Annotated in this window: 51 protein-coding genes and 2 tRNA genes (2 of these 53 only partly in view); 42 read left to right on the top strand and 11 right to left on the bottom strand. The window is 64.4% G+C overall.

Annotation, left to right across the window (positions count from 1 at the left end; translation table 11 throughout):
• The 10 genes in view from AACZ17_RS09490 to AACZ17_RS09445 are tightly spaced (at most 54 nt apart) and all read left to right on the top strand, a layout consistent with a single transcriptional unit that may run on beyond the window.
• A protein-coding gene (locus AACZ17_RS09490) for an acyl-CoA dehydrogenase family protein (RefSeq protein WP_290737921.1) crosses the window boundary here: on the top strand, positions 1–856 show its 3' portion. 323 nt of this gene lie to the left of the window's left edge; 856 of the gene's 1179 nt are visible here — the last part of the coding sequence; its start codon lies beyond the left edge, outside the window; the stop codon is at positions 854–856.
• 18 nt (positions 857–874) lie between these two features.
• Positions 875–2014, top strand: coding sequence for an acyl-CoA dehydrogenase family protein (locus tag AACZ17_RS09485; RefSeq protein ID WP_290737918.1), 1140 nt, complete (start codon positions 875–877; stop codon positions 2012–2014).
• 17 nt (positions 2015–2031) lie between these two features.
• Complete coding sequence (locus tag AACZ17_RS09480) at positions 2032–3744, top strand: class I adenylate-forming enzyme family protein (protein WP_290737915.1); 1713 nt, start codon at positions 2032–2034, stop codon at positions 3742–3744.
• A gap of 40 nt (positions 3745–3784) precedes the next feature.
• The gene (locus AACZ17_RS09475; protein WP_290737912.1) at positions 3785–5035 is read left to right on the top strand and encodes an acyl-CoA dehydrogenase family protein; all 1251 of its coding nucleotides are present in this window, start codon (positions 3785–3787) and stop codon (positions 5033–5035) included.
• 54 nt (positions 5036–5089) lie between these two features.
• Positions 5090–5554, top strand: coding sequence for a MaoC family dehydratase (locus AACZ17_RS09470; protein WP_290737909.1), 465 nt, complete (start codon positions 5090–5092; stop codon positions 5552–5554).
• Positions 5555–5608: 54 nt separating this feature from the next.
• Positions 5609–6529: an SDR family NAD(P)-dependent oxidoreductase gene (locus AACZ17_RS09465; protein ID WP_290737906.1), complete on the top strand. Its 921-nt coding sequence runs from the start codon at positions 5609–5611 to the stop codon at positions 6527–6529.
• 54 nt (positions 6530–6583) lie between these two features.
• A complete protein-coding gene (locus AACZ17_RS09460; protein WP_290737903.1) occupies positions 6584–7762 on the top strand; it encodes an acetyl-CoA C-acyltransferase in 1179 nt (392 codons plus the stop codon).
• Position 7763: 1 nt separating this feature from the next.
• A complete protein-coding gene (locus AACZ17_RS09455; protein ID WP_290737900.1) occupies positions 7764–8741 on the top strand; it encodes an NADPH:quinone oxidoreductase family protein in 978 nt (325 codons plus the stop codon).
• Between the two features lie 9 nt (positions 8742–8750).
• Positions 8751–9914 (top strand): iron-containing alcohol dehydrogenase, encoded by a 1164-nt coding sequence (locus tag AACZ17_RS09450; protein WP_290737897.1) that lies wholly within the window; start codon positions 8751–8753, stop codon positions 9912–9914.
• Positions 9911–10342, top strand: a complete 432-nt coding sequence (locus tag AACZ17_RS09445) for a thioesterase family protein (RefSeq protein WP_290737894.1) — start codon at positions 9911–9913, stop codon at positions 10340–10342. Before AACZ17_RS09450 ends, AACZ17_RS09445 begins: the two co-directional genes overlap by 4 nt.
• 7 nt (positions 10343–10349) lie before the next feature.
• On the opposite strand, the gene AACZ17_RS09440 is transcribed toward AACZ17_RS09445, so the two are convergent.
• Positions 10350–10994: a TetR/AcrR family transcriptional regulator gene (locus AACZ17_RS09440; protein WP_290737892.1), complete on the bottom strand. Its 645-nt coding sequence runs from the start codon at positions 10992–10994 to the stop codon at positions 10350–10352.
• A gap of 173 nt (positions 10995–11167) precedes the next feature.
• Here AACZ17_RS09440 and AACZ17_RS09435 point away from each other — a divergent pair, with 173 nt between their 5' ends.
• The 4 genes from AACZ17_RS09435 to AACZ17_RS09420 are packed head-to-tail and all read left to right on the top strand — an operon-like array spanning position 11168 to position 14590.
• On the top strand, positions 11168–11791 hold the full coding sequence (locus AACZ17_RS09435) for a sulfotransferase (protein WP_290737889.1): 624 nt from the start codon (positions 11168–11170) through the stop codon (positions 11789–11791).
• Positions 11682–12323, top strand: coding sequence for a sulfotransferase (locus AACZ17_RS09430; RefSeq protein ID WP_290737886.1), 642 nt, complete (start codon positions 11682–11684; stop codon positions 12321–12323). Before AACZ17_RS09435 ends, AACZ17_RS09430 begins: the two co-directional genes overlap by 110 nt.
• A 12-nt stretch (positions 12324–12335) precedes the next feature.
• A complete protein-coding gene (locus tag AACZ17_RS09425; RefSeq protein WP_290737883.1) occupies positions 12336–13718 on the top strand; it encodes a hypothetical protein in 1383 nt (460 codons plus the stop codon).
• A 29-nt stretch (positions 13719–13747) separates the two neighbouring features.
• Positions 13748–14590, top strand: coding sequence for an SDR family NAD(P)-dependent oxidoreductase (locus tag AACZ17_RS09420; protein ID WP_290737880.1), 843 nt, complete (start codon positions 13748–13750; stop codon positions 14588–14590).
• Here the strand turns inward: AACZ17_RS09420 and AACZ17_RS09415 are convergent.
• Both AACZ17_RS09415 and AACZ17_RS09410 read right to left on the bottom strand, forming a co-directional pair.
• Positions 14587–15795, bottom strand: a complete 1209-nt coding sequence (locus AACZ17_RS09415; RefSeq protein ID WP_339638192.1) for an MFS transporter — start codon at positions 15793–15795, stop codon at positions 14587–14589. The two genes, AACZ17_RS09420 and AACZ17_RS09415, sit on opposite strands and share 4 nt — an antisense overlap.
• A 22-nt stretch (positions 15796–15817) precedes the next feature.
• Positions 15818–16639 carry an SDR family NAD(P)-dependent oxidoreductase gene (locus tag AACZ17_RS09410; RefSeq protein WP_290737874.1) on the bottom strand — a complete coding sequence of 274 codons (822 nt, stop codon included), beginning with the start codon at positions 16637–16639 and terminating at the stop codon, positions 15818–15820.
• Positions 16640–16821: 182 nt separating this feature from the next.
• Here AACZ17_RS09410 and AACZ17_RS09405 point away from each other — a divergent pair, with 182 nt between their 5' ends.
• The 9 genes from AACZ17_RS09405 to AACZ17_RS09365 all read left to right on the top strand — a co-directional run bounded on the left by AACZ17_RS09405 (position 16822) and on the right by AACZ17_RS09365 (position 29316).
• On the top strand, positions 16822–18006 hold the full coding sequence (locus AACZ17_RS09405; RefSeq protein ID WP_290737871.1) for a Bcr/CflA family efflux MFS transporter: 1185 nt from the start codon (positions 16822–16824) through the stop codon (positions 18004–18006).
• 236 nt (positions 18007–18242) lie between these two features.
• Complete coding sequence (gene carA, locus AACZ17_RS09400; protein ID WP_290737868.1) at positions 18243–19385, top strand: glutamine-hydrolyzing carbamoyl-phosphate synthase small subunit; 1143 nt, start codon at positions 18243–18245, stop codon at positions 19383–19385.
• Positions 19386–19391: 6 nt separating this feature from the next.
• Positions 19392–22613: a carbamoyl-phosphate synthase large subunit gene (gene carB / locus AACZ17_RS09395; RefSeq protein WP_290737866.1), complete on the top strand. Its 3222-nt coding sequence runs from the start codon at positions 19392–19394 to the stop codon at positions 22611–22613.
• A complete protein-coding gene (gene greA / locus AACZ17_RS09390; RefSeq protein WP_290737863.1) occupies positions 22610–23086 on the top strand; it encodes a transcription elongation factor GreA in 477 nt (158 codons plus the stop codon). The genes carB and greA overlap by 4 nt, the downstream gene beginning before the upstream one ends.
• A 26-nt stretch (positions 23087–23112) precedes the next feature.
• Complete coding sequence (locus AACZ17_RS09385; protein WP_290737860.1) at positions 23113–24183, top strand: hypothetical protein; 1071 nt, start codon at positions 23113–23115, stop codon at positions 24181–24183.
• A complete protein-coding gene (locus AACZ17_RS09380) occupies positions 24184–25575 on the top strand; it encodes a hypothetical protein (protein WP_290737857.1) in 1392 nt (463 codons plus the stop codon).
• 2 nt (positions 25576–25577) lie between these two features.
• Positions 25578–26522, top strand: coding sequence for a sterol desaturase family protein (locus tag AACZ17_RS09375; RefSeq protein ID WP_290737854.1), 945 nt, complete (start codon positions 25578–25580; stop codon positions 26520–26522).
• A complete protein-coding gene (locus AACZ17_RS09370; RefSeq protein ID WP_290737851.1) occupies positions 26519–27670 on the top strand; it encodes a glycosyltransferase family 4 protein in 1152 nt (383 codons plus the stop codon). The genes AACZ17_RS09375 and AACZ17_RS09370 overlap by 4 nt, the downstream gene beginning before the upstream one ends.
• Complete coding sequence (locus tag AACZ17_RS09365) at positions 27667–29316, top strand: heparinase II/III-family protein (protein ID WP_290737848.1); 1650 nt, start codon at positions 27667–27669, stop codon at positions 29314–29316. The genes AACZ17_RS09370 and AACZ17_RS09365 overlap by 4 nt, the downstream gene beginning before the upstream one ends.
• Here AACZ17_RS09365 and AACZ17_RS09360 read toward each other — a convergent pair.
• The 5 genes from AACZ17_RS09360 to AACZ17_RS09340 are packed head-to-tail and all read right to left on the bottom strand — an operon-like array spanning position 29313 to position 34738.
• On the bottom strand, positions 29313–30812 hold the full coding sequence (locus tag AACZ17_RS09360; protein ID WP_290737845.1) for an alkaline phosphatase family protein: 1500 nt from the start codon (positions 30810–30812) through the stop codon (positions 29313–29315). The two genes, AACZ17_RS09365 and AACZ17_RS09360, sit on opposite strands and share 4 nt — an antisense overlap.
• Positions 30809–31957: a glycosyltransferase gene (locus tag AACZ17_RS09355; protein ID WP_290737842.1), complete on the bottom strand. Its 1149-nt coding sequence runs from the start codon at positions 31955–31957 to the stop codon at positions 30809–30811. Before AACZ17_RS09355 ends, AACZ17_RS09360 begins: the two co-directional genes overlap by 4 nt.
• On the bottom strand, positions 31944–32918 hold the full coding sequence (locus tag AACZ17_RS09350) for a glycosyltransferase family 2 protein (RefSeq protein ID WP_290737839.1): 975 nt from the start codon (positions 32916–32918) through the stop codon (positions 31944–31946). The genes AACZ17_RS09355 and AACZ17_RS09350 overlap by 14 nt, the downstream gene beginning before the upstream one ends.
• 58 nt (positions 32919–32976) lie before the next feature.
• On the bottom strand, positions 32977–34401 hold the full coding sequence (locus AACZ17_RS09345) for an oligosaccharide flippase family protein (protein ID WP_290737837.1): 1425 nt from the start codon (positions 34399–34401) through the stop codon (positions 32977–32979).
• 22 nt (positions 34402–34423) lie between these two features.
• Positions 34424–34738, bottom strand: a complete 315-nt coding sequence (locus tag AACZ17_RS09340; protein ID WP_290737834.1) for a YhbY family RNA-binding protein — start codon at positions 34736–34738, stop codon at positions 34424–34426.
• 137 nt (positions 34739–34875) lie between these two features.
• On the opposite strand from AACZ17_RS09340, the gene rlmE reads away from it, so the two are divergent.
• From rlmE to AACZ17_RS09305, 7 genes are all read left to right on the top strand, one after another.
• A complete protein-coding gene (rlmE, locus tag AACZ17_RS09335; RefSeq protein WP_290737831.1) occupies positions 34876–35508 on the top strand; it encodes a 23S rRNA (uridine(2552)-2'-O)-methyltransferase RlmE in 633 nt (210 codons plus the stop codon).
• A gap of 165 nt (positions 35509–35673) precedes the next feature.
• A complete protein-coding gene (ftsH, locus tag AACZ17_RS09330) occupies positions 35674–37599 on the top strand; it encodes an ATP-dependent zinc metalloprotease FtsH (protein WP_290737828.1) in 1926 nt (641 codons plus the stop codon).
• A gap of 36 nt (positions 37600–37635) precedes the next feature.
• Positions 37636–38508: a dihydropteroate synthase gene (gene folP, locus AACZ17_RS09325; RefSeq protein ID WP_339638184.1), complete on the top strand. Its 873-nt coding sequence runs from the start codon at positions 37636–37638 to the stop codon at positions 38506–38508.
• Positions 38505–39860, top strand: a complete 1356-nt coding sequence (gene glmM, locus AACZ17_RS09320; RefSeq protein ID WP_290737825.1) for a phosphoglucosamine mutase — start codon at positions 38505–38507, stop codon at positions 39858–39860. The genes folP and glmM overlap by 4 nt, the downstream gene beginning before the upstream one ends.
• A gap of 80 nt (positions 39861–39940) precedes the next feature.
• A complete protein-coding gene (tpiA, locus tag AACZ17_RS09315; RefSeq protein ID WP_290737822.1) occupies positions 39941–40687 on the top strand; it encodes a triose-phosphate isomerase in 747 nt (248 codons plus the stop codon).
• Positions 40688–40731: 44 nt separating this feature from the next.
• On the top strand, positions 40732–41103 hold the full coding sequence (gene secG / locus AACZ17_RS09310) for a preprotein translocase subunit SecG (RefSeq protein WP_290737818.1): 372 nt from the start codon (positions 40732–40734) through the stop codon (positions 41101–41103).
• Positions 41104–41122: 19 nt separating this feature from the next.
• Positions 41123–41208 (top strand) — tRNA-Leu (locus tag AACZ17_RS09305).
• A gap of 290 nt (positions 41209–41498) precedes the next feature.
• Here AACZ17_RS09305 and AACZ17_RS09300 read toward each other — a convergent pair.
• Complete coding sequence (locus tag AACZ17_RS09300) at positions 41499–41696, bottom strand: hypothetical protein (RefSeq protein WP_290737815.1); 198 nt, start codon at positions 41694–41696, stop codon at positions 41499–41501.
• Positions 41697–42113: 417 nt separating this feature from the next.
• On the opposite strand from AACZ17_RS09300, the gene AACZ17_RS09295 reads away from it, so the two are divergent.
• Both AACZ17_RS09295 and AACZ17_RS09290 read left to right on the top strand, forming a co-directional pair.
• The gene (locus AACZ17_RS09295) at positions 42114–42464 is read left to right on the top strand and encodes a hypothetical protein (RefSeq protein ID WP_290737812.1); all 351 of its coding nucleotides are present in this window, start codon (positions 42114–42116) and stop codon (positions 42462–42464) included.
• A gap of 226 nt (positions 42465–42690) precedes the next feature.
• Positions 42691–44478: a chloride channel protein gene (locus AACZ17_RS09290; protein WP_290737809.1), complete on the top strand. Its 1788-nt coding sequence runs from the start codon at positions 42691–42693 to the stop codon at positions 44476–44478.
• Between the two features lies 1 nt (position 44479).
• Here the strand turns inward: AACZ17_RS09290 and AACZ17_RS09285 are convergent, their stop codons facing one another.
• Positions 44480–46336, bottom strand: a complete 1857-nt coding sequence (locus AACZ17_RS09285; RefSeq protein WP_290737806.1) for a DUF3604 domain-containing protein — start codon at positions 46334–46336, stop codon at positions 44480–44482.
• Between the two features lie 220 nt (positions 46337–46556).
• Between AACZ17_RS09285 and hppD the strand changes: the two genes are divergently transcribed.
• The 5 genes from hppD to AACZ17_RS09260 all read left to right on the top strand — a co-directional run bounded on the left by hppD (position 46557) and on the right by AACZ17_RS09260 (position 51256).
• On the top strand, positions 46557–47639 hold the full coding sequence (gene hppD, locus AACZ17_RS09280; RefSeq protein ID WP_290737804.1) for a 4-hydroxyphenylpyruvate dioxygenase: 1083 nt from the start codon (positions 46557–46559) through the stop codon (positions 47637–47639).
• A 9-nt stretch (positions 47640–47648) separates the two neighbouring features.
• Positions 47649–48188, top strand: coding sequence for a VOC family protein (locus tag AACZ17_RS09275; RefSeq protein ID WP_290737801.1), 540 nt, complete (start codon positions 47649–47651; stop codon positions 48186–48188).
• Positions 48188–49189 carry a fumarylacetoacetate hydrolase family protein gene (locus tag AACZ17_RS09270; RefSeq protein ID WP_290737798.1) on the top strand — a complete coding sequence of 334 codons (1002 nt, stop codon included), beginning with the start codon at positions 48188–48190 and terminating at the stop codon, positions 49187–49189. The genes AACZ17_RS09275 and AACZ17_RS09270 overlap by 1 nt, the downstream gene beginning before the upstream one ends.
• Positions 49190–49335: 146 nt before the next feature.
• Positions 49336–50208 carry a TIGR03619 family F420-dependent LLM class oxidoreductase gene (locus AACZ17_RS09265; protein ID WP_290737795.1) on the top strand — a complete coding sequence of 291 codons (873 nt, stop codon included), beginning with the start codon at positions 49336–49338 and terminating at the stop codon, positions 50206–50208.
• Between the two features lie 28 nt (positions 50209–50236).
• Positions 50237–51256 (top strand): zinc-binding dehydrogenase, encoded by a 1020-nt coding sequence (locus AACZ17_RS09260; RefSeq protein WP_290737792.1) that lies wholly within the window; start codon positions 50237–50239, stop codon positions 51254–51256.
• On the opposite strand, the gene AACZ17_RS09255 is transcribed toward AACZ17_RS09260, so the two are convergent.
• Entirely contained in the window at positions 51253–52506 is a 1254-nt protein-coding gene (locus AACZ17_RS09255) for a sulfotransferase (protein WP_290737789.1), read from the bottom strand. The two genes, AACZ17_RS09260 and AACZ17_RS09255, sit on opposite strands and share 4 nt — an antisense overlap.
• 168 nt (positions 52507–52674) lie before the next feature.
• On the opposite strand from AACZ17_RS09255, the gene AACZ17_RS09250 reads away from it, so the two are divergent.
• From AACZ17_RS09250 to infB, 5 genes are all read left to right on the top strand, one after another.
• On the top strand, positions 52675–53151 hold the full coding sequence (locus AACZ17_RS09250; RefSeq protein WP_290737787.1) for a VOC family protein: 477 nt from the start codon (positions 52675–52677) through the stop codon (positions 53149–53151).
• Between the two features lie 169 nt (positions 53152–53320).
• Positions 53321–53397, top strand: a tRNA-Met gene (locus tag AACZ17_RS09245).
• 131 nt (positions 53398–53528) lie between these two features.
• The gene (gene rimP, locus AACZ17_RS09240; RefSeq protein WP_290737784.1) at positions 53529–54023 is read left to right on the top strand and encodes a ribosome maturation factor RimP; all 495 of its coding nucleotides are present in this window, start codon (positions 53529–53531) and stop codon (positions 54021–54023) included.
• Entirely contained in the window at positions 54016–55509 is a 1494-nt protein-coding gene (nusA, locus tag AACZ17_RS09235) for a transcription termination factor NusA (protein ID WP_290737782.1), read from the top strand. The genes rimP and nusA overlap by 8 nt, the downstream gene beginning before the upstream one ends.
• 60 nt (positions 55510–55569) lie before the next feature.
• Positions 55570–57671: the 5' portion of a translation initiation factor IF-2 gene (infB, locus tag AACZ17_RS09230; RefSeq protein WP_290737779.1), read on the top strand. The gene runs 580 nt beyond the window's last position; the window shows 2102 of its 2682 coding nt (coding positions 1–2102); the start codon lies at positions 55570–55572; its stop codon lies beyond the right edge, outside the window.

The following is a 57671-nucleotide window of genomic DNA, read 5'->3' as shown; positions in this document are numbered from 1 at the left end:
GTTCGGCACCGAGGCACAGAAGCAGGAACACCTGCCGCCCATCTGTCGCGGCGAGATCCGCTGGTGCCAGGGCTATTCGGAGCCGAACGCAGGGTCCGACCTGGCAAGTCTGCAAACCCGCGCCGAGGACCGTGGCGATCACTACCTGATCAATGGGCAGAAGGTCTGGACCTCGTACGCCGACAAGGCGGACTGGATATTCTGCCTGGTGCGCACCGACAACAGTGGCAGCAAGCATGAGGGCATCAGCTTCGTATTGTTCGACATGGCGAGCGAGGGCGTGACGACACGTCCGATCAAGCTGATCAGTGGCTCCTCGCCCTTCTGCGAAACTTTTTTTGACAACGTGCGTGCCGAAAAGCGCAACCTCGTTGGTGAAGAGGGCAAGGGCTGGGCAATCGCCAAGTACCTTCTTACGCACGAACGGGAAATGATTTCCGGCTTCGGTACGGCGCCGAAGAAGTCGCTGGGCTCTGTGGCCGTCGAGACCTACGGAGCGGATGCCAGCGGGCGGCTGCGCAACGGCATCCTGCGCCACACCATCGCCCAATATCAGCTGGATGCGCTGGCTTTCGGCGCCACCATGAGCCGCGTGGGCGACGAAGCCAAGGCGGGCCAGGGCCTGGGCGCCGCCTCATCCATTTTCAAGTATTACGGCACCGAGCTGAACAAGCGGCGCAACGAGCTCAACCTGGCCATCGGCGGTGAACCGGCACTGGGCTGGGACGGTGATGTGTATGAGGGTGGCGCCACCAGTCGGGACTGGCTGCGCTCCAAGGGCAACTCCATTGAGGGCGGCACCTCCGAGGTGCAGCTGAACATTATTGCCAAGCGCGTACTGGGCTTGCCGGACTGAGCGGGAGAGGACACTGACATGGCACTGGTACTGACAGAAGAACAGGTGATGCTTAAAGAGTCGGCAGCGGGGCTGCTGGCGGAGAAAGCGGGCGTGGCGCAGCTGCGCGCGCTGCGCGATGCTGATGATGCACTGGGTTTTGCGCCCGATGTGTGGCGCGACATCGCCGGGATGGGCTGGCCCGGTATCGCCATTCCGGAAGCCTACGGTGGCCTGGGCTACGGCTACACCGGGCTGGGCCTGGTGCTGGAGCAGGCGGGCCGCCACTTGAGCCCGGTGCCGCTGCAGTCAACCGTGCTGCTTGGCGCAACCCTGCTTAACGAGCTCGGCAGCGAGGCGCAGAAGCAGGCGCTGCTGGCACCCCTGGCAGCGGGCGAGCTGCACGTCACCCTGGCACTGCAGGAAGGGCCGCTGCACGCGCCGGAGGATACGGCACTGAAGGCGGAGGCAGACGGCGCGGGGTATCGCCTGCATGGCAGCAAGTGCCTGGTGCTTGATGCGCTGGCGGCGCAGCAGTTTGTGGTGATTGCGCGGACCTCCGGGGAACCCGGTGACAGTGCCGGGCTCACGGCTTTCCTGGTGCCGGCGGACGCCGCGGGCCTCACGGTGGAGCGGCGCAGCCTGGTGGACGCCCGCGGTGTGGGCGCGCTGCAGCTGGATGCGGTGCAGGTGCCTGCCGATGCGGTTCTGGGTGATGTGGATGGCGCCTGGGACGGGCTCAGCCGCAGCCTCGATATCGCCAATATCGGGCTTGCAGCAGAGCTGCTGGGTATCGCAACAGAGGCCTTCGAACGTACCGTGGGGTACCTCAAGGAGCGCAAGCAGTTCGGCAAGGTTATCGGGTCTTTCCAGGGCTTGCAGCACCGCGCCGCGGAGCTGTTTGCCGAACTGGAGCTGTCCCGCTCCCTGGTGCTCAAGGCGCTGCAGGCGATTGATGCAGATGACCCCCAGTTGCCCGTGCTGGCGAGCGCGGCGAAGGCCAAGCTCTGTGAGGTGGCCCAGCGCGCGACCAACGAGGGTATCCAGATGCATGGTGGTATCGGCATGACGGATGAGTACGACATCGGTTTTTTCATCAAGCGCGCGCGGGTGGCGCAGCATTGTTTCGGTGACTACAACTACCACCTCGACCGTTTCGCCAGACTGAGCGGTTTCTGAGGCGCATTGCCGCCGCTATGCAGACATCTGACGATCTGTTCGCCGCCCGGGTTGCCGCATTGACGGCGCCCGGGCAGCCCTTTGCCCTGGAAACGGTCACGGTGGGTAGCGTGGCGTATCGCTCCTACTGCAACATGCCCCGTAACCTGGGGCAGTACTGCGCGTTAATGCGCCAGCATGGCGATCGCTGCTTCGCTGTCTACCGCGAGCAGCGCTACAGCTTCGAGGAGGCCTGGGCGCACAGTGCAGCGCTTGCCACGGCGCTGCAGCAGCGCTTCGGCGTGACCCACGGCGACCGTGTTGCCATTGTCAGTCGCAACAACCCGGAATGGATGTTGGCGTTCATCGCGATTGTCTCGATCGGGGCGGTGGCGGTGCCGATGAACGCCTGGTGGACGAGTGAGGAGCTGGATTACGGCATCGAGGACAGCGGCAGTCGCGTCGTGATTGCCGATCCCGAACGGGTCAGCCGTCTGGCGCCAATCGCGGCGCGCCACGCGCTGTCGATCATCGCGGTGGGCGACTGCAGAGGTATTCCCGTGGAATCCGCAGCCTTCGACACCCTGCTACAGTCCTTCCGGGGTGCGGACATGCCCGAGGTTGCGGTGGCCCCCGATGACGACGCCACCATCATGTATACCTCCGGTTCTACCGGGCATCCCAAGGGGGCCGTTTCCACGCACCGGGCGATTCTGGCCGCGCTCTGGAGCTGGTTGCTGCAGGGTACCGTGAACAAGCAGTTGGCGGGTGCGACATCCAGGCCGCCTTATCCGCCCGCGGGCCTCCTGACCATTCCGCTGTTTCACTGCACGGCCAGCCACTCGGCCTTTCTGCTCTCGCTGTTGGTGGGCCGTAAACTGGTGATTATGCACAAGTGGGATGCGCAGGAAGCACTGCGGTTGATCGAGGCGGAGCGGATTACCTGGTTCAACGGTGTGCCCACCATGTCGGCGGAGCTGCAGGCCGCTGCCGCCGAGAGCGCGTATGATCTGGCCTCGCTGGCCGAGATCTTCTCGGGGGGTGCGGCCCGGCCCCCCGATCAGGTGGGGAAAATTGCGGGAACCTTTCCGGGGTCGGCACCGGGCATTGGCTACGGACTCACCGAGACCAATGCCCTCGGCGCCGTAAATGCGGGTGCCGCATACGTTGCGCGGCCTTCGAGTACCGGGCGCGCGGTGCCCGCAGTCACCGAGTTCAAGGTGATTGACGGCGCAGGTCACACTGTGCCCGCCGGTGAGCGTGGCGAGCTGTGCATCAAGTCTACGGCGAATGTGCGCGGCTACTGGAACAAACCGGAAGCCACCCGCGAGGCCTTCGTCGACGGCTGGTTTCACACCGGTGATGTGGCCTGCCTGGATGACGAGGGCTTTCTGTATATCGTCGATCGCATCAAGGACATCATTATCCGCGGGGGAGAGAACATCAGCTGCATCGAGGTGGAAGCGGCGCTACATCGGCACCCCGCAGTGCGCGAGGCCGCGGTGTTCGGCCTCCCCGATGTACGCCTCGGTGAAACGGTGGGAGCGGTTGTCACGGTGCGTGCCGGGGCGGCACTGAATGCGGAGCAGCTGCAGGGCTTTCTGCGCGAACACCTGGCGGCCTTCAAGGTGCCGCAGCGGGTCTGGCTGCAGGAGCAGCCCCTGCCGCGCATCGCCTCAGGCAAGATTTTCAAGCGTCAGCTGAAGGCCCAGTACAGTGCCGGGTTGACGCAGGCGGCCAAAGACGAATAGTTGGCTAATCTTAATCACACACAGCAAGAGCGAGCATGCCATGGATCTCGGAGTCAGTGACAAACTACAACCCCTGCTGGCGCAGGTAAGGGCCTTCGTCGCGGAGGAAATCGAGCCGCTGGAAGCGGAGTATATGGCGGAGATCGGTGTCGGGGACCGCTGGCAGTTCACCCCCCGTCAGACCGAGATCATGGAAACCCTGAAGGGCAAGGCGAAAGCGGCCGGCCTGTGGAACTTCTTCCTGACCGACGGCGAGCATGGCTCCGGCCTGACCACCGTGGAATATGCCTATCTTGCCGAGGAAATGGGCAAGTCGCATATCGCCGCCGAGGTGTTCAACTGTGCCGCCCCGGACACCGGCAACATGGAGGTGCTGCACAAGTACGGCAGCGAGGCGCAGAAACGCGAGTGGCTTGAGCCGCTGCTGAATGGCGAGATTCGCTCCGCCTACGCCATGACCGAGCCCGGCGTGGCCTCATCGGACGCCACCAACATCAGCACATCCGCGGTGCTTGACGGTGACGAGTGGGTCATCAACGGCGAGAAGCACTATATCTCCGGCGCCGGTGACCCGCGCTGCAAGATCATGATTGTGATGGTCAAGACCGACCCCGATGCGCCCAAGCACCTGCAGCAGTCCCAGATACTGGTGCCCATGGATACGCCCGGCGTAGAGAACCTGCGCGCGATGAACGTGTTTTCCATGGACGATGCGCCCCACGGCCACATGCACCAGCGTTACACCAACGTGCGGGTACCCAGGGAAAACATGATCCTGGGGCCGGGCCGCGGTTTCGAGATCTCCCAGGGGCGGCTCGGCCCCGGTCGTATTCACCACTGCATGCGTGCCATCGGGGCGGCGGAGAAGGCGCTCCAACTCCTGTGTGAGCGCGCGGTTTCCCGCACGGCGTTTGGCAAGCCTCTCGCGCGTCTCGGCGGCAATGTCGATATCATCGCCAACGCGCGCATGGATATCGAAATGGCCCGCCTGCTCACCCTGAAAACCGCGTGGATGATGGATAACGTGGACCCGAAGGAAGCCCGGGTCTGGATCTCCATGATCAAGACCGCGGTGCCCAATATCTCCATCCGCATTGTCGACCAGGCAATCCAGATGTACGGTGCACTCGGTGTCTCCCAGGATACGCCGCTGGCCACCATGTACATGGGCCAGCGCACCCTGCGCCTGGCGGACGGCCCGGACGAAGTGCATCGCATGGTGGTGGGCCGCAACGAGCTCAGGCGCTACATGCAGCAACAGGAGGTCAACGCGACCTTCCGCGACGGCTGAGGGGCAGCCCTGGCTGATTTCACAACCGATACACGTAACCGCAAGGACATACACATGACCATGAAAGTCGTTCCCAACAGCGAAATGGTGAACCAGAAAGGCCTCAAGCTGGAGCCCGGCCCCTGGATTACCCTGGGGCAGGATCGCATCAACGCGTTTGCCGATGTTACCGAGGACCACCAGTTCATCCACATCGATGAAGAAAAAGCCGCGCAGACGCCCTTTGGTGGCACGATTGCACACGGCTTTCTCACGCTCTCCATGCTGGTGAAGATGTGCGAGGGTGTCGGGATCATGCCCGAGAAGGTGCTGATGGGGATCAATTACGGCTTCGACAAGGTGCGTTTCCTGACACCGGTGCGCGCCGGCAAGCGTGTACGTGCCCACGTCGAGATTGTGGATGTGCAGCCCAAGGACGGTAACCGGTTCCTGATCAAGCAGGCTATCTCGGTCGAGATCGAGGGCGAAGACAACCCCGCTCTGGTCGCTGAATGGCTGTCCATGGTGGTTGCGGGCTGAATTGACCTGCCCGCCGCGCGGGCACACAACATCGAATCAAGGGAGAGTAGAGTGATGAGTATTCGCTATGACGGTAAGGTCGCCATTGTCACCGGAGCGGGCCAGGGGCTGGGCCGCTGCCACGCCATTGCGCTGGCCGCCCGGGGCGCCAAGGTGGTGGTGAACGATCTGGGTGGTGCGAAGGACGGCACTGGCGCTTCCAGCGACGCGGCACGCGCGGTGGTCGCCGAGATTGAAGCGGCCGGTGGCGAAGCGATTGCCAACGGTGCCAACGTGGCGCAGTACGCCGAAGTGGAAGGCATGGTACAGCAGGCCATGGAGAAATGGGGCCGTGTGGACATTCTGGTCAACAATGCCGGCATCCTGCGCGACAAGAGCTTTACCAAGGGTGGGCTGGATGATTTCCAGCTGGTACTCGACGTGCACCTCATGGGGACCGTGAACTGCACCAAGGCGGTGTGGGACATCATGCGCGATCAATCCTACGGGCGCATCGTGGTCACCACCTCCTCCAGCGGCCTGTACGGCAACTTCGGCCAGAGCAACTACGGCGCCGCGAAAATGGGTGTGATCGGGCTGATGAATACGCTGGTCCAGGAAGGCGCCAAGTACAACATCCGGGTCAACGCACTGGCGCCCACCGCGGGTACGCGCATGACCGAGGGGTTGCTGCCGGAGAAAGCCTTTGAACTGCTGACGCCGGAAACCGTCACCCCGGCGGTGCTTTACCTGGTCAGCGAAGACTCACCGAACCGCACCATCCTCGCCGCGGGCGCCGGCGCCTTTGCCGTGTCGCGCATCGTGGAAACCGAGGGTGCCTGGCTGCCGGTGGAAGAGCAGACGCCGGAGGGCATTGCCGCACACTGGGATGAAATCAGCAGCCGGGAAGGCGAGCGTGAACTCACCGCGGGTTTTGAGCAAAGCATCAAGATGGTGGGCAAGGCCGCGGAGAACCTCGGCATCAAACTCGACTGATACGCCCCATTCACACAACAGGGGCGCGCGTCTGTCATGCCCCGGGAGAACATTATGAAAGAAGCTGTAATTGTCGCCACCGCCCGCACGCCGATCGCCAAGGCGTTTCGCGGCGGCTTTAACAACCTTGGCGGCGCCAGCCTGGGCGCGGCCTCCGTGGCCGAGGCCGTGCGTCGCGCCGGCATTGATCCCGCCCGGGTGGATGACGTGATCATGGGCAGCGCCCTGCAGCAGGGCGCCACGGGCTCCAACGTGGCACGGCAGATTGCCCTGCGTGCCGGCCTGCCGGTCACCGTCTCCGGTATGACGCTCGACCGGCAATGCTCCTCCGGCCTGATGGCCGTGGCGACGGCGGCCAAGCAGATCATGTATGACGGTATGAGCTGTGTTGTGGGCGGCGGCCTGGAATCCATCTCACTGGTGCAGAACGAGCACATGAACCTGCACCGGATGGTCGACGAAGAGCTCATGGCCATGCATCCCAATATCCACATGCCCATGCTGCAAACCGCGGAAGTAGTGGCGAAGCGCTACGGTATTTCCCGTGAAGCCATGGATGAGTATGGACTGCAGTCACAGCAGCGCACGGCCGAGGCCTATGCCGACGGCCGCTACGAGGCGGAGCTGGTACCGGTCACCTGCAAGCGCATCGTGTGGAACAAGGAAACCGGCGAGCAGTCCGAGGCCGAGGCCACGGTGAGTGCGGACGAGGGTGTGCGCGCGACAACCGCGGAAGGTCTCGCCGGCCTGAAAACGGTGATTGAAGGCGGCACCATCACGGCGGGTAACGCCTCGCAGCTGTCCGACGGCTCATCTGCACAGGTGCTGATGGACGCCAAACTGGCAGAGCAGGAGGGCCTGCAGCCACTGGGCCTGTACCGGGGTATCGCGGTGGCCGGCTGTGAACCGGACGAAATGGGCATCGGCCCGGTCTTCGCCGTGCCCAAGCTGCTCAAGCAGCACGGCCTGTCGGTGGATGATATCGGCCTGTGGGAGCTCAACGAGGCTTTTGCCGTGCAGGTGCTGTACTGCCGCGACCGCCTGGGTATCGACAACGCCAAGCTCAACGTCAGCGGGGGCGCGATTTCCATCGGTCACCCCTACGGTATGAGCGGTTCGCGCATGATTGGCCACGCCCTGCTGGAAGGCAAACGGCGCGGTGTGAAATATGTGGTGATCACCATGTGTGTCGGCGGCGGCATGGGTGCTGCCGGCCTGTTCGAGGTGCTGTGATATGAGAGCGATTGTCTGCAAGGAGCACGGACTGCCCGATAAACTGTCCCTGGAAACTGCGTGGCCCGACCCGGAGATGGGCGACGACGACGTGCTGATCGATGTCAAGGCGGCGGGGCTCAATTTTCCCGACGTGCTGATCATCCAGAACAAGTACCAGACCAAGCCCGATCTGCCCTTCATTCCCGGCGGCGAATGCTCGGGCGTGGTCGCGGCCGTGGGCAGCAAGGTCAAGCGCCTGAAGCCTGGCGACAAGGTGATCTCCATGGGGGCACACGGTGCGTTCTGCTCGCGCATTGCCGCGAATCAGCACAGCGTGTTTCCCATGCCGGAAGGCCTGAGCTTTGAGCAGGCTGCCGGCGTTGCAATCACCTATTTCACGTCCTACCACGCGCTCAAGCAGCGCGCCAACCTGCAGCCGGGGGAAACCCTGTTGGTCCTGGGTGCGGCGGGTGGAGTCGGCACGACGGCGGTCGAGCTGGGCAAGTTGATGGGTGCGCGGGTGATTGCGGCGGCGAGCACCGACGAGAAGCTGGCGCTGTGCAAGCAACTCGGTGCCGATGAGCTGATCAACTACAGCGACGTGTCGCTCAAGGACGCGCTGAAGGAGCTGACCGGCGGCAAGGGTGTGGATGTGGTGTACGATCCGGTCGGCGGTGACTACGCGGAACCCGCCCTGCGCAGTATGGCCTGGAAGGGTCGCTACCTGGTGATTGGTTTCGCCAGCGGCCCCATTCCAAGCATCCCGCTCAACCTGACGCTGCTCAAGGGCTGTTCGATTGTGGGTGTATTCTGGGGCCGCTTCATGGGTGAGGAGCCCGAGGTGAATCTGCAGAACATTCACGAGCTCTGGGCACTGTTTGCCGAGGGTAAGCTGAAGCCGGTGGTGACTGATCTGTTTGCCCTGGAGGACTATGAATCCGCCTACGCCTGCATGATGGAACGACGGGCGCGCGGCAAGGTGATTCTCACCCTGTAGGAGCAGCGGATGCAGCCTTTCGTCTTCAACACCGTGCCGCAGCTGGTCTGCCAGCCGGGTAGCGCGCTGGCGCTGGCGGAGCGCTGCCGGAGCCTCGGCATCCGTCGGCCGCTGCTGGTGACCGATCCCGGCTTGTTGGCAATCGGCCTGGTGCAGCCCGTGCAGGCTGCGCTGGAAGCGGCAGGGGTGCAGGTTACGCTCTATGACCAGGTGTGTGAGGACCCGCCCGAGGCCACCGTTGAGGCGGCGGCGGCGCGGGGTCGCGGCGCCGAGGTCGATGGGGTGATCGCGGTGGGCGGGGGCAGCTCCATGGACGTTGCCAAGGTGGTGGCGGTGCTGCTCGCGGGCACGCAGCCGCTGCAGGCCCTGTACGGTGTCGATCAGGTCGCTGGTGGGCGCCTGCCCCTGATTCTGGTGCCGACGACGGCAGGCACCGGCTCCGAGGTGACGCCTGTTGCGGTCATCACCACCGGTGAGACAACCAAGGCCGGTGTGTCCTCGCCCGTTCTCCTGCCGGATATTGCGCTGCTCGACGCCGACCTGACGCTGGGCTTGCCACCGCGGGTAACGGCCATGACCGGCGTCGATGCCATGGTGCATGCCATCGAAGCCTACACGTCCAAACTCAAGAAGAACCCGTTGTCAGATAACCTGGCGCGCGAGGCGCTGCGGCTGCTGGCAGCCAATATCCGCACGGCCGTCAGCGACGGGGCCAACCGGGAGGCCCGTGCGGCCATGCTGCTGGGCGCCTGCCTTGCGGGGCAGGCGTTTGCCAACGCTCCGGTCGCTGCAGTGCACGCGCTGGCCTATCCGCTGGGGGGGCATTACCACATTCCCCACGGTCTCAGTAACTCGCTGGTATTGCCTTCGGTGCTGTCCTACAACATGCCGGCGGCCGAGACGCTGTATGCAGAACTTGCCGAAATCATCGTGCCGGCCGCCACGGGCAGCGCCGCCGCTCGCGCCGCCGCACTGGTGGAGGCCCTGCAGCAGCTGATTGCCGATGTGGGTCTGCCCGCCACTCTAGCGGAGGCTGGTGTGCCGGCAGCGGAGCTGCCCATGCTGGCAGCGGACGCCATGCAGCAGCAGCGCTTGCTGGTGAATAACCCGCGCGAGGTGAGTGAGGCGGATGCGCTGGCGATGTATCGCGCAGCGCATGGCGACGTCGCATGAGCAAGCGGCCGCGGCGGGATGCCTACAAGGTGTTTTACCCCATCAGCACGCGCTGGTCCGACAATGACACCTACGGGCATATCAACAACGTGGTCTACTACGCCTATTTCGATTCGGTGGCCAACCGCTATCTGATCGAGGAAGGTGGACTGGATATTGCGGAGGGTGCCATCGTCGGTTACGTGGTGAGCTCGGGCTGTGACTACCATGCGCCGGCCAGTTACCCGGAGGCGATCGAGGGCGGCCTGCGGGTCGATCGTCTCGGCAACAGCTCGGTGCAGTACGGCATTGCCATTTTTCGCGAGGGCGAGGATGAGGCCCTCGCTCACGGCCACTTCGTGCACGTTTTCGTGGACCGTGCAGCCAACCGGTCGGTGCCGATACCGGATGGCTTGCGGGCGGCGCTGGAAAAGCTGGTGGCCGGCTGATGCCGCGCTACTTCAGCAGATAGCGCAGCAAGAGGTTCAGCACCTCCCGGCGGAAAACCGGGTCCTCCAGGGCCTCCGGGCGCTCGGCAAGCGCCGACTGCAGGCTGGCATCCAGGCTGCGGCGGGCAATGAACGCCATGGTGTCGATCGGACCGGCCCGCAGCTGCTGCCGATGGCGCCGCAGGAAGCCCGGAAACCAGTCTTCCCAGGAGGGATTGGCAAGTGATTGGGTGAGCTGGTTCACGCGGGCGCGAATATCCAGGCTCTGCTGGTACTGCAGGTAGAAATCCGGGTACATGCGATACAGCTGCAGCAGCAGCGTGGCTTCCAGATCAATGATGGCTGCCAGTGTGGCCTCCACACCCTGGTCAGTGAGGGCGTGAATCCGCGCGAACTCACTCTCGGTCTGGGCCAGTAGGCCCGCCATGCGCTCTTCGTACAGGTCCGCCAGCACCGCCTCCTTGTTGGGAAAATACTGGTACAGGGAGGCAATATTCACCCCCGCCACATCGGCAATGCGCGCAGTGGTCAGCCGGTCGGGGCCCTCCTGTTCCAGGATTTTCAGGCAGGCTTCGCGGATGGCCTCGACCAGCGCGCGGGAGCGCTGCTGGCGCGGACGCTTGCGCGGTGCGGGCAGCTCGTTAGTGGGCACAGCACTGCGCCTGTGGTGAAAAATGTAAGGGTCTGTGCATGGGTATCCTGCGTGGCGTGAAAAACCTTGTAGAAACAACAGGTTGTATTCGGTCTTCGGCGCTGGAAACCGCAGTTGCCAGCGGCCCCCAAGCGGCTAGAGTACTGTATTCCTGACGCTGGGCAAGGCACACCATGTATTTCGATTTTGATTACTACCGGCGCCTCCTGCGCCATGTCTGGGGGTTGAAACAGTGGCCCGGACGCCGTCGCCTGCTGCTGCGCCTGCTACTGGTCACGCCGCTCGCCACACTGTTCAATACCCTGTGCTTTCTACTTGATTACATCTTCTTCCCCCGGCTGTGGACCCAGCGCGTCGTCGCGCCGGTGTTCATCGTGGGGCATGCGCGCAGTGGCACAACGCTCATGCATCGCCTGTTGTCGGCGGATGGCGAGCGCTTCAGCTATTTCCTCTACTGGGAAACACTGTTCCCGTCGCTGTTGCAGAAGCGGGTCATTCGCTGGTTGGGCACAGTAGACAGCGGTCTGCTGGGCGGCGCCCTGTATCGACGGATCAAGGCCTGGGATGACAAGACCTTCGGTCCGGTTTCGCCATATCCACAATATGAGCCTGTGGACTTCAGAGGAAGACCAGTTCGCCATGCGGGCGGCCTTCGTGACCCAGCAGTGGGCGACGGACCTGCCAGTGATGGATGTGCTGGATCTGTTCCATCTGGATCAGATGCCCGCCAAGCGCCGGCGCTGGCTGCACCATTACCGGGAGCTGATCAAACGCCAGCTGCTGCTCAATGGCGGTGACCGTGTGCACCTGAGCAAGAATCCGGTGATGAGTGGCTGGGTGGGTTCGTTGATCGAGTATTTCCCGGATGCCCGTATCGTGGTCATGCTGCGGGATCCGGCCGAGTGCGTGCCCAGCCTGCTCAAGCTGGTGGAGATTTCCTGGAAGAGCAAGGGCTGGGGCAAGGAAGATTACGCGCGCTCCCTCGACCTGTTGCTGGAAACCTCTTTCGAGAGCTTCCACAATCCTGCCCGCCAGCTGGCCGCACATCCGGACACGCCCCGTGCCGTGGTGGACTACCGCGAGCTGACCGCACATCCGCGGGAGACGGTGCACGCCGCCTACCGGGCCCTGGGCATGACGGTGAACCCGGAATTCGACGCGTTCCTGCAGGCCAATGCGGAACGTGAAAAGAGCCATCACTCCAAATTCGAATACAGCCTTGGCGACTACGCCCTGTCGCGGGAGCTGCTCGAGGAGCGCCTCGCTGACTTCTACGCACGGTATGCATGGCCCACCAGTACACAGGAAAGCGTTTCCACTCCGTCATAAGAGGCACAGGACATGTCCCAGCAAGACAGTAATCACGCCACCCGCGCAGCATTGCGCCAGGCCTTCGATGACATGATTCAGGGCTTCCAGGAGGCGCGCGATGCCATCGATGATCCAGCGCTGTATCCGCCGCCCCCCAGCGACCGCAATCTGGCGGAGGGCTACCGCTATGTGCTGGGTTTCATGCTCGCCGGCATTGAGCGCGCCCTAGGCGATCCACTGTATCCACGGTTTCGCCGCGCCATCCAGCCCATGAACCGCTCAACGATCGACAATGCCGATGCCGTTTACCTGGGCGTGGAGATCGACGGCAATTACAGTTACCGCATTCGCGGCCGCGCCGCCGACAGCCGACACTGGCGCGGGGAGCCCGCCGCGCCGGGCAGGACGGCCCCGCAGTATGTGATTTTCGAGCTGGCCAGCGGCTACGCGGGCGACAGCGGTGAGCTGTCGGAAATGACCCCGGGCACCCGCATCAACACTGGCACCCTGGACAGCACGGCGTTGCAAGTGGCGGAGGACGGCAGCTTCGACATTCTGGTCGCCCCGGAGAAACCCGACGGATACAAGGGCAATTTCCTCCTCAGCCGGCGCAGCAGCCGTGGTGTGGAGCACGTTGGTCGCTTTCTTACCTGCCGCGAGCTGTTTCACGACTGGGAAAACCAGGACCTCCTGGATCTGGAAATCCTGCGCATCGGCTGTGAGCAGGAGCCGCGCCCACCGATAGACCCGGAGGCTGCCCTGCAGATGCTGCGTGAGGTGGGCCGTGTCGCGCGCAACCAGGTACACTTCTGGAACGCTTTCAACGCGATCACGCTGGAGACCTACGGCCAGGTACCGGGTGGCCTCAGTGAGCGCATGGGCCTGGACAAGCCGTTCATGCCGGTGAACGACATGAACCCGCCGAACGCATTGGGCCTGGCCACGGGCGGCGGGCAGAGCAGCAATATCTACGCTGGTGGCACCTATCTGCTGGATGACGACCAGGCGCTGATTATCGAAACCCGCACTCCGGTGGAGCCACACTTTCTGGGCTTCCATCTCGCCAACCTGTGGGGCGAATCCCTCGATTTCGAGAGTTACCCCAGCAACATCAACGCGCACTTCGTCGAAACTGACCCCGACGGCGCCCGGCGCTGGGTGGTTTGCCACCGCGACCCGGGTGTGGCCAACTGGGTCAGCACCACCGGGGTCCCGCACGGCTATACCAGCATGCGCTGGACCTATCCGGAGCCTCCACCGAAGGAGGAGTGGCCGCAGCTGAAGGTCACGCTGGTAGCATTTGATGCCATCAGTGAGCACCTGCCGCATGCACGCCGGGTCGGCCCTGGGGAGCGCGCCGCACAGCGGCTGCTGCGTCATCGGCATGTGCAGCGGCGCTATCGACAGTATTGATAATCGATAACAACAAAAAGGAGTCTGCAATGGGACAACTGGAAGGCAAGACAGCGCTGATTACCGGCGCCAGTCGCGGCATCGGACGAGCCATAGCAACCCGCTTTGCGGCGGAGGGCGCGGCAGTGGTCCTGGTGGCATCACGCCTGGGCGCGCACGGCAATCTGGCCGGCACGCTGGAGGAGGCCGTGGCGGAGATCAACGCCGCGGGCGGCCGCGCGGCGGCGGAGGTCTGCAGCCTGCTCGACGCCGAGGCCCGGTCAGATCTGGTGCAGCGTGCCGCCGCACATTTCGGGCCGATCGATATTCTGGTGAACAATGCCGCCATGCAGCGCGCCGACATGCCCAGCCGGGTGAACACCGAGCAGCGCAACCAGATGTTCGACCTGAACGTCAATGTGCCGGTGGAGCTGGCAGCCCAGGCCCTGCCAGGCATGCGGGAGCGTGGGCGGGGTTGGATCCTGAGCATCAGCAGTGCCACGGTGCAGCAGCCGGTGGTGCCATACCGCCATACCCGCGAGAGCGCGCTGGTGATTGCCGCCTACGGGGCCAGCAAGGCGGCGCTGAACCGCTACAGTGAGGGTCTGGCGCACGAGCTCGCGCCGGAGAATATCTACGTCAACACGCTGGCGCCGGAGAGCATTGTGCTGACGCCGGGCGCCGAGTATGTACGCGATATCGCCCGCCAGTTCCCCGACTGGGCGGAGCCTGTGGAGATGATGGCGGAAGCGGCGCTTTCGCTGTGCTCGGGCACCCATGTGGGGCACACGGCCTACAGTCGGCAGTGGGTGCTGGGGCAGGGCCTTGCGGTGCGCAGCCTGGATGGCAAGACTGTGCTGGGTGATGCGTTCCTGCCTGTCGATCTCGGCTAGTTTACTGCACTCCCGCGCCGTTCCCGCTGCACCAGCAGCATCAGCACCACGAAAAACACGCTGGCGCTGAACAGCGGCGCCAGGGTGGGGTGTATCTGGTACAGCGCGCCGGCGCACAGTGGCCCGGCAACAAAGCCGATCGCGGGGCAGGCAGCGACCAGCCCGGCCACCGAACCCTGTTCCTCGGCGGACACCGCGAGTGATGCGCCTGCGGAAACGGAGGGCATGGTCAGGCCCAGGCCGGTGCCGAGGAAGGCCATACCCAGCGCCAGCAGCGGAAAATGATCGGCACTGGCCAGGATCGCAGCGCCGCAGAGCATCGCCAGCAGGCCCAGGCGAATGAATTGCCCCGGTTCCAGTTTCACCCGTTGCATTACCGTGATCTGCACCAGGAAGGTGAACAGGGCCGACACCATCAGCGCGGCGCCGGTCATCTGTGCGGTCTGTATGCCGTTCAGCGCCAGTTTGTCCTGCAGCGTGAAGCCCAGCGTCTGCTGGATCCCGGAAAAGCCCACGAACAGCCCGACGGCGGTCGCCAGCAGGTGGCGCACCCGCCGGTCGGTGAAGCGCAGGCGTATGCGCAGGTGTCGCGGGACGCGTTCGCGGCGCGGCGTTTTCGGCAATTGCCGCCACACCAGCAGTGCCGCTGAGGCCGCCAGCGCCGCGGCAAAATACAGCGGTGCCAGCAGGCCGAAGGTCGCCAGGGCGCCACTCACCGCGGGGCCCAGGATGGTACCCATGCTGTTGGCGGTTCCCAGGCGCGCCATGGTCCGGGTACGGTACTCCGGCCCGCTGTTGTCTGCGGCATAGGCGGTCGTGGCGGGGTTGGTGGCAGACATCACGACTGACTGTCCGCAGCGCGCCAGCAGCGCCACGGCATAGAGCAGGGTGCCGCCCAGAACGCCCGCCAGTCCGAGAGAGAAGACGCTGGTAAAGACCAGCGTGCCAACGGTGTAACCCAGCAGGCCGGTGATGATGATGGGTTTGCGGCCCACCCGGTCACTCAGGCGGCCCCAGTGCGGAGAGGCGAGGGCGAAAATGAGTGCCGAGATGGCGATAATGGAGGTGATCTGCAGTTCCGCAAGCGCGACTTCGCGGCCCAATGGGGCCAGTATCGCAAACACCAGCGATTGGCCCATGCCGGTTGCCATCAGGGCCAGAATGAGCACGGTCAACTGCCCGCCAGAGAGCCTGCCCGTGGTCATGGTACCTGCTGCCCGGATGCGCTCAAGCGAGGTCCTGTCCGATCTTGCCCAGGCCCGGCATAAAACGGGGATAACTGACGGGAAACAGCCGCGTCAGCAGATTGATGAACCTGGCATCGTTGCCGATCAGCAGGCGCGGCTGCCGCTTTTCCACGGCACGGATGATCTGCGCCGCGGCCGACTCGGCGGTAGTGCGCACATGCTGTGCGAACATTGCGGCCTTGTCCTCCTCGGTGACGTCGGCACCGCCACCGCGGCTGCGACGGGCAATGTTCGTGCCGACGCCGCCGGGGTGCACGCAGCACACGTGCACGTTGCTGCCCTGCATTTCCAGGCGCAGGGCCTCCGTGTAGCCGCGCACGGCGAACTTGGAGGCGTTGTACGCAGACTGCGTCGGCACACCAATCATGCCGAATATGGATGAAATGTTGACCAGGTGGCCCTGGGACGCGCGCCGGAGCAGGGGCAGGAAGGCCATGGTGCCATGGACAACTCCCCAGAAATTGATGCCCATCAGCCACTGCACGTTGGCATAGTCACAGGCGTCGACACGGTCGCTGTAGCCCACGCCGGCATTGTTGATCACGATGTCCACCGCGGGCTGTTGCGCCGCGATGGCGGCGGCCCAGGCGTCCATTGCCTGCTTGTCGGCGACGTCCACGCACTGTTGCCGTACCGGCACATCCGGTCGCTCCAGCCCTGCGACGGTGTCAGCCAGGCCCGCGGCGTCGATATCGCTCAGAAACAGGGCGCAGCCCTCGCGGTTGAGTTGCTGCGCCAGAGCGCGGCCGATACCGGAGCCAGCGCCGGTGATCACGGCGGTTTTTCCGCTGCTGTACGTCATGTCGGGGATGTTCCTGTTGTCCAGTGTGAGCGCCACATCATAGAAAACCCGGGGTGCAGCGCAACTGTTTTTTCCCGCGCGGCAGACCAGCGGGCCCGGTACTGCGCCGCTGGGGCCGTCATCTGCGCTACACTGTGCGCCCCCCGCAGAGCGGACGCTATCAGGACTCCCCGACCATCTTTATGAACCAGGCTTCAGGTATTTCGCTTCCGGTGATATTCGCCCTCGGCTTCACGATGATGCTGGGGCCTTTCGCCATTGATACCTACCTGCCCGCGTTTCCCCTGATTGCGGCGGCACTGGGCGTGACCATTCACGATGTGTCGCTCAGCATTTCGGTGTACATGATGGGCTTCGCCGTGGGGCAGCTGACCGGTGGCGCCCTGTCGGACCGCTACGGCCGCCGGCGCGTGCTGGCGACCGGGCTGGCCGTATTTGCGCTGGCCAGCTTTGCGCTGGCACAGGTGGCGTCGCTGGAAGCGCTGCTCTGGGGGCGTCTGTTGCAGTCTATCGGTGGTGGCTGGATTGGTGTATCGGTGCCGGCCCTGGTGCGCGATCGGGTGCAGGGTGTACAGGCCGCCAAACTGTTTTCAATGATTGGCATGGTCGCCATTGTGGCACCGGCTATCGCGCCGGCAATCGGCGCCCTGCTGTTGCAGGTGGGAGATTGGGGGCTGGTGTTCCTGTTCCTCGGCGCCTATGCCCTGTTCCTGTTGCCACTGCTGCAGGCCACGGTGTTTCGCGGGCCGCACAGGCCACCCGGGGGCGCTGATGGCCTCGGGTTTCTGGCGCGCTACCTCGGGGTGCTCCAAACCCGCAGTGCGCGGCCGTACATTTTCTGGCAGACGGCCTCCTTCGGCGGCCTGATCATATTTGTCACCTATGCCTCGTATATCTACCTCGGGCATTTTGCCCAGTCCCGGGCGGCCTTCACCGGCCTGTTCGCCTGCAACATTGTGGCAATTTTTGCCTGTAACCTGGGCAATCGGGTACTCCTGAACCGCTTGCAGCCGCGTCAGATCATGGTGGCGGCTACCTGGGTGCAGGCCGCCAGCGGTCTTGCGCTGCTGCTGATTGTGCTGCTTGATGGGCCGGTGCAGGCGTTTCTGCCCGCCATGATGGTATACGCCGGTATGCTGGGCGCAATCAGCCCGAACATCCAGGCCTGCTATCTGGAATCCTTCCCGCGCAGTGCCGCCTCGGCGGCCGCGGTGATGGGTGCTACCCAGTTCGGCCTGGGCGGCGCGGCGAGCGCGCTGAGCAACCTGTTGCCCGAGGCCCTGCTGAGCGTGGTTGCCTGTATTGCAGCCTGTGCGTTCGCGAGCCTGGGCTGCATGTTGTGGTCACGGCGCAGTGCCGGCCAGTAAGGCACCGGGCCCCGGCGGGCAGGCGGGGCATCGCCGCGGTGTTTGCTGGACAGGGCCGGGGGTATCCCCTACAATTCTGCCCCAGTTTTCATATGCCCGGGCCGCGCTCCTGGCATCGGTTTTATCTGCGAGTAACCAGAGCTGATTCTATGAGAAAAAGCGAGATGTGGTGTCCCCCATCTCGCTTTTTTTCAGCGCGCGCAGCAAAGGTTCGCCGCTGAATCTTGGAGGTGTTCTTGTCCAGCCCAGCCCTTTTGGCCCTTGAAGATGGCACCGTTTTCAGAGGTGTGGCGATTGGAGCGGATGGTGCCTCCGTTGGTGAGGTGGTGTTCAACACCGCAATGACCGGGTATCAGGAGATCCTCACGGATCCCTCCTACGCGCGCCAGATTGTCACCCTGACCTACCCCCACATCGGCAACACCGGGACCAACGCGGAAGACGAGGAATCCTCCGCCATCTGGGCCGCGGGGCTGGTGATTCGGGATCTGCCCCTGATGGCGAGCAACTACCGCAATCAGGAAGACCTGCAGAGCTACCTGCGGCGGCGCAATATTGTGGGTATTGCCGATATCGACACCCGGCGCCTGACCCGCATACTGCGCGACAAGGGCGCACAGAACGGCTGCATCATGGCCGGTGAACAGGTGGATGAAGCAGCGGCTCTGGCCCAGGCGCGCGGGTTTGCCGGGCTCAAGGGCATGGACCTGGCGAAGGAAGTCAGTGTGGACGCGCCCTACACCTGGCGCGAGGGCAGCTGGGTACTGGGCTCCGGTTACAGCGAACGGCCCGACACGGAACTGCCCTGGCACGTGGTGGCCTACGACTATGGCGTCAAGCGCAACATCCTGCGCATGCTGGTCGACCGCGGCTGCCGCCTCACGGTGGTGCCGGCGCAAACCCCGGCCAGCGAGGTGCTTGCCCTGCAACCGGACGGGGTGTTCCTGTCCAACGGTCCGGGCGACCCGGAGCCCTGCGACTACGCCATCACCGCCATCCGCGACATTCTCGAGACCGACATACCGGTGTTCGGCATTTGCCTGGGACACCAGCTGCTGGCCCTGGCCAGCGGCGCCCGTACCCTGAAGATGGGTCACGGTCACCACGGGGCGAACCACCCGGTGCAGAACCTCGATGACGGTACGGTGCTGATCACCAGCCAGAACCACGGGTTTGCGGTGGACGAGGCCGGCCTGCCGGGCACGCTGCGAGTCACCCACAAGTCACTGTTCGACGGCACCTTGCAGGGTATCCACCGCACCGACAAGGCGGCTTTCGGCTTCCAGGGGCACCCGGAAGCCAGCCCGGGCCCGCACGATGCCGCCCCACTGTTTGACCATTTCATCGCCTTGATGACCGCCAGAACCGGGAGCCGCTGAACCGCCATGCCCAAGAGAACCGACATTAAGAGCATTTTGATCCTCGGCGCAGGCCCTATTGTCATCGGCCAGGCCTGCGAGTTTGACTACTCCGGAGCCCAGGCCTGCAAGGCGCTGCGCGAGGAGGGTTACCGGGTCATCCTGGTGAACTCCAACCCGGCCACCATCATGACCGACCCGTCGATGGCGGACGCCACCTACATTGAGCCCATTGTCTGGCAGACCGTGGCACGGATTATCGAAGAAGAGCGCCCGGACGCGATACTGCCCACCATGGGCGGACAGACCGCGTTGAATTGCGCACTGGATCTGGCGCGCGAGGGTGTGCTGGACAAGTTCGGTGTGGAGATGATCGGTGCGACCAAGGAAGCCATCGACAAGGCCGAGGACCGCCAGCTGTTTGGCCTGGCCATGAAGCGCATCGGCCTGGAAACTCCCCGTGCAGCGCTGGCCCACAGCATGGAGGAAGCTTTCCAGGTGCTGGACCAGATCGGCTTCCCCTGCATTATCCGCCCCTCCTTCACCATGGGGGGCTCCGGCGGTGGTATCGCCTACAACCGTGACGAGTTCGAGCAGATCTGTACCCGCGGCCTGGACCTCTCGCCGACCAAGGAGCTGTTGATCGACGAGTCGCTGATCGGTTGGAAAGAATATGAAATGGAGGTGGTGCGCGACAAGAACGACAACTGCATCATCGTCTGCTCCATCGAGAACTTCGACGCCATGGGCGTGCACACGGGCGACTCCATCACGGTGGCCCCGGCACAAACCCTCACCGACAAGGAATACCAGATCATGCGCAACGCCTCGTTGGCGGTGCTGCGTGAAATCGGCGTGGAGACCGGCGGCTCCAACGTGCAGTTCGGTATCGACCCCAAAACCGGGCGCATGGTCATTATCGAGATGAACCCCCGGGTGTCGCGCTCCTCGGCGCTGGCCTCCAAGGCCACCGGTTTCCCCATCGCCAAGGTGGCGGCCAAGCTGGCCATTGGCTACACGCTGGATGAACTGCAGAACGACATTACCGGCGGCGTCACACCGGCCTCTTTCGAGCCGGCGATCGACTACGTGGTCACCAAGATCCCGCGCTTCGCCTTTGAGAAGTTCGGTGCCGCAGATCCGCGCCTGACCACCCAGATGAAGTCGGTGGGCGAGGTGATGGCGATCGGGCGCACCTTCCAGGAGTCCCTGCAGAAGGCGCTGCGCGGGCTGGAAGTGGGTTCAGCGGGCTTTGAGCACAGGATCGACGTGGACAACCCGGACCTGCGCGAAGAGCTGGTGTCGGAGTTGACCAACCCCGGAGCGGACCGCATCTGGTACATCGGTGACGCCTTTCGCGCCGGCATGACCGTCGATCAGGTGTATCAGTACACCGGCGTGGACCCCTGGTTCCTGGTGCAGATCGAGGACATCATCGCCACCGAGGACGCACTGAAGCCCGTGGCCCTGCTGGATATTGACCGCGAGCGCATGTTCCGCCTCAAGCGCAAGGGCTTCTCCGACGCCCGCCTGGCGGTGCTGCTGGGCGTGAGCGAGCGCGAGCTGCGCAAGCACCGGCATGCGCTGGGTATCCGTCCGGTCTATAAGCGGGTGGATACCTGTGCTGCGGAGTTCACCTCCGCCACGGCCTACATGTATTCCACCTACGAGGAGGAGTGCGAAGCCGCGCCTTCCGATCGCGACAAGATCCTGGTGCTGGGTGGTGGCCCGAACCGCATCGGCCAGGGCATCGAGTTCGACTACTGCTGTGTGCATGCCGCGCTGGCCATGCGCGAAGACGGCTACGAAGCGATCATGGTGAACTGTAACCCGGAGACAGTTTCCACCGACTACGACACCTCCGATCGCCTGTACTTCGAGCCGGTGACGCTGGAAGATGTGCTGGAGATTATCGATCTCGAACAGCCCAAGGGCGTTATTGTGCAGTTCGGCGGACAGACGCCGCTGAAGCTGGCGCGCGACCTGGAAGCCCACGGCGTGCCGATCATCGGCACCACGCCGGACGCCATCGATCGCGCGGAAGACCGCGAGCGGTTCCAGAAAATGATCCAGAAGCTCGGTCTGCGGCAGCCCGCCAACACCACCGTTCGCAGCGTGGAAGAGGCGCTGGAAGCGGCGTCGCGTATCGGCTACCCGCTGGTGGTGCGTCCGTCCTACGTGCTGGGTGGTCGCGCCATGGAGATCGTGTACCGCGAGGAAGACCTGCTGCGCTACATGCGCGATGCGGTGCAGGTCTCCAACGATGCACCGGTGCTGCTGGACTCTTTCCTCAGCGCCGCGATTGAAGTGGATATCGATGCGGTCAGCGATGGCGAGCAGGTGGTGATCGGCGCCATCATGCAGCACATCGAGCAGGCCGGCGTGCACTCCGGTGACTCCGCCTGTTCCCTCCCGCCCTACAATCTGGCCCCGGAGGTGCAGGATGCCATGCGCGAGCAGGTGCGGCAGATGGCGCTGGAGCTGGGTGTGAAGGGGCTGATGAACGTGCAGCTGGCCTGGCAGGACGACGAGATCTACGTGATTGAGGTGAACCCGCGCGCATCGCGTACCGTGCCTTTCGTATCCAAGTGCATCGGTGTGTCACTGGCGAAAGTGGCGGCGCGCTGCATGGCGGGCCAGAGCCTGGCATCGCAGAATTTCACCCGCGAGATTGTCCCTCCCTACTTCTCGGTGAAGGAGGCGGTGCTGCCCTTCAACAAATTCCCCGGTGTAGACCCGATTCTCGGCCCCGAAATGCGCTCTACCGGCGAGGTGATGGGTACCGGCGACACCTTCGCCGGCGCCTTCGCCAAGGCCCAGCTGGGTGCCGGAGAGCCGCCACCGCGCAGCGGCATGGCGCTGATGAGCGTGCGCGATGTCGACAAACCCGGCGCGGTGCGGGTGGCGCGTGAACTGGTGGCGCTGGGCTTCACCCTGGCAGCGACCAGTGGTACGGCCAAGGCACTGGAAGACGCCGGCCTGCAGGTGCGGCGTGTGAATAAAGTGCTGGAGGGCCGGCCGCACATCGTCGATATGATCAAGAACGACGAGGCCGACCTGATCATCAACACCACCGAGGGGCGCCGTGCGACCACCGACTCGGCGCCGATTCGCGCCAGCGCCGAGCAGCACCGGGTGTTCTACACCACCACGCTGGCGGCAGCGGAAGCGATGACCATGTCCCTGAAACTGGAGACGGACAAAACGGTACGCAGGCTGCAGGACCTGCACAGGAGCATCGTGCAATGAGTAAAGTACCCATGACCGTCAGCGGCGAACGCCTGCTGCGGGAAGAACTGGACCGACTCAAGCGTGTTGAGCGGCCGCGCATTGTCGCGGCCATCGCCGAGGCCCGCGAGCACGGCGACCTGAAAGAGAACGCGGAGTATCACGCCGCCCGCGAACAGCAGAGTTTTGCGGAAGGGCGTATCCAGGAGATCGAAAGCAAACTGGCCAACGCGCAAGTCATTGATGTGACTGCGATTGCGCGCACGGGCAAGGTGATCTTCGGTGTTACGGTCGACCTGATCAATGTCGATACCGACGCCACGGTCACCTACCGCATCGTGGGGGAAGATGAGGCCGACGTGAAGAACAACCTGATATCCGTTGGCTCGCCCATCGCACGCGCGTTGATCGGCAAAGAGGAGGGTGATGTCGTGGTGGTCCGGGCGCCGGCCGGCGATATCGAATACGAGATAGCCGAGGTGCGCCATATCTAGCGCGCATCCTCCGGCGGTCGCGCCAGATGGATGACGACCGCCGGGTGCGCTCTCTGCAGTTTCTGCCGCTGCTGTGCCTTGCAGCAGGCTTGTTTTACGCTTCTCTGGCCTCCGCCACCGCAACACCAGTGGCGTATCCTGACCGAACAGGTCACACAGTCACCCTGCACTTGTCGGCACAGGGCAACGCTGCACTGAATCTCGCCTGCCCTGCCTCAGCGCAGCTGCTGCATGTGCGCGTCGATCGCGGCGAGCTACTGAGCGCAGTGGCGCTGCAGCGGCTGTCGACGCGACCCGCAGCACATCGCGGAGAACGGGTGCCCGGCCCCTTCAGCGGCGGCGCGTTGCAGCTGCCGCTTTACGCGCCCGGGCCTGGGGAGCTGGCAGATTCGCGCTGCCGCATGCAGGTGCAGGGGCGGCCGGGGGCGCGGCTGACCTTCAGCGCGTTTGTGTGGCAACCCGTCACCCTGGGGGCGCGCCTGCGCGGTATGTGGAGCGACTGGACCGGCTATCGTTCCTGGCAGCAGTATTCTATCAACGCTCATGCAGCAGTGGTGCAGGCATGGCACGGCCTGTCCCCCAACGTGCTGCTCGGCGCGGTTTTCCTGCTGGTTGGGCTGCTGGGCTTCAGGCGCTGGCGCACACGTTTTCTGTTGGGGTGGATGCTGGCCTGCTGGCTGGTACTGGATCTGCCCTGGCAATGGCGCCTCCTGCAACAGGCGGAGGCGACCCGAGCGGTGTTTGCCGGGGTGGCGGCCGAGCGCCGACCCGGGCTGACTGAAGACGCCGCGCTCTGGGCCTTTGCCGAACAGATCCGCACACGGGTGCCCGCGCTTGAACCCCGATTCTTCGTCGCCAGTGCCAGCGATTACGCCGGGATGCGTATGGCCTATTACCTGTATCCGCGGAATGTGTACTGGCGTCGCGATGGTCCCGAGCTGCCCCCGGGGGATGCCCTGCACGGCGGGGACTATGTGGTAGTGGTCCAGCCCAGCGAATTGCGCCGCGAGCCCCAGTCTGGTGACCTGGTGCTGGCGGGTTTGCAGGCGCGGGTGCTGCTTGACGTGGGCGGCATCGCCCTGTTCGAGGTGCGCTGAGTGGACTGGCTGCGCCTGACGCTCGCTTTGCTCCTGCCGCTGCTGGTGGGCGTTCAGTGGGTCGCGCGGTTGATACCGGCGTCGCCCGGCAGGCCCTGGCTGGTGGCCGGCTACGGGCTGTTCGCTGGCCTCATGTTCTGGCCCCTGCTGTTGCGGTTGTGGTCGGCCTGCGGGCTGCCGCTGGGGTTCTGGCCGCCACTGGGTGTCGCCGCGCTGTTGCTTGTGGCTCTGCGCTGGTGGCCGCAGACGGCACTTCCGACCGTCCGGCAGGTGGCCCACTCACGCCCGTTGCCGGGTATCCGTCTGCTCTGCGGCGTGCTGCTGGCGTTACTCTGCCTGCGCCTGCTGTCGCTTGGCGCTGAGGTCATCTGGCGGCCGCTGTTTCCCTGGGACGCGACGATGCACTGGGCGACCAAGGCGCGCACCTGGTTTGAATGGCAGCGCCTGGTGCCCTTCGTGTCCAACGAGGCGTGGCTGCAGCTGGGCGGACAGGGCGTGTTTACCGACCACCACCCCGATTACCCGGTGACCGTGCCGCTCTGGCAGTATTGGCTGGCCACGGCGCTGGCGCGCTGGGATCCGGCGCTGATCAACCTGCCCTGGCTGGTCTGTTACTGCAGCCTGGGCATGGCATTCTTCGGTCAGGCCAGGGCGGCGGCAGCATCCGCCGCGGAAGCGCTGGTGTTCAGCTTTTTCCTGCTGACGCTCCCCTTGCTCAACACCCATGTGGCACTCGCCGGCTATGCAGACCTGTTCCTCGCAACAGCCTTCGGTCTTGCGCTCATGGCTTTGCACAACGGCAGCGTGGGCGGTCAGCGGTGGCAGTGGCCCCTGCTGGCGTTTTCCGCGCTGAGCTGCCTGCTGATCAAGAATGAGGGTTTTTTCTGGATGCTGACCCTGCTCCCCGGCCTCTGGGTCGCGCGGCGTCGCGATGCCCGGCGCGTCTTGCTGGCGATAGCCGGCATCGCAGTTGCTGTGCCTCTGGTGCTGTGGCTGTTCCCGCCGGACATTAGCGTCGCGGGGCATTCGCTGCACAGCCTTGACCTGGGATATCGCCCGGGCGCTTTGTCCGGTATTCTCAGGAGCCTTCTGGTGCTGGGCAATTGGCATATGTCGCTGTGGTATCTGATATTCCTGGTGGCCCTAGCCGTGTGGCAACGCCCCGGCCTTCTGGTGGCAGCCGGTCCACTGGTCACAGCGCTGTGCGTCGCCTTCCTGCTGTTCCTGTGGCTGTTCACGGTGACTGAATTTGCCATCGGTGCGATTCGCCAGACGGCGGTAGGGCGGATCGGTCTGCACCTGATGCCGGGCGTGCTGTTCCTGTTGTTGGTGATGCACGGCCAGCTGCGCAGGTCGGCGCCGCGACCGGCCTCCACTGAGTTGGCGGGTTAGCCGTGGTCGCGGCGGAACGGGGATGGCACCTCGCCTGGCTGCTGCTGGGCGGCCTATGCCTGATTCCGGCGACGCTGCCCCTGTCGTCGTTGCCCGTGTTGAATGACCTGTTGCCTGCACTCGCGCACCATGTCCTGCCGGAGAAGGCGCGTTATTCGCCCCTGGGTTACTGGCTGCTGTTGACGCTGGTCTGGCAGGCGCAGCGCCGGTGGCCAGTGGTTTCCGGGCCGTTCCTCTCGCTGGCATTGCGCCAGGACATGCTCTGGTACTTCACGACGATGGGGCTGCGCCTGCTGTTCCTCGGTGCCTGGGCGCATGCGGTGGTGGCGTTGTACACGCATTACCTGGGCTTCCTGACGCTCCCCGGTGTGGCCCACTGGCACCCCGCGGCCCAGTTCGTGCTCGGGGTGCTGTTGGCGGACTTCACCCGCTGGCTCAGCCACCTGATTCGCCACAAGGTACCGCTTTTCTGGGCGTTTCATTCGGTGCACCATTCCCAGCGCGATCTCAACCTGTTCACAGACGCCCGGGTGCACCCTGTGGACCGCATGGTGTCCTCGCTGATCACCAGCTTTGCGCTGCTGATTACCGGCAATGGTGTGCCGGCGGTGATTCTCTGGATGCTGATTGAGACCCTGTACCCGAAGTTCTACCACGCCAACATCCGGGTGGATCTGGGGCCGCTGCGCTACCTGCTGGTCACCCCGCAGTCTCACCGCGTACACCACGGCGTGGAGCACCGCTACCACGACTGCAATTTCGGTTTCCTGTTTTCAGTGTGGGACCGGCTTTTCGGCACCCAGCACCCCGAGCATCGCATCTGGCCGGCTACCGGCATTCCCGACACGGATTTTCCCGTGGAGCGCGAGGACGGCGTGATCGGCCTGCTGAAGACCCTAGGCCGCCAGCTCGTGTATCCATTTCTGTCGCTGCGCCGTCGGGCATGAAGATCGGCTTCCTGATCCAGCACTTTCCACCCCATCTCGGTGGGGCGGAATGCCAGGCACGCGATCTCGCCGAGGCGCTGGTGCGCGCCGGACACGGGGTTGAGGTTGCGACCACGCGCGGTGACCGGGCACAGCTCGCACGGGAGATGCGTGGCGGCGTTGCGATACGCCGCTGTATCAGCCCCGCGCCCCGCTGGCTGAAGCTGCCCTGGAATCTGGTGGCAGGTTTCCTGTTGGGCTGGCGCCTGGCCGGGAACTGTGAGCTTCTGCACGGACACTGCCTGTCGCCCTTCGTGCTCGGTGGCCTGCTCGCCGCACACTGTCGTGGGCGCCCTGTGGTGCTTAAGATCTGCTCCGTCGGGCCGATGGGAGACGTCGCGCGCCTGCGACACCCCGGGCTGTTGGGTGTGCCCTGGCGTATCGCTTCCTCTGCGGACGGGTTTCTGGTGCCCACCCGCGCGGTGGGAGATGAGTTGCAGGCAGCCGGGATCTCCCCCGCCATTATCCACCGGGTGCCGTCCCTGTTCCCGCAGGCGGTTTCGCCGCCCACCGAAATCCGGGCTGAAGACCGTCAGGATGTTCGCGAGGTGCTTTTCGTCGGCCGCCTGCATCCGCAGAAGGGTCTGCACACTCTGATGAAGGCCTGGTCGGCGTTGGGCGGGGCCGCGGGCTGGCGCTGGGTTATTGTCGGGGATGGGCCGATGCGCCAGGAAATAGGGGACTGGATCGTGCGCGAGGGCCTGCAGTCCTCGGTCGTGCTGGCCGGCTACCAGCCAGATCCCGCCCCCTGGTTCCAGCGGGCCGATGTCTTCGTGTTCCCCTCCCATTCGGAGTCTTTTGGCAACGTGCTGGTAGAGGCGCTTGCACACGGCTGTCACGTGCTGACAACAGAGGTTGGCGTCGTGCAGGATTGGCCGGATCACGCGCCCGTGGTGCGGCTGCCTGTGGAACAGCCAGCGGCCTGGGAGCGCGCGCTGCGAGACTGGGCCGAGATGTCGAGCGGGGAGCGGGAGCGCCGTTGCCGGCTGGCCAGGTCTTTCGCGGCGGAGCAGCACCACCCCGATGCCGTGCTGTCCTGCCTGCAGAACCTGTACGCCAGCATGCTGCCAGTTGGGGACGGGCGGCATGGGGCAGGGGGCAGCTGTTGAACGCCGGTCTGCGCCTGCAACGCCTCTGGTGGCAACTGCGCTACCTGCGGCCACGGCAGGTGGCGCAGAGGCTGCACTTGCGGCTGCGCCGTCCCGGCCGTTTGGCGCAGGTGGCAGCCCCCGCATGGCAAGCACCTGGGCAGCCCTGGATGGCGCCGGCGCCGCTCACTGCCCGTTGGGATGAAGACGGTGTTTTCCGGCTGCTGGGTGGCGAGTTGCGCTGGTCACCCGCATCCCTCTGGCGCGACCGGTCGCCCGGCAAGAAGCGCCTCATGGAGCTAAACACCTGCAACTGGTTATGGAGTGCCGGGTTGCCATCGGGGCGGCGCTTGCTGGCGGATTGGGTAGCGACCCAGAGCCGGCCGGACGGGCCAGGGTGGCACCCGTACATCACGTCCCAGCGCATCGTGAACTGGGTCAAATGGGGTCTTGCGGGGCATGAACTCGATAGCGCGCTGCGCGCGAGCCTGGCGCAGCAGGTGCGTTACCTGGAGCCGCGGCTGGCCTTTGACGAATGTGATCACAAACTCATCAACAATGCCAAGGCACTGCTGTTCGCGGGGCACAGCCTGGCTGACCCGCAGGCCTCGCAGTGGCGGGCGCGCGGTCTGCGTTTGCTCGCGCAGTATCTGCCCGAGCTGCTGCTCGACGATGGTGGCTACGCGGGGCGCAGCCCGATGTACCACAACGCCTTGCTGCTCGACCTGTTGGACATGATTAACCTGTTGCGCGCCTATGGTCAGCCGCTGCCTGACGGGTTGGAAGCGCGTTGCAACGCTGCGCTGCACTGGTCGCGTGCCCTGTGCCATGCGGACCATGAGCCAGCCCTGTTCAACGATGCGGCACTGGACGTGGTTCCGGGCGCGGATGCCCTCACGGCCTATGCCCGGCGACTCGGCCTGCAGGGTGCAGAGGATGACCAGGAGACCGCCAGCTGTTGGCTGCCGGCGTCCGGTGTGGGTCGTCTGCGGGCGGGCCCCGCGCTACTGCTTGCCGACCTCGGCCCCCTCGGGCCGGACCATGCGGCCAGTCACGGGCACGCGGGCACACTGGGTTTCGAGTTGTCGCTGGCGGGTCAGCGGGTATTGGTCGATACGGGACTGTCGACCTACGAGGACCTTCGCTATCGCGCCTACGAGCGCAGTACCGCCGCCCACAATACGGTGGTGGTGGACGGGAAGAACTCTTCCGATGTCTGGGGGCTGTTCAAGCTGGGACGGCGTGCACGGATCGTTGCTGCGGGCTATACGCCGAGTGACATGGGTGGTGTCCTGCATGCCTCGCACGACGGTTATTCGCGTGCCCGGTCGCGGCTGATTCATCACCGTGAATGGTCACTCTGTGCCGATCGCCTGACGATCGATGATGTGCTGGAGGGCGCGGGTGAGCACCGTGTGGATGCCTACTTTCACCTGCACCCCGACCTCACGGTTGAGCTGCGCGGACCCCATCTGGCCAGTATCGGTCTGCCGGATGGCCGGTGTCTTGAGCTGGCGGTGGATCCGCAGCTCACATTGGGTGTGGAGGATGGCTACCGCGCTACCCGCTTCGGCGAGCGCCAGCCGAGCAAAGTGCTGCGCGCACAGGCTGAGCTCACATTCCCTGTGCGTCTGCGGCATGTGCTCGCGGGATGGCGCTGCGGCTAACGACGCAGGGACCGACCCTCGCCCACTGTAGCGGGTCCGCCGCAGAGCTCGCTCAGGGTGGCTGCAATATCCAGGACGCTGCTGTCGGCGGGTAGCTGGCCTGGCATCGTGCGCGGATGAGCCAGGGGCTCGCGCAGGACAAGCATGGCGTGTTGATTGTGGGCGCCACTCCACTGCGGCGGGTGGGAAACCTCCAGCCGGGTCAGCCCCGACCCGGTTACGAAGCGCACGGGTGCGCGCTCGTTCCACTCCACCAACAGGTCCGGCATGGCACCCCTTTCGCCGCCTGGGTAGTGTTCGCAGGTTTTCAGGACACGGGTGACCAGAGGCTCGTCTGTCTCGGCGTTGCGCAGTCCGGCGAGCTGTCTGGCCAGGTGGTCCAGGTACGCCGGGTACGCCTGTGCGCTGACCTGGCCATTCGTCTCCCGGCCTTCAAGGTTGATGCGCAGCCCGCCGATATTGTCGTTGGAACGCACCGGAAAGCAGCGCCGGTTGCTGAAATCTGCGCCCTGCAGTTTCTGGTCAGCCCAGTGTCCGGCGCTGATCAGCTGCTTTCTCCAACCGGCGGGCAGTGTTCTCCACAGTTGGGTCAGGGTTCGACGCAGTGTGCCGGCTCCCCGCGAGGGCGCGGGCTCCAGGGCGTCCAGCAGTTCACCCATCAGCGCCGGGTGCACGTGGCTGGGCCCCATCCCGGGCCCGGCGAAGACCAGCAGCGCGCTATCGGCAGGCAGCTGCGCGATGATATCCCCCGCGGCACGGTCCAGTGCAGCATAGACCGAGAGTAGTGGGTCGCCCTGGGCACCGCCAGCATGGCCCGGATAGTCGGGATCATGGCAGTGCCAGAGCTGATGCCCCGCGCAGTGTCCGGCGCCAAGGCCCGCGACCAGCAGATCCCAGTCGCAGCACCGCATCCGGTTTAGTACCAGGTCGCGGCTCCCGGCGATGCTGTCCAGCAGCTTGTTGGCCACCACCCCGCCGTCATGCGCGGTGCTGTGGGTAAAGCGTTGCGCGATACAGGGGCAGGCGTCGGGCTGTAACCCCGCTGCGGCGAGCTCGTCCGGCAGGCTCTCGGGATACAGCGCCTTTTCCTCCCGGTAGTTGAAATGGCTGCGCCATCCAGAGACATAGCAGGCTTCCGATCCGCAGGGGGGCGGCGCCTTGGGTGCATCGAGCACGACCACCCTGCGCCCCTGTGCGGCCAGCGCTGCCCAGAAAGGCGGTGCGTTGCTGTCGGTCTGGTGGCTTTTCAGGGTGCTGTAATCATCATCGCCAAGCTGCTGGTGGTAGAAGCGCCCGTGTGCCTGTGGGGGCAGGCCGGTATACAGCGATGGCAGCAGGGCGTTGGCACCGATACCGGGCAGCAGGTTGATATCGCCCTGCACACCGCTTTCGCACAGGGCTGCCAGATGTGGCAGCTGTCCGCTTTGCATCCCGCTGCGCAACAGGTCCGGCTCCATGGCTTCCAGGATCAGCAGGCAGGCCCTGGCAGCGCTCATGGTGTACTCCGCTCGTTGGCGAGAATTGTCCGGGCAAGCTGGTGCCAGTCCTCCGTTCCGGCAGCGTCGCGCGCGGCCTGTTCCATGGGCTGGCGGGGGGTGCCGTCAAAGAATTTCGCGATGGCAGCCGCCAGCGCCGCCGGGTCTTCTGCGGGTACGACATAGCCCGTGACCCCATCGACGACGGCGTCTGGCAGTGCGCCGCAGCGCGTGACGACCACCGGGCGACCGTGGCTGTGGGCCATCCTGACCACACCCGAGCCGGTGGCAGAGCGATACGGCAGGGCCACGAGGTCGGCGCAGGCGAAGTAGATGGCGATGTCCTCTTCGGCAATGTAGCGGTTTTCCAGGCGGACCTGTTCGCACAGGTCCAACTCGGTAATCAGTGTATCCCACACACCTGCATCGCCCCAGATCTCTCCGGCGACCACCAGCTGGCAGGGCAATGTGGGCCGGAGCAAGGCGAGTGCGTGGAGCAGGGTGTCCAGCCCCTTGTAGTGCCGAACAAAGCCGAAAAACAGCAGCGTGGGGGCGTCTGCGAGGCCGAGTTGCGCCCTGGCGTCGGCGCGGTCTGGCGCCTCGCGGTCTCCCAGGGGGTAGGCAGGGTGGGGCTGGTAGTGTACCGCCCTGGCGCCCAGCAGTGCCTGCAGCGTGCGCTGCTCGCTGCGTGCATGGACGATCCAGGCATCGCCGCGGCGCAACACAGCCCGGGCCAGCAGCCGGGCGAAGCGCTGCTCCTCGTGCCCCACCGTGTTGTGCACCAGAAAGACGATGCGCGCAGCGGGGCAGCGCCGGCGCAGGAGCAGCAGCAATGACCAGACCATGGGTGTCCAGAACACATGCCACCAGGGAATGACGATGCAGTGCGGCCTGGCTCTGGCGATAACCCTGGCGCCTGTCCACCAGGACAAGGGGGACAGCGGTGCCAGAAGGCGCTGCGCATCCTGCTCGTACAGTGTCAGGTTATCGGGCGCGCGATCGTCACCGCCCGGATACAGCCAGCGCGGGTACTGGTGCCGCAGGCTGATAAACAGCGTCGGGCCGAGATCCCGCAGGGCGCGGTACAGGTAGGTGGTATGGCTCGCAATACCCCCCTTGAATGGCCATCCCGGGCCAATCAGGACAACGTTGTCAGTGCTGTTCATGGGTGGTCTGCGCTTGCCGGTCGCCGAGCTCGAGGCGGCGCACTTTCTCCAGGGTAAGCTCCTGGATCTGGCGGTTCTGGGAAATCAGGTCAGACAGCAGCCCCGCGACAAACAGCACGAAACCCATGGTCAGCAAGACGCCGCCCAGCAGCAGTGACTGGATATGGCCGGCCCCGTCGCCGCCTGCATAGCGAATCAGGAAGCGCAGCACGGGCAGTGAGCCCAGCACTGAAAGCGCGATCCCGGCTGAAAAAAACAGGCGCATGGGCCGGTACATGGCATACATGCGCAGCATGGTGATGAGCTGGCGGCTGACGAAATGTGGCGTGCTGCGAAACAGTCTCGAGGGCCTGCGGGCAGGATTCACCGCAATGGGCACGCTGACGACACGCAGTTGCTTGTGTGCGGCCTGAATGATCATTTCCACGGTATAGCTGAACGTGGAGAGTATGTTCATGCGCAGGGCGGCCTCTCGCGACAGGGCCCGGAAACCCGATACGGCATCGGGTATCTCGATCCCCGACAGGGCGACCACCGCGCGGCTTCCGAGCCGTTGCAGGCCGCGCTTCAGGCGGCTGAACTCAGGGTTCTGGCCGGGTCTGCGGTCGCCGATAACAATATCGGCCTCACCGGATAGCAGTGGCGCAACCAGGCGGGCGATATCGGCGCCGCGGTATTGGCCGTCGGCATCCAGGTTGACGATGATGTCAGCACCAAGTTGCAGCGCATAATCCAGCCCTGTGCGAAAGGCCCGGCCCAGGCCCTGGTTGTGGGTGTGGCGTGTGATGTACCTGACCCCGTGCCGGCGCGCGACGGCGGATGTGTCATCGGTGCTGCCGTCATCGATGACCAGCACGTCGATCGAGGTGACGCCGTCAATGCGCTCGGGCAGGTCTTTCAGGGTCTCGGGCAGGGTTATGCCCTCGTTGAAACAGGGAATCTGTATGACAAGCCGGGTCATGCGCGGTCTCCTGTGCAGCGATAGGGGTCTAACTGGCCTGCACGCCATTGTTTGGGCATCAGGCCGGTGTCCAACGCCAATGCAGCAGTGCCGCCAGCACCAGCAGCCCCAGTCCGACCAGGGTCAGGCTGGCAGCGGACGCGGTGGAGGCGCCAACGTGATGGACTGCGATAATCACGGCCAGCAGCGCGGGCGCCCCAACGAGGGTGCTCCAGGGCAGTCGTATGCCCACTGTCCCCAGTTGTTTCAGCATGGCCAGCACGCAGGCCCCATAGGCCAGCCCGAGACCGCTGAACAGCGCGGGCAGCGATACGGCGCCCTGTGCGACCAGTATCATCACCGTCAGTGCGAGCGTTGTGCTGCCCAGCAGCAGTGCGATGAGGTATTGCCGGTACAGCCCGCGACCGATCATCAGCAGGCGCAGGGTCTGAATCAACCCCAGCAGTATCAGTATCCAGCTGAACTGCGCCAGCAAGTCGCCGGCTGGCTGGAATGATGCGCCGAGCAGGCCGCTTACCAGTCCGGGCAGCACCTGTGTGCCCAGCAGGTAGCAAGCACCGCCGAGGTAGAAGGCGAGCTGCCACACGTTAACCGCGAAGCGCTGTTGGCGCCGGGTGATATCCTCGCCGGGTCGGGTGAGGAAGGGCAGCGTGGCGTTGGTCACCATGCGCAGTGCCTGGCCGAGCATCAGCATCACCTGGATCACCAGCGCGGCTTCACCGAGCGAGCGCCCGTCGCCGAGAAAGTGCCGCACCGCAATGAGCAGACCAGGGCCCATCCACGCGAGCAGGGCGGAGGCGACTGCGAGCAGCGCGCCGCCGGCCAGGAACTCCCGCACGAAGGCGGGCTGCCAGGCGAGGCGCAGGCCGCCGAGCTGTCTGCGGTAGGCCCAGGCGCTGGCGGCCAGGCCCAGCCACCAGCACAGGGTCTGCGCCACCGCGATGGTCAGCAGGCTGTGGCCGCCCCAGGCCAGTCCCAGCGCCAGTAGCACCTCCAGAAGGGATATGGGCATGCTGCTGTAGAGCGTCAGTTCGCTGCGTTCGTGACTGGTGAACAGCGCGTGGAGCCAGGCGATCAGGCTGCGCAGCAGCACGCCCTGGGCGTAGATGATGATCAGCCAGCGCAGGCCCGGATCGGATTCCAGCAAGGCCGCGCAGAGCATCACCAGCAGCGTGCCAGCGGTACCCAGTAGGAGGCGCAGGGTGAGTCCTGTGCCGGCCAGCCCCTCGCGTCGCTGCTCGCCAACGCCCTGCCAGCGGGTGAGCAGCCACTCGTGCATGCCCCAACCCGCCACCGAGAGCGCCATCAGGTACCAGATTTGTGCGTAGTGGTAGTGACCGTAGACCTCAACCCCGACGAGGCGCGCAAACACGATGATGTAGAGGGCGCGCAGCAGGAGGTACCAGGCCTGGGTCAGGCCCTGGAATGAGGTGTTTTGCAGGGCCTGGCGTGCGTGCCGGGAAAGTGGCGGTAGGCGGGGCACGGCCTGGCGGCTTTCGTCGCGCTCAGTCGAGCACGCGCATCAGGTTGGAGAGCCGCGGATCGGGCTGCCTGGCCCGTTTCAGCAGCAGGACCACATTGCCGATGCTCTGCACCAGTGTGGCGCCCGTCTGTGTGCACAGCGCCTCTGTGACGGCACGGCGCGTGTCGCGGTCGCCGACGGCGATTTTCACCTTGATCAGTTCGTGGTCACCCAGCGCCCGCAGTGCTTCCTGCAGCACAGTGTCGCTGAGGCCATTCCCGGCCACCGTCACTACCGGTTTCAGCTTGTGGCCGATGGCGCGCAACTGTTTGTGATCCAGGCTTGCTTTCTTGCTCATGGGGTTTCCGCGCTACAATGCCGGTTGCAGAGGGCGCTCAGTCTACACAAGCACTGGCCTTGCGCCTAGGTTGATCAGCAGAGTTGAGTGGCAAGAGCTCAGTGGAACAGGGCCGCGCTGGCGCGGCAGGAAGCAGCATGGCCAAGAAAAAATCTTCAAGCAAAGCGTGGCTCAAGGAGCATCGCGACGACCCCTACGTGCAGCAGGCGCAGCGCGAAGGCTATCGCTCCCGGGCCTGCTACAAGCTGCTGGAGATCCAGGAACGGGACCGCCTGATCAAGCCCGGCATGACGGTGCTCGACCTCGGCAGCGCGCCCGGGGGCTGGTCACAGGTGGCGGCGCAGCTGGTGGGGCACAAGGGGCGGGTTCTGGCCTCAGACATCCTGCCGATGGACAGCCTGGCGGGCGTTGACTTCATTGAGGGCGACTTCACGCTGGACAGCGTGTTTGAACAGATTCTGGGCGCCCTCGGCGACACACCGGCGGATGTGGTGATCTCCGATATGGCGCCGAACATGAGCGGAGTGAACGCGGTCGACCAGCCGCGGTCTATGTATCTGGTGGAGCTGGCGCTGGATATGGCGCAGCAGGTGCTCGCTCCGGGCGGGTCCTTTGTGGCCAAGGTGTTCCAGGGCGAGGGTTTCGATGAGCTCTACCGCGACATTCGCGGGGTCTTTGGCAAGGTGGTGACCCGGAAGCCGAAGGCGTCGCGCCCCCGGTCCCGGGAGGTGTATCTTGTGGCTACCCAGTTTCGCGGCGGCGAGGGTTGAAACATGGAGCCCCGGCCCCATGTCATGTACATTGGGCCATTGTCCACGTTGGTATTGAGCCCTTTTCAGGGCGCTGGCGTATAACCGGCTATAATCAGGGAGAAACTGGCTGTCTCGTCCACTCAGCACGGGTGGTTCATTCATGAGGAAACAGCGTTGAACGATATGGCGAAAAACTTACTTTTATGGCTGGTGATTGCCGCAGTACTGCTGTCGGTGTTCAACAACTTCAATATGCAGAGCCCGACGCAGCAGGTGGGTTACTCCGAATTTATCCAGGAGATCCAGAGCGAGCGCATCAAGAAAGTGGTTGTCGATGGTCTCACCATCAATGGCGAGCGCTTCGATGGCAGCCGCTTTGAAACCATCCGCCCGATGGTGGAAGATCCCAAGCTGATCGATGATCTGCTCCAGCATAACGTCGAGGTGATCGGCCGCAAGCCCGAGCAGCAGAGTGTATGGACACAGCTGCTGGTGGCCAGCTTCCCCATCCTCATCATTATCGCCGTGTTCATGTTCTTCATGCGCCAGATGCAGGGCGGTGCCGGCGGGCGCGGCGGGCCGATGAGCTTTGGCAAGAGCAAGGCGCGGCTGTTGGGCGAGGACCAGATCACCACGACCTTCGCCGATGTGGCCGGTGTGGACGAAGCCAAGGAAGACGTCAAGGAACTGGTGGAATTCCTGCGTGACCCCAGCCGCTTCCAGAAACTGGGCGGCCGCATCCCCCGTGGCGTGCTTATGGTAGGGCAGCCCGGTACCGGCAAGACGTTGCTGGCCAAGGCGATTGCGGGGGAGGCCAAGGTCCCGTTCTTCTCCATCTCCGGCTCGGATTTCGTGGAGATGTTCGTGGGTGTGGGCGCGTCCCGTGTGCGGGACATGTTCGACCAGGCGAAGAAACAGGCGCCGTGCATTATTTTCATCGACGAGATTGATGCGGTCGGTCGCCATCGCGGCGCCGGACTGGGTGGCGGGCACGATGAGCGCGAGCAGACCCTGAACCAGCTGCTGGTCGAGATGGACGGATTTGAGGTCAATGACGGCGTCATTGTGATCGCCGCCACCAACCGCCCGGACGTACTGGATCCGGCGTTGCTGCGCCCTGGCCGCTTTGACCGCCAGGTCGTGGTCGGGCTGCCCGACATCCGCGGTCGCGAGCAGATTCTGAAAGTACACATGCGCAAGGTGCCGCTGTCTGAGGACGTAGTTGCCTCGCGCATTGCCCGCGGCACACCCGGGTTCTCCGGCGCCGACCTGGCCAACCTGGTGAACGAAGCGGCCCTGTTCGCGGCGCGCGCCGGCGTACGCACGGTAGGCATGACCCAGTTTGAGCTGGCCAAGGACAAGATCATGATGGGCGCCGAGCGCAAGTCGATGGTCATGTCGGAGAAGGAGAAGCGCAACACGGCCTACCACGAGGCGGGTCACGCGATTGTGGGGCGCCTGGTGCCAGAGCACGACCCGGTCTACAAAGTGAGCATCATTCCCCGCGGCAGGGCATTGGGGGTCACCATGTTCCTGCCCGAGGAAGACCGCTACAGCCACAGCCGGCGGCACATTATCGGCCAGATCTGCAGCCTGTTTGGCGGGCGCATTGCGGAAGAAATGACGCTGGGCAAGGACGGCGTGACCACCGGTGCATCCAACGACATCCAGCGTGCGACAACAATTGCGCGCAACATGGTGACCAAGTGGGGCCTGTCCGAGAAGCTGGGGCCGTTGATGTACGATGAAGCGGAGGAAGAAGTATTCCTCGGGCGCTCAGCGGGCCACCAGTCAAAGTCACTGTCCGCCGAGACGGCGAAGCTCATCGACCAGGAGGTGCGCAGTATCATCGACGAGTGCTACGGCACGGCACAGCGTATCCTCGACGAGAATGTCGACAAGCTGCATGCCATGGCCGACGCCCTGATGCTGTACGAAACCATCGACGCGGACCAGATCGACGACATCATGTCGGGCCGGCCGCCGCGGGAACCCGCAGACTGGGGTGGCTCAGACGGCGGCGCCCCTGCCGGCTCGCGCTCCTCGAAGACCGCTGAAGATGCTGACGAGGCCGCCAGTCCCATTGGTGGCCCGGCCGGTGAACACTGACCTGCCTGTAGCGCGGTGAACAGGACACCAGCCCCGGTGCTCGACTGCGCCGGGCGCGTGCTTGATCTCTCGCACCCCCTTGTGATGGGCGTGGTCAACACCACGCCCGATTCCTTTTCCGATGGCGGCGCCCTCTACCGGAGCGGCACGCTCGACCTGGAGCGCGCCTTCGCGCACGCCCGTCGCCTGGTTGCGGAGGGGGCGGCCATTCTCGATATTGGTGGTGAATCCACCCGTCCCGGCGCCCTGCCGGTAACCTCTGCTGAAGAAGAAGATAGGGTACTGCCACTGGTGGCGCGGATTGCGCGTGAACTCGATGTTGTTATCTCCGTCGACACCAGTAACCCGGTGATCATGCGCGAGGCCGCGGCACTCGGCGCGGGCATGCTCAACGACGTGCGCGCCCTCGGGCGCGAAGGTGCCCTGGAAGCCGCGGCGGCGACCGGCCTGCCGGTCTGCCTGATGCACATGCAGGGCCAGCCCGACAGCATGCAGCGGGCCCCCACCTATACTGATGTGGTGGCCGAGGTGCGCGGCTTCCTTGCACAGCGGGTGCAGGCCTGTGCGGAGGCCGGGATTCCTCGCAGGCAGATCGTTCTGGACCCGGGTTTCGGCTTCGGCAAGACGGTGGCGCACAACCTGGAACTGCTTGACCGGCTTGCCGAGGTGGCCCCGGAAGGTGTCCCGCTGCTGGTAGGTCTGTCGCGCAAGTCCCTGATCGGCAAGGTATTGGGGCGTGAGACCCCAGCGGGTGACCGCGGCGTCGCCGAGGACCGGCTCGCCGGCAGCCTGGCACTGGCCGTGCTTGCAGTCGAGCGTGGTGCCGCTATAGTGCGAGCGCATGATGTAGCGGCGACGGTGGACGCGCTGGCCTTGTGTGTGGCAACGAAGCGATGGGGGCGATCTTGAGCAGACAATACTTTGGTACTGATGGCATACGGGGCACGGTGGGCGAAGCGCCCATCACGCCGGACTTCATGCTCAAGCTGGGTTGGGCCTGTGGCCGCGTATTCGCCCGCGGTGCCAGCCCCGGCACCCACAACCGGGTGATTATCGGCAAGGACACCCGGGTCTCCGGCTACATGTTCGAGTCCGCGCTGGAAGCCGGGTTGGTCGCAGCCGGCGTGGACGTCAAGCTGTTGGGCCCCATGCCCACCCCCGCCGTAGCCCTCATGACCCGCACCCAGAACGCCGTGGCGGGTATCGTCATCAGCGCGTCCCACAACCCCTACTACGACAACGGCATCAAGTTTTTTTCTGCCCAGGGTGCCAAGCTGCCCGATGACGTGGAACTGGCTATTGAGGCGGAGCTGGCCTGCGACCTGGTGGTCGTGCCTTCACGGGATATCGGCAAGGTGGTGCGGGTGGCCGATGCCGCCGGCCGTTACATCGAGTACTGCAAGGCCACGGTGCCGGAGAGCTTCAGCCTGCGCGGCCTGAAGATCGCGGTAGACTGTGCACACGGCGCCACCTATCACATTGCGCCCAATGTACTCGCCGAACTCGGTGCCGATGTGGTGAGCATGGGGGATCGCCCCGATGGCTACAACATCAACGAGGGCGTCGGTTCCACGGACACGGCACAGCTCTCCGCCCTGGTGCGCGAAAGCGGCGCGGACCTGGGAATTGCCTATGACGGTGACGGCGATCGCGTGATGTTCATCGATGCCGATGGCTCCCTGGTGGATGGCGACGAATTGCTCTACGTCATTGCCGTGCACCGCGCTACCCAGGGCAGGGGCGAGGCCGGCGTTGTCGGCACGCTCATGTCCAACCTGGGGCTGGAGCTGGCGCTGCGCGATATCGGCCTGGAGCTGGCGCGAGCCAAGGTGGGCGACCGCTACGTCAAGGAAATGATGGAAGCCCGCGGCTGGCGCCTGGGCGGGGAGTCATCCGGGCACATCATCTGTGCCGACCACACCACCACGGGCGATGGCATTGTCGCCAGCCTGCAGGTGCTGGTGGCGATGGCCGATTCCGGCCGCAGCCTGGCGGAGCTTCGTGCCGGACTGCGCAAGTGCCCGCAAACCATGATCAACGTGCCGGTGACTGGCCGCTTTGTACTCAGCGAGTTGCCGGCTGTCGTGTCGGCGGTGGCGTCGGTCGAGCAGGTGCTGGGCACCCGCGGGCGTGTGTTGCTGCGCCCCTCCGGCACCGAGCCACTGGTCCGCGTAATGGTGGAGGGTGAGGATGCGGCGGAGGTCGAAACGCTGTGTCAGTCGCTGGCCAGCGACGTTGCGGAGGCCCTGCGGGCAGGCTGACACCGCCCGCCGGCGCGCCTTGTATGTCGAGGCCTTCTTGGGTACCATTGCCGACCGTTTTTTGTAGCCGGGTGTAGCCAGTGCGCAAACCGCTTGTGATGGGTAACTGGAAGATGCACGGCTCCCGGGCCAGCGTGAAACAGCTGCTGGGCGGCCTGGTCCGGGAGGGTGGCTATCCCTCCGTGGACGTCGTGGTCTGCCCGGCCTTTGTGCATATCCCGCTCGCGGTCTCCCTGTGCGAAGGGTCCGGTCTGGGCGTTGGCGCACAGGACTGCAGCCACATGGCGGCGGGTGCCTACACCGGCGAAGTTGCCGCGGAGATGCTGGTCGACAGCGGGTGCCGCTGGGTGATTCTCGGCCACTCGGAACGACGCCAGTATCACGGCGAATCCGACGATATGGTGGCCGCCAAGGTGGCGGCAGCCTTGGCTGCGGGTCTTGCCCCCGTGGTCTGCGTTGGCGAAACCCGGGACGAGCGTGAGGCCGGTGAAGCACAGTACACCGTAGCGCGGCAATTGCAGGGCGCGCTGCGTGGGCAGTCCAATACGCGCCATTTGGTGGTGGCTTACGAGCCGGTGTGGGCCATAGGGACAGGCCTCACCGCGACGCCGCAGGAAGCGCAGGCGATGCACGCGTTCATTCGTGAGCAGCTTGCCGACCTCAAGGGTGTCGATGCGGCGGCGACGCGTGTCCTCTACGGGGGCAGCGTCAAGCCGGACAATGCGGCGGAGCTGTTTGCCGAAACGGATATCGACGGTGCGCTGGTGGGCGGTGCGTCCCTGGACGCGCAGGATTTTCAGGCGATTGTGGCCGCAGCACGGGGCTGACAAGCGCAATACAGACGTGTAGAGCCCGAGCGGGCAAGGGTGTTATGGAACAGATTATTCTCGTTGTGCATTTGCTGATTGCGCTGGCGATCATCGGCCTGATCATGCTGCAGCAGGGCAAGGGTGCCGATGTCGGTGCCTCATTCGGTGCCGGTGCCTCACAAACGCTGTTTGGCAGTGCCGGCAGCAGCAACGTGCTGACCAAATCGACGGCCTGGCTGGTGGTGCTGTTCTTCGCCACCAGCTTCGGCCTTGCCATGCTGGCCAGCAACAAAACCAAGGTTGTGGATGACCTCGACCTGGTGATACCCGCTGCGGAAGAAAGGGTGGTTCCGGTACTGGATTCCGACCTGCCAACTGTGGATAATGCCGAGCCGGCAGCCGAGGCTGCCGCAGGCGACGTTCCGGCGCTGTAAGCCGGGCGCGTAGCAATTTGCCGAAGTGGTGGAATTGGTAGACACGCCATCTTGAGGGGGTGGTGGGCATAGCTCGTGCGGGTTCAAGTCCCGCCTTCGGCACCATCTTGACGGTTATGGAAATTTCCAAACGTCCCTATTGAAGCCCCGCCAGGTCAAACACCGTGCGGTGATTACTGCGTGCCTACGAGAAGTCACCCGCAGAGAAGAAGTCGAAGTGGCGCCAGATGGCACCGTCGTTAGAACGGTCTACGTTGAAATATCGCCGTTCGGTCCGGCTGCCGCAATCAAGGCCATCAAGGAATTAAACGCTATGGACGGCGACCACACAGTGAAGCAACGCGCTCGGTGTATGTGGTAGAGCGAACAATTTCCAGTAAGATGCCAGACGCTATTCATATCAAACCGTCCTTCAAGCCACCCGCTGACGTTTCCTGAAGGATGGCTAGGGCCATATCCCCTAACGTCTCAGGGGGCCCTGTGGGAGAATCACTGGGAAGCAGTGGCAGCAACTCCAGCGCCGCGTGAATCTCGCTTATGTTTCTGGCCTTGCGGATAGCGGCTATAAACGCCTTTTCTTCTTCCTTGCTCATTCAGTGCACTCTCGTGTACGTCTCCGAGGTCGGCAGTGTAACCCTGATCTAGCGCCCGGCGCATTCTGGCTGCGGTAGACGCGTCAAGCGCGCGACGATACCCCGGCGGTGCCATGCTCTCCCTTGTCCATGCGCGCAACCGGCAGTACATTGGCATTACCATCTGAACTGGTAGCTGCAATATGGGGCGAACCAAGGACGAAGTCCTAACCATCCGCACCACCGCCAAAGTCAAGGCGTTGCTGAAGCTGGCCTCCGAGCGCGAGCGCCGCTCCTCCGCGTCGATGATCGGGGTTCTGGTACTGGACTGTGCCGCAAGCCACGGCCTGGTTGTGCCGGACCCCGACGACCCGGGAGTAAAGACAATAGCCAGTAACAAGAGCAGCGGCAACTCAGATAGAGAAGCGGGAATAACGGATGACAGGGAACGCCCTCCAGGACATCGAGCAGATCGAAGTTATAGGCGACGCTTTGGAGCTTGATAGCCGCGAAAAGGTTGGGCTGCAGACAGTATCCCGGGACAACGCGCGGGACCTGGCCGAAAACCATGTGTTGTCCAACGGGCTGGGTAGAGGGATTTCAAAGGTATTGTTGCCGGAAGAAATTACTGGGAGGAAACCCAACGTTTATGGTGTTGAACTGAAAAACTGCTGGGTGGCTTATGTTGAAGAATTCCAGTTTGCCGGACTGAAATCGAGCGTAGTCGTTCTCGTTGACCGAGAAAGCGGTACGGTCGTTTTCGGCGGTGATGCGGGAGACGAAGGGTAGCCCGTTCTGGCTGGGTGAGGATCGTACTTGTCGGGTACTTTTCGAAAGTTGAGCAACATCCTGAGTAACTGGCAGATCGTATTAGAAAAAATATATATAAAACAAATAGATAAGTTGGAAAATTAAGTCCCGTCTTCGCACCACCCACAAGCATCAGCCTTGCAGTGTACAACCCGCATCTCTGGCGCTATGGTCAGAGGCAGGGTTGTCGTGGTTGGGAGAAGCAATGCTCAGGCGTGGACGTGAAGTCAAGGACAGTGTGTCAGCGCACTTTGGCAGCCGCCTTTCCAGCGGTGAGGGCGTGCTGCAACTGGCGCTGCTGGGCCTGCTGTCCGGTTTGGGTACGGGCGCCGTTATCCTGTTGTTTCGCAGCGCGATCGAGTGGCCGCTGGAGTACTTCCTGCCGGGCGCTGACAGCGAGGCGTTCGAGCAGTTGAGTCGTGCTGCGCGTGTGTGGCTGCCCCTCGCTGGCGCGCTTGGGCTCGGTGCCTTTCTGCACTTCCTGTCGGTAACTGACCGGCGGGTCGGCGTGGCGCATGTCATGCATCGCCTGAATTACCATCAGGGCTATATGCGTTTGCGGGGTGCGCTGATCCAGTTCCTGCTGGGGGTCGGGACTGTGGTCACCGGTCAATCCGCGGGGCGTGAGGGGCCGGCCGTGCACCTCGGCGCGGCCTTCTCCAGCCTGCTGGGGCAGTGGCTGCGTCTCCCCAACAACAGTATTCGTACGCTGGTGGCCTGCGGCGTGGCCGCCGCCATTGCCGCGTCTTTCGATACGCCCATCGCCGGGGTGATCTTCGCCATGGAAGTGGTGATGATGGAGTACACCATCGGGGTGTTTACACCGGTTATCCTCGCCGCGGTGACGGCGGCGGTGCTGACCCGGGCGGTGTACGGTGCGGAGCCGGCCTTCGAGGTGCCTTTGGTCACCCTGCAGTCACTCTGGGAGATTCCCTGGATCCTGCTGGTCGCGGCCCTGATTGGCGTTGCCGCGGCCCTGTTCATTCAGCTGATTGAATCGGCGGGGCGTTTCGACAGTCGTCCCATCATGCTGCGCCTGCTGATGGCGGGGTTGTTCATGGTGCCGTTTGCCCTGCTGGTGCCGCAGGTGATGGGCATCGGTTACGACACGGTGGAACAGACGATCAATGGCCAGTTGGCGCTTGGGGTGCTGCTGGGCGTGGGCGTGGCGAAGCTGGTCGCGACCAGCGTGACCGTAGGGCTGGGCATGCCCAGCAGTATCATCGGCCCCACCCTGGTTACGGGTGCCACGCTGGGCGGTGCGCTGGGCCTGGTTGGCGCAGCGTTCATGCCGGAGCAGGCCTCCAGCGTCGGCTTCTATGCCATGCTGGGCATGGGCGCCATGATGGGGGCTGTGTTGCAGGCCCCGCTGGCGGCACTGATGGCCTTGCTCGAGTTCACCCATAACCCGCACATCATCATGCCGGGCATGCTGGCCATCACGGTTGCCAGCCTGGTCACCAGCGAGGTGTTCGGCAAGAAGGCGGTGTTCCAGAGCATGCTCAGGGCCCAGGGTCTGGGCTATGACACCTCACCCCTGACCCAGGCGCTGCGGCGTGTCGGTGTTGGCGCCATCATGGAGCGCAGTGTGAAAGTTACGCCGCGCCTGCTGGATGCGGAGGGCGTAGCTGCGGCGTTGTCGGCGGGCACCCGCTGGCTGCTGGTGGAGGGCAGCAGTGGCCCGGTGTCTTTGTTGCTCACGGCGGACCTGGCGCGTTACCGCGAGCAGACTGAAGTCCCGGGGCAGGAGGGTACTGATTCCGGCGCCGCCCCGCCGGTGGACTTGTTGGCCATCCCGGCCAAGCGCCAGGATGTGGCTGCGGTGTCGTATCAGGCCACGCTGGAAGAGGCGCTGCAGACGTTGCAGCGCTCAGGCGCGGAGGTGCTGTATGTGCGGCAGTACCTGTCCTACGGCATCGTGCGCATTGCCGGCGTTGTGCACCGGGCGGATATCGACAGCTACTACCAGGTGGGCGCCCCTATAAAGCCGTGATTCAGCTGGGTGCCGGCGCATCGGACACCGCGCTCGGCCGGTACCAGATTGGCGACGTCCATGCCCTCTCCTGCAGCGTGGGGGGAACGTCCTGCGGCAGCGGCAGGCCGGTGCGCAGGCTGTCCCAGGTGCTCCAGCGGCAGGTGGGGTTCTCCAGCACGCGGGCGTAGTAGAAGGCCGGTTGCTCCGGATCGAAGCCAGGGTCGCGCCAGCGGACGGCGATCTGGCCCTCGCCCCTGTGGCGATCATACTCACAGGTCTCCAGGGACACGGTAGCGCCGTTGTCCGGGCAGCGGTGGGTGCTCGGGTCCGGGCTGAGCCCGTCCGCACAGCCGACATCAAACACGGTCTCCCGGGTTGCGCCGTCCTCCACCCAGCCCTTGACGATCTGTACCCGCTGTAGCCAGGCGCTACCGGGATCTTTCGCGGCCCACAGCAGGAACTCGGGGCCGGCGCCGCTGGACTGCTCAAGTTCACCGCCCATGGCAACGCCTGTCGCGTAGGCCTGCTCCACCCAATCCGGACGGGTAAGCAGATCTGCGGGCCAGTCCGCGCCGGCAAAAAAGCGCACGCTGATGCGCGGCCCGCTGGTGCCGAAGGTCTCCCGCCGCGCCAGCGCATCGTACAGAGCCTCGCGGGTATTCTCGGTGGCCCAGACGCCGGCCAGTCCCGCCGAGCTGTATTTGATGTGGTGGGTGTTGATGAAGCTGCCACCCCGGCGCGTTTCCGGCGTGCCATCGGCGCTGCCGATCTTGCCGTGGTAGTTGTCCTCTTCCACCTGCGATCCGGCATTGTGGCTGTCGCTGGCGGCGATCACGCCGAAACGGTAGGGGTTGTAGCCCTGCTGCGCCTGCATCAGCAGGCCGGACAGCCAGGCGTCGCGGACGTAGCTTCCCTGCACCTTGCCCAGGGTGCCGCGGCCACCGAGCAGGTCTTCCAGCAGTTCGAAGCCGGCCCATTCATCGTTGGGAGACAGCAGCGGATGCGTTTCCGAGCTGCCCTTGATCTGGGCAATTTCCACCAGGGGTTCGTTGCGTTGGCGCAGGGCCGCATAGTCGGCATCGATGGCCGCGCCGCCAAACGCGACGTCGGTGGGAAACATCAGGCCGTTGCTCAGGTTGCTGTTGTGCGCAATGGCCATGCCTTCGATGCCGAGTGCGCGCTGCTCATCCAGCCAGGTCCAGAGCGCGCGTGGCTCAACACTGTCGAAGCTGGAGAAAGGCTGGGCGGGCACCTGGTTGCTGCGGAAGATGACGTTGCGGTGCAGGTTGACTTCATCCAGGGCGCCGGAGGACGTCCATTCGTAGCCGATCAGGGTGCTGAATTCTCCGGGCCGGTAATGGCGCTCGGCGCTGCGCACATACTCCTGCCAGATGGACTGGCGCAGTGCCTGGTCCACCAGCGCCGGCATGGGCTTGTTCTCGCCCAGGGTCATCAGCACTTCCAGCACAGCGGCCTGCCGTCGCTCCGGGTCTTCGTCGGCCAGGCGGGCGGCAATCGGCAGGCCTGCCAGCGCGCCCTGGGGCTCGAACAGGCGCGGCAATATGCCCATGTACTCGGAGTGGTCGGTGATGGCGATGAAATCGAGTGGCGCACGCAGCTGGATGGTTACGCCGCTGATGTGGGGAATGGCCTCGCCCCGCGCGAAGCGGTAGGCATCATCGGGTGTCGTCCTCACGTTCAGCATGAACGCGTCGGGGGAATTCATGGTGTGCACATGGAGCTCCCCGAAGAACGCGTGGGTACGCTGCGCGGCCGCTGGGGGGGTTGCCGCAACGTGCGCGACGGCCTGTGTCAGGCCGAGGCACAGTGCCACGCCCAGTTGCACAAAAGATCGTGTAGTGGCGTTCAGTGGCATGGGGGTCTCGCTGTGGAAGCCAGTCTGCAGGGTAGTGGCAGGATCTATGACGGGCGAGTCCCGGGTCGTGGTTCCTCGTGTGTGGTCTGGATACGCGGACCGTTAGCCAGAGTGGCGTGGCTTGAATCCGGGCATAAAGTTTCATTTGAAACTAAATGGTCCCGTGCCTATACTCTGTGGCAGCGGGCGATTTCGCGGCTGCAGCACCGGGAGGTACACCATGTCAGATCTGTTCGAGAACCCCATGGGCCTGGATGGGTTCGAGTTCGTCGAATTCACGGCACCCGCGCCGGGCGTGCTGGAGCCGGTGTTTGAATCCATGGGCTTCACCTGTGTGGCCCGGCACCGCAGCAAGGATGTGGCCCTGTGGCGCCAGGGTGACATCAATTTCCTGACCAACTACCAGCCGGGAAGTCACGCCTGGTACTACGCGCGCGAGCATGGCCCGTCGGCCTGTGGCATGGCGTTTCGCGTTCAGGACGCGACGCTGGCCTACAACCGGGCGCTGGAGAAAGGCGCACAGCCGGTCACCGTGGAAACCGGCCCGATGGAGCTGCGTCTGCCCGCCATCCGCGGCATCGGCGGCGCGATTCTCTACCTGATTGACCGCTACGCGGAAGGGCAGAGCATTTATGACATCGATTTTCACTGGGTGCCCGGCGCGGACAGAAAGCCCACGGGGCTGGGTTTCCACACCCTCGACCACCTCACCCACAACGTGTATCGCGGGCGCATGGCCTATTGGGCCCGCTACTATGAGGAACTGTTCGGATTCCGGGAAATACGCTACTTCGATATCGAAGGTGAGCACACGGGCCTCTTGTCGAAAGCCATGACGGCGCCCGATGGCAAGATCCGCATCCCGCTGAACGAGGAGTCCCGCGGTGGCGGCCAGATCGAGGAGTTCCTGATGGCCTACAACGGCGAGGGGATACAGCACATTGCCCTCGCCTGCGACGACATTCTCGCCTGCTACGACCGACTGCAGGCGGCAGGCATGACCTTCATGACCGCCCCCCCGGGCACCTACTACGAGATGCTGGAAGGGCGCCTGCCGGGTCACGGGGAGCCGGTGGCGGAGTTGCAGTCGCGGGGTATTCTTCTCGACGGCAGCACCGAGGGCGGCAGCCCGCGGCTACTCCTGCAGATTTTCTCCGCCAACCTGCTGGGGCCCATGTTCTTCGAATTCATCCAGCGCAAGGATGACGACGGCTTTGGTGAGGGCAACTTCAAGGCACTGTTCGAGTCTATCGAGCGCGACCAGCTCGCCCGCGGTGTGCTCAACGTCACCCAGGCCGGTTGAGGAGGCGCCATGCAGATCCGCCGTATTCATCATGTTGCATATCGCTGCAACGATACCCGGGAAACCGTGGAATTCTACCGCCGGGTGCTGAACATGCAGCTGGTTCTGGCCATTGCCGAGGACGAGGTGCCCTCCACCCGCGAGCCGGACCCGTACATGCACGTATTTCTCGATGCCGGCATGGGCAACGTGCTGGCGTTTTTCGAGTTGCCGAACTCGCCGCCGATGGGGCGCGACGGCAATACACCGGAGTGGGTGCAGCACATTGCCTTTGAAGTGGACAGTGAAGAGGCTCTACTGGCGGCCAAACGCGAGGTCGAGCAGCAGGGCATCCCGGTGGTCGGGCCCACGCACCACGGCATCTTCCGCTCCATTTATTTCTTTGATCCCAACGGCCACCGGCTGGAGCTGGCCGCCAATATTGCGCAACCGGGTGACCTCGATCGCCTGCGCGCGGTGGCGCCCGACATGATCGAGGAGTGGTCCCGCACCCGGCGGGCGCCGCGTCATGCGGCGTGGTTGCACGAACGCGAACTCGGAGAGCATTGATGAAACTGGCATCCCTGCGTGAGGGCCGCGATGGCGCACTTGTGGTGGTATCCCGTGACCTGCAGCGCTGCCTCGCGGCAGGCATGACCCTGCAGCAGGCACTCGACAACTGGGCACAGCACCAGCCCGCGCTGGCGGCCCTGTCCACGCGGGTCAACGCGGGTGAGGGGGTCGCGTTTGACCAGGCGGCCTGCGCCTCCCCCTTGCCCCGGGCCTTTCAATGGGCGGACGGCTCGGCCTACGTGAACCATGTGGAACTGGTGCGCAAGGCGCGGGGCGCAGAGATGCCCGAGAGTTTCTGGACCGACCCGCTGATGTACCAGGGTGGTTCAGACAGCTTTCTGGGGCCGCGGGACCCGATCGTGATGGACGACCCCGCCTGGGGCATCGATTTTGAAGGCGAGGTGGCGGTGGTGACGGGCGATGTGCCCATGGGTGCCAGTCCGGCTCAGGCCGGCGCTGCTATCCGCCTGATCATGCTGGTCAACGATGTCTCCCTGCGCAACCTCATTCCGGCGGAGCTGGGCAAGGGCTTTGGATTCTTCCAGTCCAAGCCCTCCAGCGCCTTCAGCCCGGTGTGTGTCACGCCGGAGGAACTGGGCGCGGCCTGGGATGGTGGACGGCTGCACCTGCCGCTGAGCGTGCGCTATAACGGCGAGCGTTTCGGCGAGGCGAACGCCGGGGTGGATATGACGTTTGATTTTCCCACCCTTATCGCTCATGCGGCGAAAACGCGTCCCCTGTGTGCGGGCACCATCATCGGTTCCGGCACGGTCTCCAACAAGGATGCCGATGGGTCACCGGGCAAGCCGGTGGCGGAAGGTGGCCTGGGCTACAGCTGTATCGCGGAGTTGCGGATGATTGAAACCCTGCGTGACGGCCAGCCCGCGACTGCGTTCATGCAGTTCGGTGACCGGGTATGCATCGAGATGAATGATGCAGCCGGCGAGAGCATCTTCGGCCGCATAGACCAGACGGTAATGGCTCCTGTCGCCGACTAGGGTCGCACGCCGCTGCCCTCGCGGCCGCCCCGCTGCGATGCTGGTTTAACTATGCATCAAACACGGAATATGCCGTAGCGGTTTCCGCGTGTGGCACGCGGTCGCTGGGTTAGCATGGTGCTCTTGCGCAGCAAAGGAGCAGGGGCATGAAATTCTGGCAGGCGCTGGTCTGGACTGAACCGGAACAGCTGGTACCTCTGGCACAGTTTGCCGAGGAACTGGGGTTCCACGGCGTGTTCAATGCCGACCATGCCGTATTCCCCGAAGAGGTGAAAACACCGTACCCCTACTCGGAGAATGGCGTGGCGCCGATGACGGCGGATGCGCCCTACCCCGACTGCTGGGTGAGCACGGCCTTCATGGCTGCCGCGACCCGCCGGCTGCACTTCACGACCTCGATTTACGTGCTGCCCCTGCGCAACCCCTTCGAGGTGGCGAAGGCCACCGGCTCACTGGATATCTTCAGCGGCGGCCGCTTCGCGCTCGGCATCGGCGCGGGCTGGATGAAGGATGAATTCGACATCTACGGCGTACCGTTTCAGGGCCGCGGTCAGCGCATGGATGAGATGATCGATGTCATGCACAAGCTCTGGCAGGGCGGCATGGTTGAACACGACGGCCCCCTGTTCCCGTTTCCGCGGTTGTGTATTGAACCTGCACCGGGCCACAACGTGCCGGTCTTTGTCGGCGGCGCCAACGAGGCTGCCCTGCGCCGCGCGGCGGTGCGCGGCGATGGCTGGATCGGCGCCGGCAACCACCCGGATGAAGTCCCGGCGCTGATGGCCCGCCTGCGCGCACTGCGCGCGGAGGCCGGGCGCAGTGCGGAGCCCTTCGAAACCATTGTCGGTCTGACCACGCCGCTGGAGGTTGCCACGCTGCAGCGTCTTGAGCAGGCGGGCATGACATCGGCGGTGAACCTGCCTTTCAGTTACGTCCTCGGCAAGCGCTCGACGCTGGATGCCAAGAAGCGTTTTATGGAAGACTTCGAGAAACGCATCATGCGCCCACTGCGCGGTTGAACCCCACCCCAAACGCTGGAGACCCTGTATGGTCGAGTGGCCCCTGGTACGTATACATGCCCCCGGCCAGCTGTCGCTGGATGCCGTAGCCGCACCGGAACCCGGCCCGGACGACGTGCTCGTTGCGGTGCAGCAGTGTGGCATCTGCGGGTCTGACCTTGGTTACACGGCGATGGGCGGTCTACCGGGTTATCCCCTGCCCATGCCGCTGGGGCACGAGCTGTCCGGGGTGGTCGAGCGGGTGGGCAGTCGCGTGCAGGGATTCGCCCCGGGCGATCGGGTGGTGGTGAATCCGACCGCGGGCGGCAATGCCATCGGCAACGGGGGTGCGGAGGGCGGGTTTGCGCCGCTGCTGCTGGTGCGCGGTGTCAGTCGGGACGCCGGTATTCTTTTCAGGTTGCCCGACAGCCTCAGCGACGAAGAAGGTGCGCTGGTTGAGCCGCTGTCCGTTGCCATGCACGCCGCCAACCGCAGTGAGCTGTCGGCGGGCGACAAACTGGTGATTTTCGGTGCGGGACCGATCGGCCTCGGTGTCCTGCTGGTCGCGCGCTACCTCGGGCTGGACCACTGCGTGGTGGTGGACCGCAGCGAGCGACGGCTGGCGCTGGCCCGGGCGCTGGGCGCCACGCCCGTGTCTGCCGGGGATGATGGGCTGGCGGCGCGCCTGTGCGCGGAGTTTGGCAGCGTGCAGTATCTGGGACAGACGCTGCCGGATATCGATGTGCTGATCGAGGCCACCGGCGTCGGTGCGGTGTTCGAGCAGTGTGTGCAACTGGCGCGCTTTCGCAGTCGGCTTACGGTGGTGGGTGTGCACAAGGCGCCCGCGCAGATCGACCTGCTCTCGGTGCTGGCGCGGGAGCTGCGCATCACAGGCTCAATGGCCTACCCGGATGAGTTTCCGGCGGTGATCGAAATGCTGGCCTCGGGCCGGGTTGACGCCAGCGCCCTGATCAGCCACCGCTTTCCACTGAGTGCGTTTGAGCAGGCCTTTGCGGTGGCCAGCGACCCCAACGAGGCCGTCAAGGTGATGGTGGACTGCCAGCGTTAGCTGCGCTCTGCGCGCGCAGGAAACTGCTGGAAATAGAAGCTGAAACGCTCGCGCAGGGCCTCCGGGTCTACCCCGAAATCCGCTTTCAGGTTGTACAGCACCCGGCCCTCCTTGCCCCGCGGGTGTGCGGCGATGAACGCCTGCATCTCGGCGCGTGCCTGCGCTGTCAACTCGACATCCGCGCAGGCGTAGATTTTCTCCACCATGCCCAGGTCGTCTGCCATGAACTCGTGAAAGGGGACATCGATGGTTTGCGCTGGCGGCAGGGCTGCGTGGTCGCGCACGCAGGCCCGCAGCAGGTGCTCCACGCGGTCCGCCCAGTAGTCGACGATTGCGCCTGTGTCGATGCGGGTGCGGCTCATCCGATAGCCGTAGGCAAGCATGGTGACGGCCGACTGGATTACAGCCACCGGATCGCGGTGTGTGATCACGTAGGTGGCGTCGGGGAACACCTCCCGCAACACGGGCAACTGCTCCAGATGCTGCGGGCATTTGAGTACCCAGCGATTCGGTCCCCGGTACCACTGCAGCAGTTTCAGCACATCGCGCATGTAGCGGTAGTGTGGCGTCTGGTCATGCGCGTAGTAATGATCGCGCCAGCGCGGACTGGGGGCGAGCCACTCGAAATTGTAGGAGGCGAAGTCCGGGCCCATCAGTTCCAGTTCCTCATGGATGTGCTCCGGGTTCATCGGGTGCATGGCCGCCAGCAGGGGCGTGACGGCCTGCATGCCTTCCCACGCCTCAGCGCAGCGCTGCATGCGCGGGTCGGTGCCGTCTGCCAGCGTGGCCTCTCCGGGCAGGGGGACCGGCTCGTAGGACTCCCAGAGCGGTAAGGAGCGAAATCGGGAGTCCGCCGCCAGCAGATTGAGCAGGTGGGTGGTGCCTGAACGCGGCAGCCCGGCGACGATGATCGGGCGCTCGATGGGCTGTGCCAGCGCTTCCGGGTGCTGCCGCCAGGCCTGCTGCAGCAGCAGCCGGTTGCTGGCGTAGCGCACCAGATAGCCGAACAGGTTGAGACGCTGGCTGGCGGTCATCTCGGCATCCTGGCCCCATTCGTCCAGCAGCAGCTGCAGGCGCTCCCGGAAATCCTCGGGCCCGAAGTCGCTGAGCCCGGTGCGCCGACGTGCCGCATCGAGCACTGCGCTTTCCGTGAATTCCAGCGGCTGTTGCGCGGCCCAGTCGAGGGCGGCGCGCTGCACCTCGGTCAGTTGCGGGGCGCGAAGGTCGTCGATACGCAGGGTGTGGGTCATGCCGCTTGTCGCGCTCCTGTGTCGGAATTTCGGGTGCCGGGTCGCCCCTCGGTGGGCGCGTCCGGCAAACGCGGGTGTTTCCACCCATGCTAAATAGGCCTTGATTGCGATGGCAAGCAAAAATACCATCGGGTACCCGAGGTGCCGCCCTGTCAGGAGAAGAAAGCGATGTCACACGACCAGCGTCTGCAGGCTCTCGGCCTGCCGCCGATCGACCAGATCGGATTTGTGGTAAAGGACATGGATGCCTGGGTCGCCCGCTTCGACCCGGTGTTTGGTCCGTTCTCCTTCATGGACGGCTCGGTGGCTGGTGCGGAGTTCCGTGGCCGCACCGAAGACGTGCAACTGCGGCTGGGGTTCGGCCGCAGTGGTGATATGGAAATCGAGCTGATCGAGTGGCAGTCCGGTGTCAGCCCGCACAGCGAATTTATCGAGTCGGGACGGGAGGGCATGCACCACCTGCGTTTCCGCGTTGAGGACACGGACCACTGGATAAGCGAGCTCGCCCGGCTGGGATACACCCCGTTCTGGTACAAGCGCTGGAGCAGCGATACGGTGTTTGCCTACCTGGAGTGCCCCGGTTTCCCGCTCTATCTGGAGCTGCTGCAGATGCCGCAGGCCGGCGCGGGCGCGCCGGGCTCGTGACGTGCCTCCCGTTGGCCAGCGGGGGCGTCGAAACAGGGCTTTTTTCTTTGCGGGGCTGTTGACCGGAAGGGCCCTGATACCTATAATGCACAGCCTCGAATTTGGGCCAGTAAAGTTGGTTTGGTCCACTGTGAAGTGCCAAGGGGCCTTCAAGTCGAGGAAGTTTTGATGCGGGGTGGAGCAGCCTGGTAGCTCGTCGGGCTCATAACCCGAAGGTCGTCGGTTCAAATCCGGCCCCCGCTACCAACATACGTGTCGTCCGCTCCGAATTGGCGGCACGTTTCGTCAAAGCCCCTTCTTGGGGCTTTTTCGTATCTGCGAAAAATGTTTGTGGTGTATTCGCAAGGTTAACCGCCGCTGGCGGAAGTGGAGTCGGATTGACGGCCAGGCAACAGGAATTACAGGCGCTGCTGGAACCCACAGTGGTCGCCCTCGGCTTTGACCTCTGGGGCATCGAGTATGCCGCCCAGGGCAAGCACAGTGTATTGCGCGTGTACATTGACGCGCAGTCAGGGGTGACGGTGGATGACTGTGCCGCCGTCAGTGCGCAGGTGAGCGCTGTGCTGGACGTTGAAGACCCGATCACCGGCGAGTACACGCTTGAGGTGTCCTCGCCGGGCGTTGATCGCCTGCTGTTTCGCCTTGAGCAGTTCCCGCCGTTCTTCGGCGAGTGGGTCGAATTGCGTTTGCGCCGGCCTTTCGAGGGGCGCCGCAATTTCAAGGGTATTTTGCAAGGTATCGAGGGCGAGGACGTTGTGGTGCTGGTAGATGACCACGAATACCTGTTGCCTTACAGCGCCGTGGACAAGGCGCGTGTTCATCCCCGCATCGAGGGTGCGGCCAGCGTAACTGACGAGGCTACGAATGACTAAAGAAATCCTGATGGTGGCTGAGGCCGTCTCGAACGAAAAGGGCGTGTCCGAGGACATCATTTTCGAGGCGATCGAGCTGGCGCTGGCGACAGCGACCAAGAAGCGCTACGACGAGGATGCCGACATCGAGGTGACCATCGACCGCAAGACGGGCGACTACGTGACCGTGCGCCGCTGGCTGGTGGTTCCCGACGACGAAATGGCACTGCTGGGTACCCAGTTCACCACGGAAGAAGCCATCGAGAAAGATCCGGCGCTGAAGCCCGGCGACATCTATGAGGAAGCGGTCGAGAACGTCGGCTTCGGGCGCATTGCGGCGCAGACCGCGAAGCAGGTCATCGTGCAGCGCGTGCGCGATGCCGAGCGTGCGCAGGTCGTCGAGCTGTATCGTGAGCGCGTCGGCGAGCTCGTTGCGGGCACAGTCAAGAAAGTGACACGCGACAACGTGATCGTGGATCTCGGCAATAACGCCGAGGGCCTGCTGCCCCGGGATCAGCTGGTTGGTCGCGAAACCTTCCGCGTCAACGACCGGGTGCGTGCCATCCTGCGCGAGATCAGCGCGGAAACCCGCGGCCCGCAGCTGATGTTGAGCCGTTCCTGCCCGGAAATGCTCATTGAGCTGTTCAAGATTGAAGTGCCGGAAATTGCCGAAGAGGTTATCCAGATCAAGGCCGCCGCGCGCGACCCCGGCTCGCGGGCCAAGATCGCAGTGAAAACCAATGACCAGCGCATCGACCCGGTCGGCGCCTGCGTCGGTATGCGCGGTTCGCGAGTGCAGGCGGTGTCCAACGAGCTGGACAACGAACGCGTGGACATCATTCTCTGGGACGATAACCCGGCCCAGCTGGTGATCAACGCCATGTCGCCGGCAGAGGTCGAGTCCATTGTGGTTGACGAAGACAGCGGGACCATGGACGTCGCGGTAGCGGAAGACAACCTCGCACAGGCGATCGGCCGCTCCGGGCAAAACGTGCGGCTGGCCAGTGAACTGACCGGCTGGACCATCAATGTCATGAGTAACGAGGAGGCCGCCGAGAAGCACGAGGCCGAGGCGGGGCAGGTGATCCAGATGTTTGTCGAGCAGCTGGATATCGATGAGGAGGTTGCTGAAATCCTTGTTGAAGAAGGCTTTACCACGCTGGAAGAGGTGGCCTACGTGCCGCTGGAAGAGATGACCGCCGTCGACGGCTTTGATGACGAGATCGCCGAGGAACTGCGGGCGCGCGCCAAGGACGCGCTGCTGACCCAGGCGATTGCGTCGGAGGAGCAGCTCGGCGCCAACGAGCCCGCGCAGGACCTGCTGGAGATGGACGGTATGGATCGTCACCTGGCCTTTGTGTTGGCCAGCCGCGGTGTGATTACCATGGAAGATCTCGCGGAACAGGGTGTCGATGACCTGATGGATATTCCGGAAATGACCGAAGAGCGCGCCGGAGAGCTGATCATGACAGCGCGCGCGCCCTGGTTTGCCGAGGAGAGTGAATAGGCCAGTACAGGCGGTTCCACTCTAGGCATCAGGGTTTCACGGGATTAAGGAGAATTTTGCATGGCGCAAGTGACAGTACAGCAGCTCGCGGAAACAGTGGGAGCGCCCGTTGATCGTTTGCTGACGCAAATGAAGGAAGCGGGCCTGCCTCACTCGGCGGCGAGTGAAGCTGTGTCGGAAGAGGACAAGCAGACGCTGCTGACCTATCTGAAGCGCAGCCATGGCGAATCCACGGCAGCGCCCAAGCGCATCACGCTCAAGCGCAAGACGATCAGCACGCTGAGAACGTCCGGGTCGCAGGGCAAGAAGACGGTGAACGTGGAAGTGCGGAAGAAGCGCACCTACGTCAAGCGCGATGCCTCGGACGCCGACTCCGAAATGCAGGATGCGGCCAAGCTGGAAGCAGCGGCAGCGGCAGAGGCCGAGCGCAAGGCCGCGGAAGCCAAGGCGGCAGCGGATGCGGAGGCAGCGGAAAAGGCGGCCCGCGAAGCGGCGGCGGCCGAGGAAGAGGCGGCGGTTGCAGCGGCAGCGGCGTCTGTGCCGGAGCCCGAGCCGGAAGACGAAAAAGACCTGGATCCGGAGATCCTGCGCCAGCGTGCGGCGGAGCGTCGTATGGCCCGCGAAGCGGCCGAAGCCGAGGCCCGCAAGGCGGCGATGGAAGCTCGCAAGGCCGAGGAAGAGCGCGTCAAGGCGGAAGCCGCGGCAAAAGTCGAGCGGGAGAAAGAGGCCGCGGCGAAGCGTCCCAAGCGCCTGCACGATGCGCCGGCACCGCAGACCGAAGAACAGCGCAAGAAAGCTGTGCGCGGCCGGCTCGACCGCAGTTCACCGGGCGGCCGTGGCAAGCAGCGCGGCCACAACCTGTCACTGTCCGACCTTGAAGCGGCTGAGTCCGGCATGATGCGGCGCCGCGGCGGGCGCAAGAAGATGCGTGGTGGTTCCCATGCGGAACACGGTAAACACGGATTCGAGATGCCCACAGAGAAGAAGACACACGAAGTCGAGCTGGCTGACATGACCTCGGTCGGCGGTCTCGCGCAGCAGATGTCCGTGAAGGCCGGTGAAGTGATCAAGGAGCTGATGAAGCTCGGCGTCATGGCGACCATCAACCAGATGATCGACCAGGATACCGCGATCCTGGTGGTCGAGGAGATGGGGCACAAGCCGAAACTGATCAGTGCCGACGCCCTGGAAGAGAAGCTGGAAGAGACGCTCGCGCAGCACGAGGGTACCCTGGAGCCGCGCGCCCCGGTGGTCACGGTGATGGGTCACGTCGACCACGGCAAGACATCGTTGCTCGACTATATCCGCAAGGCCAAGGTGGCCTCCGGTGAGGCGGGTGGTATTACCCAGCACATCGGTGCCTACCACGTGGAAACCGGCCACGGCATGATTTCCTTCCTCGACACCCCCGGTCACGCGGCGTTCACCGCCATGCGCGCCCGCGGCGCGAAGAGCACGGACATCGTGATCCTCGTGGTGGCGGCAGACGATGGCGTCATGCCGCAGACCGAGGAAGCCGTGCAGCACGCCAAGGCGGCGAAAGTGCCCCTGATCGTGGCCATCAACAAGATGGACAAGGAAGGTGCGGATCCGGACCGTGTGAAGAGCGAGCTGGCAGCCAAGGATGTGATCCCCGAGGATTGGGGCGGTGATACACAGTTCATCGAGGTGTCTGCCCACACGGGTGACGGCGTGGACAATCTGCTTGACGCCATTCTGCTGCAGGCCGAGGTACTCGAGTTGCAGGCGCCGCGTGACGTACCTGCACAGGGCATCGTGATCGAATCGCGACTGGACAAGGGACGTGGGCCCGTGGCGTCGCTGTTGATCCAGAGCGGCACCCTGCGCCAGGGCGATATCGTGCTGGCAGGCCTGCAGTACGGCCGCGTGCGTGCCATGCTGGACGAGAATGGCAAGAACATCACCGAGGCCGGGCCGAGTATTCCGGTCGAAATCCTCGGTCTCGACGGTACCCCCGATGCCGGTGACCTGTTCGCCGTGGTGGAGAGCGAGAAGCGCGCCCGTGAAGTGGCGCAGTTCCGTCAGGAGAAGACGCGCGACAGCAAGCTGCAGCGCCAGCAGGCCGCCAAGCTCGACAACATGTTCGAGAGCATGACGGCTGGCGAGAAGAAGACGCTGAACGTTGTGGTCAAGGCCGATGT

This window comes from uncultured Haliea sp., assembly GCF_963973825.1.
In the GTDB taxonomy this organism is placed as follows: domain Bacteria; phylum Pseudomonadota; class Gammaproteobacteria; order Pseudomonadales; family Halieaceae; genus Haliea.
This window is presented reverse-complemented; position numbering and strand designations above follow the sequence as displayed.

Bases quoted from the DNA above. Each gene is read 5' to 3' on its own strand.
- AACZ17_RS09485 (WP_290737918.1), top strand. From the start codon at position 875: ATGGCACTGGTACTGACAGAAGAACAGGTGATGCTTAAAGAGTCGGCA.
- AACZ17_RS09480 (WP_290737915.1), top strand. From the start codon at position 2,032: ATGCAGACATCTGACGATCTGTTCGCCGCCCGGGTTGCCGCATTGACG.
- AACZ17_RS09475 (WP_290737912.1), top strand. From the start codon at position 3,785: ATGGATCTCGGAGTCAGTGACAAACTACAACCCCTGCTGGCGCAGGTA.
- AACZ17_RS09470 (WP_290737909.1), top strand. From the start codon at position 5,090: ATGACCATGAAAGTCGTTCCCAACAGCGAAATGGTGAACCAGAAAGGC.
- AACZ17_RS09465 (WP_290737906.1), top strand. From the start codon at position 5,609: ATGAGTATTCGCTATGACGGTAAGGTCGCCATTGTCACCGGAGCGGGC.
- AACZ17_RS09460 (WP_290737903.1), top strand. From the start codon at position 6,584: ATGAAAGAAGCTGTAATTGTCGCCACCGCCCGCACGCCGATCGCCAAG.
- AACZ17_RS09455 (WP_290737900.1), top strand. From the start codon at position 7,764: ATGAGAGCGATTGTCTGCAAGGAGCACGGACTGCCCGATAAACTGTCC.
- AACZ17_RS09450 (WP_290737897.1), top strand. From the start codon at position 8,751: ATGCAGCCTTTCGTCTTCAACACCGTGCCGCAGCTGGTCTGCCAGCCG.
- AACZ17_RS09445 (WP_290737894.1), top strand. From the start codon at position 9,911: ATGAGCAAGCGGCCGCGGCGGGATGCCTACAAGGTGTTTTACCCCATC.
- AACZ17_RS09435 (WP_290737889.1), top strand. From the start codon at position 11,168: ATGTATTTCGATTTTGATTACTACCGGCGCCTCCTGCGCCATGTCTGG.
- AACZ17_RS09430 (WP_290737886.1), top strand. From the start codon at position 11,682: ATGGATGTGCTGGATCTGTTCCATCTGGATCAGATGCCCGCCAAGCGC.
- AACZ17_RS09425 (WP_290737883.1), top strand. From the start codon at position 12,336: ATGTCCCAGCAAGACAGTAATCACGCCACCCGCGCAGCATTGCGCCAG.
- AACZ17_RS09420 (WP_290737880.1), top strand. From the start codon at position 13,748: ATGGGACAACTGGAAGGCAAGACAGCGCTGATTACCGGCGCCAGTCGC.
- AACZ17_RS09415 (WP_339638192.1), bottom strand. From the start codon at position 15,795: ATGACCACGGGCAGGCTCTCTGGCGGGCAGTTGACCGTGCTCATTCTG.
- AACZ17_RS09410 (WP_290737874.1), bottom strand. From the start codon at position 16,639: ATGACGTACAGCAGCGGAAAAACCGCCGTGATCACCGGCGCTGGCTCC.
- AACZ17_RS09405 (WP_290737871.1), top strand. From the start codon at position 16,822: ATGAACCAGGCTTCAGGTATTTCGCTTCCGGTGATATTCGCCCTCGGC.
- carB (WP_290737866.1), top strand. From the start codon at position 19,392: ATGCCCAAGAGAACCGACATTAAGAGCATTTTGATCCTCGGCGCAGGC.
- greA (WP_290737863.1), top strand. From the start codon at position 22,610: ATGAGTAAAGTACCCATGACCGTCAGCGGCGAACGCCTGCTGCGGGAA.
- AACZ17_RS09385 (WP_290737860.1), top strand. From the start codon at position 23,113: ATGGATGACGACCGCCGGGTGCGCTCTCTGCAGTTTCTGCCGCTGCTG.
- AACZ17_RS09370 (WP_290737851.1), top strand. From the start codon at position 26,519: ATGAAGATCGGCTTCCTGATCCAGCACTTTCCACCCCATCTCGGTGGG.
- AACZ17_RS09360 (WP_290737845.1), bottom strand. From the start codon at position 30,812: ATGAGCGCTGCCAGGGCCTGCCTGCTGATCCTGGAAGCCATGGAGCCG.
- AACZ17_RS09355 (WP_290737842.1), bottom strand. From the start codon at position 31,957: ATGAACAGCACTGACAACGTTGTCCTGATTGGCCCGGGATGGCCATTC.
- AACZ17_RS09350 (WP_290737839.1), bottom strand. From the start codon at position 32,918: ATGACCCGGCTTGTCATACAGATTCCCTGTTTCAACGAGGGCATAACC.
- AACZ17_RS09340 (WP_290737834.1), bottom strand. From the start codon at position 34,738: ATGAGCAAGAAAGCAAGCCTGGATCACAAACAGTTGCGCGCCATCGGC.
- rlmE (WP_290737831.1), top strand. From the start codon at position 34,876: ATGGCCAAGAAAAAATCTTCAAGCAAAGCGTGGCTCAAGGAGCATCGC.
- ftsH (WP_290737828.1), top strand. From the start codon at position 35,674: ATGGCGAAAAACTTACTTTTATGGCTGGTGATTGCCGCAGTACTGCTG.
- secG (WP_290737818.1), top strand. From the start codon at position 40,732: ATGGAACAGATTATTCTCGTTGTGCATTTGCTGATTGCGCTGGCGATC.
- AACZ17_RS09300 (WP_290737815.1), bottom strand. From the start codon at position 41,696: ATGAGCAAGGAAGAAGAAAAGGCGTTTATAGCCGCTATCCGCAAGGCC.
- AACZ17_RS09295 (WP_290737812.1), top strand. From the start codon at position 42,114: ATGACAGGGAACGCCCTCCAGGACATCGAGCAGATCGAAGTTATAGGC.
- AACZ17_RS09290 (WP_290737809.1), top strand. From the start codon at position 42,691: ATGCTCAGGCGTGGACGTGAAGTCAAGGACAGTGTGTCAGCGCACTTT.
- AACZ17_RS09285 (WP_290737806.1), bottom strand. From the start codon at position 46,336: ATGCCACTGAACGCCACTACACGATCTTTTGTGCAACTGGGCGTGGCA.
- hppD (WP_290737804.1), top strand. From the start codon at position 46,557: ATGTCAGATCTGTTCGAGAACCCCATGGGCCTGGATGGGTTCGAGTTC.
- AACZ17_RS09275 (WP_290737801.1), top strand. From the start codon at position 47,649: ATGCAGATCCGCCGTATTCATCATGTTGCATATCGCTGCAACGATACC.
- AACZ17_RS09270 (WP_290737798.1), top strand. From the start codon at position 48,188: ATGAAACTGGCATCCCTGCGTGAGGGCCGCGATGGCGCACTTGTGGTG.
- AACZ17_RS09265 (WP_290737795.1), top strand. From the start codon at position 49,336: ATGAAATTCTGGCAGGCGCTGGTCTGGACTGAACCGGAACAGCTGGTA.
- AACZ17_RS09260 (WP_290737792.1), top strand. From the start codon at position 50,237: ATGGTCGAGTGGCCCCTGGTACGTATACATGCCCCCGGCCAGCTGTCG.
- AACZ17_RS09255 (WP_290737789.1), bottom strand. From the start codon at position 52,506: ATGACCCACACCCTGCGTATCGACGACCTTCGCGCCCCGCAACTGACC.
- AACZ17_RS09250 (WP_290737787.1), top strand. From the start codon at position 52,675: ATGTCACACGACCAGCGTCTGCAGGCTCTCGGCCTGCCGCCGATCGAC.
- nusA (WP_290737782.1), top strand. From the start codon at position 54,016: ATGACTAAAGAAATCCTGATGGTGGCTGAGGCCGTCTCGAACGAAAAG.